Here is a 55,374-nt window from a genome sequence, read left to right as displayed (position 1 = left end):
ACCGTTCCGCTTGAGAGTATTTTGTGGTCCAGTACTTTCAGTTGGCTATCCAGGGCGATCACAAGGAAATTCTCGACTTCGCTTAATCCGATTTGCGCACGCACGAATTGCTCGAATAAGTCGGGAGAAGCAAGGAGGCCTTGTTCTGCTTCCTGCAATTCGTGGCTTAAACATCGTTTGGCCATTTCAAGGCAGGCGCGCAGCTGTGCATATTTGGCTTCGCCAAGGCCGCGAACTTGAATCCATTCAGCGAGTGAAACACGGTTTAAATTTTGCAGGCCGCCGAACTGGCTGATCATTTCACGGGCCAGGTCGACTGCACTTTTTCCAGGCAAGCCAGTGCGCAGAAAAATAGCAAGCAATTCAGCATCTGAAAGCGCTTGCGCGCCCTGTTTGATTAACCGTTCGCGAGGGCGATCGTGTTTGGGCCAGCTTTGAATACTCATGACGAATTGAACCTGAAAGCCACTTGGTGGCCTTCGGTTCAGTCAAGTTCCCAAACTACCGTGGCAGTGACCAAGTTACTGGCCGGAATTCCCCAGCTTGTGCAGCAGTGATGGCTGGACGATTTCGATCCAGTAGCCGTCCGGGTCTTTGATGAAGGCCACATCTTTCATCTTGCCTTGTTCCGGGCGTTTTATATAAGGAACCTGGTTTTCGTCAAACCAGCGAACCGCTGCAGTAAGATCAGGTACCGAGAAACAAATGTGTCCGAATCCTTGTGGTTGCTGGTTTCCGTCGTGATATTTGAATTCTGGGTCGTTTTCTGTGCCCCAGTTGTGCGTCAGTTCGAGAATACCGGCTTGGCTGAATGTCCAGGCGGTTCGGGGGCCTTCGTCTTCGGGTATTTCGTCGGTCTCATTGACCCTAGCGAGGAAGTACAGCGAAAACTTCATCTCTGCGAAGTCCAGTTTTCGAAGTACTCGCATGCCCAATACACGGGTGTAAAAATCGAGCGATATGGCTGGGTCTTTTACGCGCAGCATGCTGTGATTCAATACAAACCCTTGTGTTTCTTCGGGCACTGCCGTGCTGACTCCGGGGTGGTTCTCTGTGTTAAACGCCATGGTTTTCAAACTCCTGTGTTTGTTTCTGAATGCAGATATTTCGTGCTCACGCTCATTTTATTACCACAATGTGAGGCTGAACTCGAATCATTCGCACCCGCTTTGGGATGTCTGACTGCTTCCAAAGGCGTAGAATAGAGCCGTTTTTGAAATGAATTCAGGATGTTGAAATGACCGACGCAGTACAGCCCAAGCCAGTGGTAAATGAATCTTCATTCGTGACCCTGCATTACCGCATTCGCTTGGCCGAGAGCCAGCAGGTGATTGTGTCTACCTTTGAGGACAAGCCAGCAACATTGTCGATTGGCGCGGGCCAGTTGGCCGAAGGTTTGGAGCGTTGCCTGTTTGGTATGCAGGCGGGGCAGCGTGACATATTCACTTTGCCCGCGGGCAGCGGTTACGGCGACACCAATCCCGATTTATACCGCCCGGTGAGCAAGGCATTGCTGTCAAAATATGCCGAGGAGGGCACCACGTTTGAGCCCGGTGAGTTTGTGCATTTTCCTGCGCCCGATGGCGGTCAGTTTGCTGGCACGGTGGTGGAAGAGCGTGAGGACGATATTTTGTTTGACTTTAACCACCCCCTGGCAGGCAAGGCACTGACCTTTGAAGTGCAGTTGATCGGGGTGCTGTGAGGTGAGTATGGAAATTAGCCTGGCCCAACCGCGCGGTTTTTGTGCGGGTGTAGACCGCGCCATTGAAATTGTGGAACGTGCCTTGCAGCAATTTGGTTCGCCCATTTATGTGAAGCATGAAATTGTTCACAACAAAACGGTGGTCGAAGATTTGCGCGGTAAGGGTGCAATTTTTGTGGATGAACTGGAAGATGTGCCCACCGGCTCCACAGTTGTGTTTTCCGCCCATGGGGTGTCGCAAGATGTTCGCACCCAAGCGGAAAGCCTGGGCTTGAAAGTGTTTGATGCGACATGCCCACTGGTTACGAAAGTGCATGTGGAAGTCAGCAAGATGCGTGCACAGGGTTGCGAGATCATCATGATTGGTCACGAAGGCCACCCCGAAGTAGAGGGCACCATGGGACAGGTGAAGGACGGCATTTACTTGGTGGAAACTGAGGAGGATGTGGCCAAGCTGAATATTGCAGCGGGTACGCAATTGGCTTTTGTGACGCAAACCACTTTGAGCGTTGACGATGCTTCGAGGGTAATTGCAGCGCTGAAAGCAAAATTTCCTGATATTCGCGAGCCGAAGAAAGCAGACATTTGCTATGCGACGCAAAACCGTCAGGACGCGGTGAAGTTTATGGCGCGCCAGGTGGATTTGGTGTTGGTGGTGGGCAGCCCCAGCAGTTCCAATTCCAATCGCCTGCGCGAGGTGGCTGAAAAACTGGGCGTACCTGCCATACTGATTGAAAATGCAGACAGCCTTGAGCGTGCCTGGTTTGATGGTGTGAAACACATAGGCTTGACTGCGGGTGCCTCAGCGCCCGAGCACCTGGTGCAAGGCGTGGTGAAGCGCTTGAAAGAATGGGGTGCTTTGTCGGTGCGAAATATGGAAGGCGTGGAGGAAAATATTGCCTTTCCCATGCCGAAGGGATTGAACCCCAGAGTTTGAATTGCAGGGTTTGAATTAACCCGACTGCTTCGGGGTGGCCAGCACTTGGTCTACCCTGTTGCGGTCCACATCCACCACTTCAAATCGCCAGTTGTTCCAGTCAAATTTCTCGGTTTTTTTCGGAATTCGGCCCAACGAGGCCAACACGAATCCACCGACGGTGTGAAAGTTGCCCAAGTCTTCTTGAGGCAAACCACGAATTCCCAGCTTGATTTTCATTTCATCAATGGGCAGCAGGCCGTCCAGTAGCCATGAGCCGTCTTCACGTTTCACAGCCAAGGCCTCTTCGGGGGTGTCCATCATGGGCATCATGTCGCCCACCACGCTGGACAACACATCATCAATCGTCACGATGCCTTCGGTCATACCAAATTCGCTGACCACAAATGCAAAGGTTTTTTTCTGCTGACGGAAGGTTCGCAGCAGGTCGACAAGTGTGAGCGAGGCCGGGACGAATAAGGGGTTTTGCAGGGGAATTTCTGCGAAATCAATGTCCCCTTCCATGGCGGCCTGGAGAATATCGTGGCTTTCAGCCACGCCAATCACCTGCTGCAAACTGCCTTTGCAAATGGGCAACATCGAGTGGGGTGCTTCACGCAACAATCGCAGGTTGTCCTCGCGCGGGGCGTGCAAATCAAGGTAAGCAATGTCGCTGACAGGGGTCATGACCGAGGCCAGGCGGCGGTCTTCAAGGCGCAACACATTGCTCATCAGGTGGCGTTCTTCGGGGGCCAGCATGCCGGTTTTGGCGCCTTCATCGAGAAATGCCTGAATTTCTTCAATGGTGCTGACAGCAGGGGCGGCTTTGAACGGGATGAAGCTGAGCACCAGGTCGGAACCCTTGGAGAGCAGGGCAATAGCAGGGCTGAGCACTTTCAGGAATATCGACATGAAGGGGGCGCAGAACGCAGCCACTTTTTCCGGATTGGCAATGGCCAGACGTTTGGGTACGATTTCGCCAAAAATAATGGAGAACCCGGTTACCAAGGCGATTGTGACTGCAAATGAAATGACTCCGGCCCAATCGCTGAGTGTTGGGAAATATTGGTCAATGACATGCTGAAAGGTGGCTGTTAGCGCTGATTCGCCGTAAATACCCATGAGCAGAGCAGCCGCTGTGATGCCCGTTTGTGTGGCGGCCAGCAAGCGACTTGGATTGTCCATGATTTGAATGGCGATTCGCGCTTTGGGATTGCCTGCGTCGGCCATGGCCTGCAGCTTGGAGCGCCGACTGGAGGCCAGTGCCATTTCCGAGAGGGCGAAAAAGCCGGAAACCAAAATCAAAAGGACCAAGATCCAGAAGGCATTCATGATGTGTGTTCTTGTAATGGGTGTTGCGACTGGCTGTATTGCTTGTGCCTCAGTTTACCAAAGCCCATGCCGCTTTGGCTTTTTGCTTGATTGGGTAAAACCGGGGGCTCGGTTACAATAGCAGGCTAAGTTTAATCCACAGAAAGAATTGCCATGGCGATGACCGAAGACTCCATTCCACAATCTGATCAAATCGTGGTCGCTGCACTGTACAAGTTTGTCAGCCTGCCTGATTTCGAAGACATCAAGCCCCGGCTTGAGGCGGTCTGCGCTGAAAACGGTGTATTGGGCACCCTGTTGCTGGCCAAAGAGGGAATTAATGGCACGGTAAGCGCACCGCGCGCCGGTATTGTTGCCTTGATGAATTTTTTGTGGGCCGATACACGTTTTGGTGATTTGTCACCCAAGTATTCAATTGCGCCTGAACAGGCTTTCACGCGCATGAAGGTGAAGTTGAAGCGTGAAATTGTGACCATGGGCAAAGACGGTATTGACCCGAATCGCTTGGTGGGCCGTTATGTGAAGCCTTCCGACTGGAATGCCTTGATTCAAGACCCAGACACTTTAGTGATCGACACCCGCAACAACTACGAGTATGCAATTGGTACTTTTGAAGGTGCTGTAGACCCGGCTACCACGACGTTCCGCGAGTTTCCTGAATGGGTTGAAAAGAACTTGAAAAACTTGCCTGCAGACAAGCGACCAAAGAAGATTGCGATGTTTTGTACCGGTGGCATTCGCTGCGAAAAGTCCACAGCCTACATGTTGGAACAAGGTTTTGATGAGGTGTACCACCTTGAAGGTGGCATCTTGAAGTACCTGGAAGAAATTCCTGAAGAACAAAGTTTGTGGAAAGGCGAGTGTTTTGTATTTGATCAACGGGTATCGGTCACCCATGGTTTGCAAGTGGGGCATTACGACCTTTGCCATGCCTGCCGTATGCCGATTACCGAGGAAGAAAAGCAAAGCGAGAAATACATTCAGGGCGTGGGTTGCCCGCATTGCTACGATTCGCTGACTGACGACCAGAAGAAGCGTTTTGGTGAGCGCCAGAAGCAGATTCAACTGGCCAAAATGCGCAATGAAAAGCACATTGGCCGCAAGATGTTGCCCAAAGAAGTACCTCCCAAAGAAGCGCACGCGGAGTGATTGAGTTGGATCACCAGCTTGGTTTGCCTGTGCTTTACACCTTCCGCCGCTGCCCCTATGCCATGCGTGCAAGGCTGGCTATAGTTGCAGCCGGTTTGCAGGTGGAGGTGCGCGAACTGGTGTTGCGCGCCAAACCGGCACACATGCTTGAAATTTCACCCAAAGGCACAGTGCCAGTGTTGTGGTTACCCAATGGCACGGTGATTGACGAAAGTCTGGATGTGATGCGTTGGGCGGTGGACCAGAGTTTTCCAGCAGACTGGTTGGTGCTGAATGCTGGGCAGCAACAACAATGTGATGATTGGATCGCGCTGCTTGATGGCGAATTCAAGCGCAATCTGGACCGATACAAATACCCGCATAGATACCATACGGACACCTACACTTGCGACCCGCTTGAACACCGTGCGGTGTGTGAAAAAATTCTGACTCAGTGGAATGCCGTGCTTGAACAGCATGGGCAACAAGCGGACACCTTCCTGTTCGGTGGTCAACCCAGCTTTGCAGACTATGCAATTTTACCTTTTGTGCGCCAGTTCAGAATTGCTGATGAGGCGTGGTTTGATGCTGCGCCCGGCTACGATGCTCTGAAGCGTTGGTTAAGCGCTTTCCTCGCGTCGAATGTGCTTGAACGGGCCATGACAAAGTACAGCCCTTGGCAACCGGGTGATACACCTTTAACCTTTCCGGGTTAGAGACGACCCTCTACGATTTTCTGGTCAACTTTCTATACACTCGCAAGTTACGCAACAGTAACATTGTCTTGGTGGGCTATGCTAAGCCCTGAAAAAAGACATTCCCCCTATAAGAAGGACGAGACTCATGGCCGACAAAATTCTTGAATTTGTTCACACCTCGACAGGTAAACAAATTGCCGCCGCACTGGGCCTGCCCGTGCCCCCCATGTTGAAGCGCGCCAAAGCCGGATACGCTGAAAAATCATTGGCCAATTCAAATGCATTGGTGGGAGCCAGCGCGTTTGGCCCGGTGGCCACTGCCGTGGTGAAGGCATTGAATGCCATGGGTGCATCGATCAAGGTGTCTGCCGATTTGGCAGGTTTGGACGGCATCAAGCAAGCTGCGGCCAAGGCCAAAGTAGATTTGAGCATTTCTCAAGCCGACAACGGCGTGCCTGAAAATGTTTACGTACTGGATGTAACGTCAGCCGCCAATGTGGCTGACCTGCGTTTGTTGTATGACTTTTTCAATCCACGTTTGCGCAAAGTGCCATCAAACAGCCGCATCGTGGTGATTGGCCGCCCTCGTGGTGATTGCAAAGATGCATTGGCTGAAACAGCGCAGTCTTCTCTGCCTGGTTTTATTCGCAGCCTTGCGAAAGAAAGCGGCAAGAACGGCACCACAGCCAATTTGATTCAGGTGAAAACCGGTGCTGAAAACGGCATTGAAGGCGCGTTGCGCTTTTTCCTGAGCCCGCATTCAGCGTTTGTAACCGGCCAGGTGTTGCCAGTGGTTGGCGCGCCCAAGGGCGTGAAAGTTGCAGCGTTTTCTGAAAAGCCATTGACTGGCAAACTGGCTGTTGTAACCGGTGCTGCACGCGGCATTGGTGCGGCGATTGCAGAAGTGCTGGCCCGCGAGGGCGCAACCGTGATTGGCGTGGATCGCCCCGCGGATGAAAGCGTATTGGGTGCCACCATGAGCAGCATTGGCGGCATTGCCTGCCCGCTGGACATTACTGATGCCGACGCAGGCAAAAAGCTGGCTGCTGTAGCAGCTGAGAAGGGTGGCAAGATCGACATTATTGTGCACAACGCAGGCATTACCCGCGACAAGATGATGCGCAACATGGCTGCCCACCTGTGGGATATGGTGTTGGACGTGAACCTGGGTGCGATTGTTCGTTGTAACGATCAGTTGTTGGCAGGTGATGCATTTGGCACGAATGCGCGCATTGTGTGCATTTCGTCGATTGGCGGCATTGCCGGTAACGCGGGCCAAACCAACTACGCAGCGACAAAGAGTGCCGTGATTGGTTATGTGGATGCTATGGCCAAGCAACTGGAAGGCAAGGGTATTTCGATTAACGCGATTGCACCGGGCTTTATTGAAACCCAAATGACAGCGGCCATTCCCGTGGTTACCCGTGAAGTGGCGCGTCGTTTGTCCAGCCTGTCGCAGGGCGGCCTGCCTGTGGATATTGCAGAAGCAGTGACCTTCATGGCCAGCCCCTTGGCTGCTGGTGTAAATGGTGCCACCTTGCGTGTGTGCGGACAAAACCTGGTGGGCGCGTAAATACAAACACGCTGCCTGCAACTAAAAAATTATTTGGAGAAAATTCTATGAAACACGGTCGTCGCGTTGCCATTATTGGCGGTTCACGCATTCCATTTGCACGTTCAAACACAGCCTACATTGGCAAATCCAACCAGGACATGTTGACTGCGGCATTTCGCGGTGTGGTCGACAAGTTCCAGTTGCATGGTGAAGAACTGGGCGATGTAGTAGCTGGTGCAGTAGTGAAGCACAGCCGCGATTTTTCACTGTGCCGTGAATCTGTATTGGGTTCAGGTTTGAGCCCAATGACACCAGCTTTCGACATTCAGCAAGCCTGCGGTACTGGCCTGGAAGCGGCCATTGTGGTGGCCAACAAAATTGCCTTGGGTCAAATTGAAGTGGGCATGGCTGGCGGTGTAGACACCACCACCGACGCACCGATTGCTGTAAGCGAAGGCCTGCGCAAAATTTTGCTGGAAGCCAACCGCGCCCGCGACACCAAAGGCAAGCTGGCTGCCCTGTTGAAAATTCGCCCCAAGCACTTGGCACCACTGCCACCTGCCAATGCTGAACCACGCACGAAAATGAGCATGGGCGCGCACTGTGAAGTGATGGCGCAAACATGGAATATTTCTCGTGAAGAGCAAGACGAACTGGCCGTGAGCAGCCACTTGAAAGCAGCCAAGGCCTACGAAGAAGGTTTCTTTGACGACCTGGTTGTACCATTCAACGGTTTGACCCGTGACAACAATCTGCGTGCCGATTCTTCTGTAGAGCGCCTGCAAGGTTTGAAGCCTGCATTTGATCGCAAGAGCGGCAAGGGCACGATGACTGCCGGTAACTCCACACCACTGACTGACGGCGCTTCTGCTGTGCTGCTGGCCTCCGAAGACTGGGCCAAGGCACGTGGCATTCAGCCACTGGCCTACCTCACTTTCAGCGAAACAATCGGTGTTGATTTTGTATCGGGCAAAGAAGGCCTGTTGATGGCCCCGGCCTATGCAGTGCCACGCATGCTGAAGAAAGCCAACATGAAACTGCAAGACTTCGATTTCTATGAAATTCACGAAGCGTTTGCTGCACAGGTTCTGTGTACCTTGAAGTCTTGGGAAGACCCCAAGTTCTGCAAGGAAAAACTGGGTCTGGACTCAGCTTTGGGTTCAATTGACCGCAGCAAGCTGAACGTGAAAGGCGGTTCACTGGCTGTGGGCCACCCGTTCGCCGCCACTGGTGGCCGCATTATTGCCACCTTGGCCAAGCTGTTGAATGAAAAAGGCAGCGGCAAGGGCTTGATCTCTATTTGTGCAGCCGGTGGTATCGGCGTAACAGCAATTATCGAGAAGTGAAATCATGAGCGTGAATGACACCCTGAAAGCAGCGGCGAAATTTTTCGAGCTGACCGAGTTTCCAAACGGCAAGGCGCTGCTGCTGAAGGCTGCCACCACGTCCAATAAAAAACCAAAACCCGACACACAGGCTGCACGCCTGGGTGCCCGGGTGAAGAAAGTGTTTATTGACCGCGAGTGGGTACGCCAGTACAACGCTGTGTGTGGCTTCAAGGAAGATGAAATTTCCCTGACCGCGCCTCAGGTGGTGGCTTCGCCCCTGCACATGTATTTGCTGAGCCGCCCTGAGCACCCCATGCCGATGTTGGGCATGGTTCACTTGCACAACTCTATTGAATGCGCCAAGCCGCTGGAATACGGTGTGGCTTACGATGTGTTGGTGACAGTGGGCGATACCCGCAGCATTTCGCTGGGTCTGGAATTTGATGTACACACCCAGTTTTTGGTGGGCGAGGAAGTGCACTGGAGCAGTGTGATGACCATTTTGTGCCGCGTGAAGGGTATGCCCAAGCCTTTGACGAAACCAGCACCTGTTGAGCCTTTGAGTGCATTGGGTGCGCAATATGCGGCGGTGAAAGTGCCTGAAAACCAAGGCCGCAAGTACGCCAAGGTTTCAAACGATTACAACCCGATTCACTTGTACGCGCAAACCGCAAAAATGTTTGGTTTCAAACAGGCCATTGTGCATGGCATGTGGACTGCCGCAAAAACACTGAGCATTGTTGAAGCCGGTTTGGGTGCGCGTGCCAGCAAGTTCGATTTGTCGTTCAAGCAGCCGGTGTTTTTGCCTTCTGGTATTTCGGTGAAGCATGTGACAGCCGATGGTGCTTCGAAGTTTGAAGTGCTGGCGGAGCGTGATTCGAAAGTGCTGATGGTGGGAAGTATTGCGGCTTGATTTCTTGATTGAATGAGTGGCTTGGTTAGGTTTGCAGCGCGTCACTCATTGCGCCTTGATCCAAGTCGAATTCCCCTTTTTGATTCTGGCTCGGTTCATGCGAAACGCAAAAGCGTCTTCGCATCGACCTTGCAGGTGGCCCCTCGCTGTAAATCAAACCGGGCGACTTGATCTTGAATCGGCGCAATGATGCAACGCTGCTACAAACCTTAACCGGCTAACCAATCAATCTCCGCCAGTGGTTAAGGGCCGATTCATGACCTAGCGAGCGGCTGTTTTCAGCATTCGCAAAGTTCGCTTTGCCGTCCTTCCGCTTTCAGGCGGGGGAGGGCATGCGACTTTGCGGATGCAATAACAGGGCATGCGACTTTGCAAATGCCCACACACCGCTGCTATCTCTCCGACAGTCCCGGCATCAAACTGGTTTCGATCATTTTCTGCATGTCTCGAATCGGAATTTCCGGGTGCTGGATCCACCACCGTGCGCCGGCCTCAACAGCACCAACCATGATGTTGGCCAATGCCACTGATTGAATGCCTGCTTTGTCACCGTTTTTGGCCTTGGTGGGATCGTTCAATTCTTCAATGGTTTTGGCCGAGGCTTCAATAAAGCTGTTTCTGAAAAAAGCCACCTTCTCGCCCACTGGGCCTACGCTGGTGAGCGCTTCGTTGTACAGCACAGACCAACCATCCCGGTGACGTTCTACAAACGTTAGAAAGCTGAGCATGATCAATTTCAGGCGCTCTTTGGGGTTTGGGTTGGCCATCAGCATGGAAAGGCCCGACATCAAGTGATTGCCAACTTGGGTAATGGTGGCCAGGTACAGCGCATCTTTGGAACCAAAGTAGCGGTAAAGCAAAGGTTTGGTTACACCTGCGCCTTCTGCGATTTGCTCCATGCTGGTGGAGTGAAAACCATGACGCGAGAAGACAGAGCCCGCCACGTCCAGAATTTGACTCATTCGTTGTTCTTTGGGAACTTTGCGTGTGCCCAAGCGTTTTGTCTCGAGGGTAGGCGCCGCGTTTTTATTGTTGTCGTTCGCTTTTTTCACCAATTTACTAGCCGGTTACATTGACGTTTTGAAGTGTAGCAAGCTTCTTTCAGTTTTGTGAATAAAAAAAGCCCCACAAAAAGTGTGGGGCTTTTTTACGGATGGACTGTCGGTAAGTTACCAAATTTAATTACTTATAACCCACGCGATCCATGATTTGCTGAGACAAGGCGGTGTTGGCAGCCAGTGTTTTGGCGGGAGTTACGTCTTGCTTGAAGGGGCCCAGTGACTCCAAAGCAGGGTTGTCCACTTTCACGCCAGGCACTGTTGGCCATTCATTGTTGCCATTGGCAAAGTATTTTTGGGCAGAATCGCTGGCCAGGTATTCCAAAAACTTGATTGCCCCTTCGCGATTCGGTGCATTCTTGGCCACGGCACCGCCTGATACGTTCATGTGTACGCCATAGCTGCTTTGGTTGGGCCAAATGAAACCAACTTTGGACACCACTTCTTTGTCCTCTGGCTTGGAAGAATTCAGCAAGCGAACCCAGTAGTAGCTGTTGGTCAAGGCAACACCGCATTCTCCAGATGCGACTGCGCGAATTTGGTCAGTGTCACCACCCTTGGGGCTGCGGGCCATATTCGCGACCACACCTTGTGCCCAGGTTTCAGCGCCTTTCTCGCCCAAGTGGCTGATCATGCTGCTCATCAAGGACAACATGTAGGGGTGTGAGCCTGTGCGTGTACAAACTTTGCCCTTCAATGCGGGCTTGGCCAAGTCTTCATAGTTTTGGGCCAGCTTGGGATCCACGTTTGCCTTGTTGTACACAATGACGCGGCTGCGTGCTGAAAACGCATGCCAAAGACCATTTTCACCCGTAAATTGCGCCGGGATTTTTTCGCTGAGTACTTTGGACTTTACAGGTTGAAACAAGCCGTCTTGTTGGGCTGTGGCAAGGCGGGCCGCGTCCACCAGCAGCACCACGTCGGCAGGGCTGCGTGCGCCTTCACTGCGCATGCGTTCAAGCAGCGCTTCATCACCCAGCTCCAGGCGTTTGATTGCAATGCCTGTTTGCTTGGTGAAATCCTCGTACATTTTTTCATCGGTTGAGTAATGGCGAGCCGAGTACAAGTTGATGACTTTCTCGTTGGCTTGCGCGGCTGCGCTTACGCCGATCAAGCCTGCAATTGAAACTGAAATCAGTTTTTTGAAAGTGTTATTCATGGTGATAAGGACTTTCCTGAATGTGGTTGGTTGAAATTTGACTTCACTAGTCTAGCAAATAGTAATCATTTATGTAACAAGAAGTGTTCTCGTTTATCAATAATTTTTGCGGTAGTCAGAGTGTCGTAAGCGCGAGTTCCTACATTGGGTGCAACAAGAATGAGGAGACAGTGCTGTGGTTGAGCAATCGAAGTACCAGTCCAATGGGACCTATCAGAATTTGTACGATGAATCCATTCGCAACCCCAAGGGTTTTTGGGCTCGTCAGGCGGATTTGATTCATTGGCAAAAACCTTTCGAGAAGGTTCTGGATGACAGCAAACCCCCATTTGCAGCCTGGTATGTGGGTGGTGAAACCAACCTGTGTTACAACGCGGTGGATCGGCACCTCGACCAACTGGGTGACAAGCCAGCCTTGATTTATGTGTCCACGGAAGTGGACCAGGAAAAGGTGTACACCTTCCGTCAATTGCACCAAGAGGTGCAAATTGCAGCGGCCATGCTGCAAAAAATGGGTGTGAAGAAAGGCGACAGGGTATTGATCTATATGCCCATGATTCCCGAAGCAACTTTTGCCATGCTGGCCTGTGCGCGAATTGGTGCCATTCACTCGGTGGTATTTGGGGGGTTTGCATCGCACAGTCTGGCTTCTCGAATTGAAGATGCAAAGCCAAAGGTGATTGTTTCGGCCGACGCGGGTTCACGCGCAGGCAAGGCGGTGGCTTATAAACCGCTGCTGGACGAGGCGATAGAGCGTTCAAGTTACAAGCCTGGTCATGTGTTGATGGTGAATCGTGGTTTGGTGTCTTTTAACACTGTGGAAGGTCGGGATCACGATTACGCCGCATTGCGCAAGGAACTGGCCACGGCCAAAGTGCCTGTGACCTGGCTTGGTGTTACTGACACCAGTTACATTTTGTACACCAGCGGTACCACCGGAAAGCCCAAGGGTGTGCAGCGCGACGTGGGCGGCTATGCAGTGGCACTTGCAGCGTCCATGAAGTACATTTTCATGGGCGAAAAAGGAAAAACATTCTTCGCAACCAGTGACATTGGCTGGGTGGTAGGGCACAGCTACATTGTGTATGGCCCACTGATTGCGGGCATGGCCACGGTGATGTACGAGGGCGTGCCCATTCGACCAGACGCCGGTATTTGGTGGAAGATTGTGCAGGATCACAAGGTGTCTGTGTTGTTCTCGGCGCCCACGGCCGTGCGCGTGTTAAAGAAGCAAGACCCTGCCTACCTGAGCAAATACGATTTGAGTTCACTGAAAGCGCTGTTTTTGGCGGGCGAACCTTTGGATGAAACCACGTCGGACTGGATTTCGGGCGCGATTGGGAAACCGATTGTTGATAATTATTGGCAAACTGAAACGGGTTGGCCAATTTTGGCGGTACAGCGTGGTGTTGAAGAAATGCCAGGCAAGCTGGGCAGCCCCGGTGTGCCGGTGTTTGGTTTCAATGTGAATGTGTTGAATGAGGACACGGCGCAACCTTGCAAAGCGAATGAAAAAGGTGTGGTGGCCATTGAAGGACCGCTGCCTCCCGGTTGCATGCAAACGGTGTGGGGTGACGATGAGCGGTTTGTCAAAACTTACTGGTCAAGTTTCAAAACCCGGCAGGTGTATTCCACTTTTGATTGGGGCATTCGCGACGAGGACGGATACTTCTTTATCCTGGGGCGGACCGATGACGTGATCAACGTGGCTGGCCACCGTTTGGGCACACGCGAAATTGAGGAGAGTATTTCGTCTCATCCAGCCGTGGCCGAAGTGGCGGTGGTGGGTGTGGCCGATCAGGTGAAAGGGCAGGTGGCAGTTGCGTTTGCCATTTTGAAGTCGGCCGATTCACTTGATCAGGCTCAAGCCAAAGCACTGGAGGCCGAGATCATGAAGGTGGTGGATTCCCAGCTGGGCGCAGTGGCCAGGCCTGCGCGTGTTTACTTTGTGAATGTGCTGCCCAAGACCCGTTCTGGCAAGCTATTGCGCAGGTCAATTCAGGCGGTGTGTGAAGGCCGCGACCCCGGCGACATGACCACCATTGAAGACCCTACTGCGCTGGCTCAAATCAAAAGTGCCATGGCATGAACAAACTGCACAACTGAAGTAAAAAACAGGCCCGGAAAGTCGGGCTTGTTTCAATTTTGTGATGTGTTTTAAAACGTGCTTTAATGGTTTGTCACAGGCCGTTTCAGGGAGGGCTACTGAATGGCAAACCAATCGCTCGAAGTGCTCAAGCTCAGCGTGTTGTTCGACAACCATTTTTTCAATGGTGTGCCCACGCAGGTTCATTTCATTCAAAACAGTAGCTTGGTAGGCACCTGGATTGACGACCAAGGCGCTGCCAATTTAAGTATTGGACTTGATCGAATCCAGTTCATGAGTAGTGATCAGTTGGCTTTCTTGATTGCTCATGAGTATGGTCACCTGGTACTGAAGCATCCTGAAAAAACTCTGGAAATTCAGCAGCAGTATGGCATCGCCTCTAGCTTCGATGAATTCATGTTGTCGTTCGATGCGAAACGCGATTATTCGAAGTTGATGCGAGAGATGGAACTGCAGGCTGACTTGTTTGGGGCGCAGTTGGTGTTGGGTCTGGGACATGACCCAGTATCTGGAGCTTCATTTTTGCTGGCTGAAACCAAAAGCATTCAGCACCCCGAGGGTACCTTGCGGGTCGCAAAAATTAAAGCGGGTGAGCAAAGCCTGGTCGCCGAAGATTTCTCTGGCACTTTCAATCATTTGGCCCTGCAATTGAGTGATGCTGAAGTGTTGGCAGCCTTGGTACCCAGCTACGCCCAGCCAATGGGTTCCGTTGATTCTGCGGTGAAGGCTGCGGTAGAAAGCTGGCCGGTTTCGGGTGCCGATGGTGGCTATGCAGGTGACACGCTGTACGGATTTGAGGTGTCGGTTTTGTTAACGATTGCAGTGTTGGCCTGCGCCATACCAAAATGGTGGCGCAGGACCAGTGTGGGTTGAACTTAAATATTAAGCAACCTCATTAAGCTACACTCACCGGAATTTTCCCGATCTTGGCTTGCCACTCTTTCGGCCCTGTGTTGTGCACCGAAATACCGGTGCTGTCCACGGCCACTGTGACTGGCATGTCCTTGATCTCGAACTCGTAAATGGCTTCCATGCCCAGGTCTTCAAAACCAACCACTTTTGCGTTGGTAATGGCCTTGGATACCAAATACGCGGCGCCACCCACAGCCATCAGATAGGCTGATTTGTTGTCGCGAATGGCCTCTATGGCGACAGGGCCGCGTTCTGCCTTGCCGATCATCGCGATCAAACCGGTTTTTTCCAGCATCATGCGGGTAAATTTGTCCATGCGTGTGGCGGTTGTGGGGCCGGCTGGTCCTACAGCCTCGTCGCGCACTGGGTCGACCGGGCCCACGTAGTAAATCACGCGGTTGGTGAAGTCGACGGGCAGTTTCTCGCCTTTGGCCAGCATGTCGGCAATGCGTTTGTGCGCTGCATCTCGGCCGGTCAGCATTTTGCCGTTCAACAACAAGGTTTGACCGGGTTTCCAGCTGGCCACTTCTTCAGGAGTCAGAGTATCCAGGTTCACACGCTTGCTTTTCTCGGTGTCGGCAGTCCAGCTTACCTGTGGCCAGTCAGCCAGGTTTGGCACTTCAAGCTTGGCTGGGCCATCGCCGTGCAAATGGAAATGCACGTGGCGTGTGGCTGCGCAGTTGGGGATCATGGCGATTGGCAGTGATGCCGCGTGCGTGGGGTAGTCGAGAATTTTTACATCCAGCACGGTGGTCAGGCCACCCAGGCCTTGAGCGCCAATGCCCAGGGAATTCACTTTGTCGTACAGCTCAAGGCGCAATTCTTCAATTCGGTTGCTGGGGCCGCGGGCCAGCAGTTCATGAATGTCGCAAGGTGCCATCAGGCTTTCTTTGGCCAGCAGCATCGCTTTTTCGGGCGTGCCACCAATACCAATGCCCAAAATACCCGGGGGGCACCAGCCTGCACCCATGGTGGGTACAGTTTTCAATACCCAGTCCACGATGGAGTCCGATGGGTTCAGCATGACCATTTTGGATTTGTTCTCTGAGCCGCCACCTTTGGCTGCGCAAATGACTTCGACATCGTCGCCGGGCACAATTTCGTAGTGAATGACCGCAGGCGTGTTGTCTTTGCTGTTTTTGCGGGCACCTGCCGGGTCGAGAAGAACGGAGGCGCGCAATTTGTTGTCTGGGTGCAGGTAAGCGCGACGCACGCCTTCGTTGACCATGTCGGTCACGCTCATGGTGGATTCCCAGCGCACGTTCATACCTACTTTCAAAAACACCACAGAAATGCCAGTGTCTTGGCAAATTGGGCGCTTGCCTTCGGCGCACATGCGGCTGTTCGTCAGGATTTGCGCAATCGCATCTTTGGCAGCAGCACTTTCTTCGCGCTCGTAGGCCTTGCCCAGTGCCTGAATGTAATCAAGCGGGTGGTAGTAGGAAATGTACTGGAAGGCATCCGCGATCGAGCTGATGAAGTCTTCTTGCTTGATGGTGGTCATGAACTGCTCCTGATCAAATTGGGTGCTTGGCCCGACATTTTAATGTTTTTTCGGATGCGCTGATTCATTCAGCAGCTTATCGCAGTATGCAATTGCCACAGCAGACACCAGGAAAATCATGTGGATTGACGCTTGCGCAATGATTGTTTTTTCATCGTACTGCTCAGCATTGATGAAAGTTTTCAGAAGGTGAATGGATGAAATGCCGATAATCGCCATGGCCAGTTTCACCTTCAAAACAGACGCGTTGACGTGATCAAGCCACTCGGGTTGATCGGGATGGTTTTCCAGATGCATCCGGCTTACAAAGGTTTCATAGCCGCCCACGATCACCATGATTAACAGGTTGGAAATCATGACCACGTCGATCAAACCCAACACCACCAGCATGATGCCAGCTTCGTCCAGTGTGTGATTGGTGGCCCCGGTCACCAAATGCCACAGTTCGATCAGAAAGTGGTACACATACACACCCTGCGCCACAATCAGGCCAAGGTACAGTGGCAATTGAAGCCAGCGACTCATGAAGATGAGACGGGCCAATGGGGGCGGTGGTAATTTTTTCTGTTGTTCCATTTTGTGACAAGTGTGCAGTGCAGCAATGGTTGATGGGGTAATGGCGCAAACTATAGCAGAACCAAGCTACACCGGTGCTACTTGCGCCCGGCTGGAACGCGAATTGCTGTGGTGCGCCATGGTGTAAGGTGAGAGTAAGAGCTTTTGCCTATTGTTTATGCAAACTAAATTAATAGAAAACTCAGTAACCCTTGGAGGACAGGATGTCATCGATCGAATCAGTGTCACACGAAACGCGTGTGTTTCAGCCCAGTGCCGACTGGCAGCGCAGCGCCGCAATAGGCGGTATGGACGCTTACTTGGCCTTGTGCAAAGAAGCTGAAACCGATTTCGAAGGTTTCTGGGGCCGCTTGGCCAAGGAAAACCTGCAATTTGCCAAAGCCTTCAATCAGGTTTTGGATGAGTCTAATCCCCCGTTCTACAAGTGGTTCACTGGCGGTGAATTGAACGTGTCTGCCAACTGCCTGGACAAGAACGTGGAGGCGGGCTTGGGCGACAAGGTTGCCTTGATTTTCGAAGCCGATGGCGGCGAAGTAAGCAAGGTGACTTACAAGGAGTTGCTGGCCAAGGTAAGCCGTATTGCCAATGGCCTGAAAAGCCTGGGTGTGAAGAAAGGCGACCGCGTTGTCATTTACATGCCCATGAGTGTGGAAGGTGTTGCCGCCATGCAGGCCTGCGCGCGCATTGGTGCCACGCATTCTGTGGTGTTTGGTGGTTTTTCAGCAAAAGCCTTGCAAGACCGCATCGTGGACACTGGTGCTGTGGCTGTGTTCACTGCCGACCAACAGGTGCGTGGTGGCAAGCAGTTGCCCTTGAAGGCCATTGTGGATGAGGCGCTGAGCTTGGGCGGCTGCGAAGCCGTGAAGAATGTGATTGTGTACAAACGCACTGGTGCAGACGTGGGCATGCAGGCTGGCCATGACGTGTATTTGCATGATCTGGCTGACAAGCAAAGTGATGTGTGCGCACCTGAAATGGTTGATTCAGAACACCCACTGTTTATTCTCTACACATCAGGTTCCACCGGCAAACCCAAGGGTGTGCAGCACAGTTCGGCTGGTTACTTGCTGTGGGCCATGCTCACCATGAAGTGGACTTTCGACATCAAGCCCAACGATGTGTTTTGGTGTACGGCTGACATTGGCTGGATCACCGGCCACACCTACATTACTTATGGCCCATTGGCTGTAGGCGCCACGCAAATTGTGTTTGAGGGCGTGCCCACTTATCCGAATGCTGGCCGTTTCTGGGAAATGATTCAACGCCACAGTGCCACCATTTTTTACACGGCACCCACTGCGATTCGTTCATTGATCAAAGCGTCCGAGGCGGATGCCAAAGTTCACCCCAAGAGTTACGACCTGTCGAGCCTTCGATTGATGGGTTCAGTGGGTGAGCCAATCAACCCCGAAGCCTGGATGTGGTACTACAAGAATGTGGGTGGCGAAAAGTGCCCGATCGTGGATACCTTCTGGCAAACGGAAACTGGTGGCCACATGATCACGCCACTGCCCGGTGCCACGCCTTTGGTGCCCGGTTCTTGCACATTGCCTTTGCCTGGCATTATGGCGGCGGTGGTGGATGAAGTGGGTGGCGATTTGCCCAACGGCCAGGGTGGCATTTTGGTGGTGAAGCGCCCATGGCCTTCCATGATCCGTACCATTTGGGGCGACCCTGAACGCTTCAAGAAAAGCTACTTCCCGGAAGAACTGGGCGGTAAATTGTATTTGGCGGGCGACGGTGCCGTGCGCGACAAGGAAAGCGGCAACTTCACCATCATGGGTCGAATCGACGACGTGTTGAACGTGTCGGGACACCGCATGGGCACCATGGAAATTGAAAGCTCCCTGGTGGCCAACGAACTGGTGGCCGAGGCCGCAGTGGTGGGTCGCCCTGATGACTTGACCGGTGAAGCGATTGTGGCCTTTGTGGTGCTGAAAGGCGACCGCCCCACAGGCGAGGCCGGCCAGAAGCTGGCAATGGATTTGCGCAACTGGGTGGGCAAAGACATTGGGCCGATTGCCAAGCCCAAGGAAATTCGTTTTGGTGACAATTTGCCTAAAACGCGTTCAGGCAAAATTATGCGCCGCCTGTTGCGCAGCCTGGCCAAGGGCGAGCAAATTACCCAAGACACTTCAACGTTGGAGAACCCGGCCATTCTGGATCAATTGGGCAAGCCGCTTTAATTGATCAGGTGCTCTCCTTGAACAGGGGTGCAGCTGCCTTGAGAAAAACCAGTTCCATTTCGGTGGGCTGGTTTTTTTCGTTTGAAAGAATCCATGCACCGGGAGTAAATACATGAGTTTTACGCTCAGCCTGACCCGGTTCTTTTCGGTTCTTACCTTCGGTTTTTTGGTGTGTATTGCCGGCGCCGCCATTATGGAGGACTACGGTATTGGCCGGCAGTGGATTGGTTACTTCTTCATTTTCGTCACGCTGGGCGCTTATGCGGTGATCGGCTTGCTCAGCCGTACCTCGGACATGCAGGAATACTTCGTGGCCTCGCGCACCGTTCCTGCGGTGTACAACGGCATGGCCACCGCGGCCGACTGGATGAGCGCCGCTTCCTTTCTGGGTGTAGCAGGGACCTTGTTTTACAGCGGTTTTGAAGCCTTGGCCTTGTTGGTGGGGTGGACCGGTGGTTTCGTGCTGATTGCCCTGCTGATTGCCCCCTACCTGCGCAAATTCGCTTTTTTCTCGGTGGGTGATTTTTTGGCCACCCGATATGCCGGCCCCGACAAGGGCAGGGCGGTGCGCCTGATTTGCGTGTTGGTCACCGTGAGTATTTCGTTCGTGTATGTGATTGCGCAAATTTACGCGGTGGGTTTGATTACATCGCGCTTTGCCGGTGTGGAGTTCGGTATTGGTGTTTTCTTTGGGCTTGCCGGTATTTTGGTGTGCTCCTTTTTGGGTGGAATGCGGGCTGTTACCTGGACTGCGGTCGCGCAATACATTGTGATGATTGTGGCCATGATGGTCAGTGTGGTCGCCTTGATCGGATTCACCGGAAAAGGCGACACCGAGCGTTTTGTGGAGGGTGGGCCCACCAGCTTTCCCGAGTATGTGCGTGCACAGGAACGCAAGTTTTTCTCAGACCCCGCCGAAGCCGAGGTGCGTAGCGTTTACCTGCGTGAAGCCGATCGTTATCAGTTGTTGATTGACACCTTGCCTTCATCCTGGGCGGAAGGCTATGAAGCACGCCGCAAAAACCTGGAGCTGGCCCGCTACGATGGGTCTACGTTTCAGGAAATCAAGGCCGCCGAGCGTGTGTTGAGCAGTTATCCCAAAGACCCACAGGATGCCAAGCGCAAATGGAGTCAGGAGAAACAGCGTTACCTGGACAAGGTCAAAGCCAGTGTGCCGCATTTTGGCTCCATCAAAGACGATTCCGGACTGTCGAACTCGCGCGCCTTGATCAGTTTTCTGGCGGTGGCTTTTACCCTGATGTGCGGCACTGTTGCATTGCCCCACATCATCATGCGGTTTTACACCACGCCGAATGCATCGCAAACCCGTTGGTCGGTGGTGTTTGCCTTGGGTTGCATTTTGGTAATTTACTTGGCTTCGCCCTGGCTGAGTGTGATCGCCAAAGTGGTGGTGTATGAAAACCTGGTGGGTTTGAGTTACAACGAAATTCCCAACTGGATTGCCGCGTGGTCGCGGGTAACCCCCGGGCTGGCGACTTTACAGGATGTGAACCAGGATGGTGTGGTGCAGTTTGCCGAAATTGGCTTGAGCCCCGACATTCTGGTGTTGATTACGCCTGAAATTGCGGGCATGCCATTTTTTCTATCCGGCTTGATTGCTGCGGGTGGTTTGGCCGCTGCGTTGTCGACCGCAGACGGCCTGTTGTTGGCGATTGCGGGCAGTTTGTCCCACGACTTGTATTACCGCGTGTTAGACCCTGAGGCGACGGCACAACGGCGTGTGACCATGTCGAAAATTGCCTTGCTGAGTGCAGCACTGATGGCCGCCTGGATTACCAGCTTGCAGCCCGGCAACATTGTGGTGTTGGTGGGTTCTGCTTTTGCTTTGGCGGCTTCAAGCCTGTTTGTACCGCTGGTGGCAGGTATTTTCTGGAGTGGTGCCACACGCCGTGGCGCCTTGTGGGCCATGGGCACCGGGTTTGTCAGTTCGAGCCTTTGTCTGGCACTGACCAATTCGTCGTTCATGGCTTTGTTTAACCTGGATGCTGTGCAAATTGGTGGTTTGAGTGGCGTGGCCAGTGGCGTGTTTACCATTCCGTTGAGCGCCCTGGCCATGGTGGTGGCCTCCCTGTTGGGTGGCCGCAAAGACGAAGCGCCTGCCGTAATGCGAGTGTTGCGCTTGCCCGAATCGGAAGGAAAAGTGTGATGCGGTACGAATGCACTGGATACCCAAGGGGATTCTTTGCTATACTCTCGCGCTTACCGCGGAGAGATGGATGAGTGGTTTAAGTCGCACGCCTGGAAAGCGTGTATAGGTTAATAGCCTATCGGGGGTTCGAATCCCCCTCTCTCCGCCACAAATTACTAAAAGCCCTGAAGTTGCTTCAGGGCTTTTTTCATTTCGAGCCGTTATGGAAGCAAAGTCCCTGCGGACTTTGCGTGGGGGATTCGAAGCTTTTCGCCAGTGACGCGAACAGCGGCACGCAGGTGTGGTATGAGTCAATTGGTCTTATAAACACCAGATCGATGCCCAACCTTGATCACCGAAACAATCAATTCAGAATTTTTAATCTCATAAACAATTCGGTAGTCTCCGCAGCGCACTCTATACAGTTCTAGTCCTGTGAGTTTCTTGCAGCCTTCGCCCCTTGGGTTCATGGCGAGTTGGTCAATCGTCGAGAGGATCCTCCGTACATCTGGGTTTGAAATGCTTCGTAGATCTTTGGCGACTGATTTTTTGAAGACAATTTTATAGTTTGCCATGCTTCTTCAGGTCGTTAAGCAAGGCTTCATAACTGATCTCGGGCTCAGACAAACGGTTTGAGTACGCTTGAAGATCTTCCTGATCTTCTTTCATGAAAAGGCGCACGGCCTCGTCCACAAGTTCCGACAACGATTGTTGAGAACTGGCTGCCTTAATTCGAAGGGCTTGGTGTATGGTTGGGTCGAAATAAACTGTCGACCTTTTTGACAGGTTGCTCACAGTGGCACTCCTTTTAAAACGTTAAAGCATTATAACGTTGTAATGTTAAAGCGCCATCACTACTTCAAGGTAATATTGACCGAGAAACAGGCATTGCTTGCAAGCCAATGAGCGGTGTTCAAGCCGCCAAAGTGGCAAACTAACGCCAACAAATAGCAGCAATCAAAGCAGGAGTTCCCCATGTCAACTACCCCCATCAAAATTCAGGTCTGGACCGATTTCGTGTGTCCGTTCTGCTTGCTTGGTGAAGCCATTATCGAAAAAGCCATCGAAGGGTCGAATGTAGAAATAGAGTGGATGCCATTCGAGTTGCGGCCTTATCCAACACCCACCTTGAAGCCCGAAGATGAATACCTGCCAAGGGTGTGGAAGGCTGCGGTGTACCCAATGGCCGAGCGCCTTGGTGTGCCCATTCAATTGCCCACGGTGTCGCCGCAGCCGTACACACGCAAAGCATTCTTGGGTTTGCAATATGCGAAACAAGAGGGCAAGGGCAATGCTTATGCCACTGCCGTGATGAAGGGTTTTTTTCAACAAAACCTGAACATTGGTGAAGACGATGTTTTGAAAAATATTCTTCACAGCCTGGGCTTAAACCCAGCCATGCTCGATGAATTTGTGAACTCGCCCCAAGCCAATGCGCAACACGATACCGACCTGCAATATGCAAAACAGGTGGGAATTCAAGCAGTGCCATCGTTGGCGGTAGGCTCACAGTTTTTCTCGGGTGTGCCCAGTGTGCAGGCCTTGCGTGATGCGATTCAACACGTAGCTTAAGTGCCCGGCCTAGGGATACTGCGGGTTTTGCTGGGCCTGTAAGCAAGTTATTCTGCTTGCCAACCAGCAGACTAAACACAAGGCAAACATGAACTTATTTTCCAAACTTCAGCAGCGCGCAGCGATTGGCAAACCCTTGCGCGTTGGCATGATCGGCGCTGGCAAGTTTGGCTCCATGTATCTTTCCCAAGTACCACGCACGCCCGGCATTCACATGGTGGGCATTGCCGATTTGTCCCCGGCGCGGGCGAAAGCGGCGCTTAAGAATGTTGGATGGAAAGAAGAAAGCTACGCAGCCACAACGCTTGAACAAGCAGCCAGGCAGGGCAATACCGCGATTATTGACGACGGCATGAAGCTGATTGAGTCGCCTTTCGTGGACATTATCATTGACTCCACCGGCAACCCCGCCGTGGGCATTGCCCATGTGCTGGCGTGCTGTGAATTCAAGAAACACATTGTGATGGTGAATGTGGAAGCCGACGCACTGGCTGGCCCTTTGCTAAAACGCAAGGCCGATGAGGCGGGCATTGTGTACTCGCTGGCCTATGGCGACCAGCCCGCGTTGATTTTCGAAATGGTGGACTGGGCGCGAGCCGCTGGCTTTTCCGTGGTGGCTGCGGGCAAGGGCACCAAGTACCTGCCCACTTACCATGAAAGTACGCCCGATACGGTGTGGAACCACTACGGCCTGACCGCTGAAGACGCAGCCAAGGGTGGCATGAACGCGCAAATGTTCAACAGTTTTCTGGATGGTACAAAAAGCGCCATTGAAATGGCGGCCGTCGCCAATGCAACCGGTTTGGTAGCACCCAGTGGTTTGAAGTTTCCGGCGGTGGGTGTAGACGATCTGGCGCGTATTTTGAAGCCGCGCGAACACGGCGGCATTCTGGACCAGCGTGGACAGGTTGAGGTTATTTCCAGTGTTGAGCGTGATACCCGCCCTGTGTTTCGCGACCTGCGTTGGGGCGTGTATGTCACCTTTGCTGCCGACAGCGAATATGTGGCCCGTTGCTTCAAGGAATACGGTTTGATCACTGACCCAAGCGGGCAGTATTCCAGCATGTACAAACCGTTTCATTTGATTGGGTTGGAGCTGGGCATATCGGTGGCCTCCATCGGTATTCGAAGCGAGGCCACGGGTGCGCCAATTTGCTGGCACGGCGATGTGGTGGCCACAGCCAAACGCGACTTACAAGCCGGTGAAATGCTGGATGGTGAAGGCGGTTACACGGTGTATGGCAAGTTGATGCCAGCAAAGGAATCGCTGGCCTTGGGCGGACTGCCTTTGGGTTTGGCACATGGTGTGAAGTTGCTGAAACCGGTGAAGGCCGGGCAGGCCGTGAGCTGGAATGATGTGGCCTTTGACGCCAATTCCACAGCGGTGAAGTTCCGCCGTGAAATGGAACGCACGTTTACCTGATACTTACTTTGCAGAACTCATTTTGCAAAAATTTGGTCCATGTTGGCAAATGCCTTGAACTCAAGCGCATTGCCGCATGGGTCCATGAAAAACATGGTGGCTTGCTCGCCAACCTGGCCTTTGAACCGAATGTAGGGCTCGATCACAAACTTGGTTCCCGCAGCTTTCAATCGGTCAGCCAATTCATTCCATTGCTCCATGGTCAAAATTACACCGAAGTGTTTGGCAGGAACGGCGTGGCCATCCACGCTGCTGTTGGCTTTGCAACCCACTTCTTCTGGTGCCAAGTGCGCCACCAGTTGGTGGCCGTAAAAGTTGAAGTCCACCCAGTGTGGGGCACTTCGGCCTTCTTCACAGCCAATTACCTCGCCGTAAAATTTACGCGCGACTGCAATGTCAGTCACCGGAAAAGCAAGATGGAAAGGCTGAAGGGTTGAATGTGTTGCGGCCATGTGAATTACCAATAAATGTGCGGTTGATCATTCACACACTATAGGGTTGTTCGGGTTTCCCGGCCAATCGTGGAAACCCGAATATTACCGACAAGCCTTCCCCCAATTAGGGCGTCACGATGTTGAAATTGCCGGTCGCTTTGTCCAGCATGCCGAAAAACTGGCCCAGCTTGATGGTGCTGCCGTCAATTTGCGTTTGATCTGAAAACAGCAAATCAGTGGCGCCTGCTTCACCGGTCATCATGTTCAAAAAGAAGGGTTTGCTCAAGGTCAGTGTGGCTGCAGAATTTTCTTCTGCTTGGCCTGCACGGTGGTGCAGCACGCTGTTGTGGATTCTAAGCACATAACTTTCCTGCGTGTCGGAAAACACAAGGTTGATTTGAATGTCTTCACCCTCAGCCTTGTCGCTGTTCAGTGCGGCGGCCATGGCTTCCAGAAAACGTTCAGTGGGTGTGTGCTTCAGCATGTCGAGGAACATGCTGCGCTTGAAGCCTTCGTTGTAGCCACCTTGGCGCAACTCCAAGGCGCCGGTCAGGTAAAAGTTACGCCAGGGAGCCGATTCTGCCATGTAGCCCATCTGGTCAAAACTTGTTGCCATCAAGGCCTTGGCGCGAGTGTTCTCAGGGTCGGCATACACCGCATGTTTCAGCAGTTCAGCAGCCCAGCGGTATTCTCCCTTGTTCACAGCGTCTTCAGCTTTATTCAGCAAGGCCTCCATACCTCCAGCCACCTCCACATACTTTTTGGCGGCTTCGACCGGGGGCAGGGGGTTCAGGTTGGCGGGGTTCGCATCGAACCAACCCATGTAAAACTGGTACACCGCTTTCACGTTGTGTGACACGGTCCCGTAGTAACCGCGCCCACTCAGAAAGTTGTTCAAGGCCGGTGGCATGGTTACTTTTTCTGCAATTTCAGTGGAGGTGTAACCGGCATTCATGTGACGAACGGTTTGGTCATGAATGAAGCGGTACACATCGCGCTGTTTTTCCATAAAGCTGCGCACGTTCTCAGCGCCCCAAACCGGCCAGTTGTGCTGGTGAAACATCACTTCAGCATCGCCTGCGTAGGCAATGGCTTCGTCCATGTAACTGGCCCATTTCAGGGCATCGCGCACTTTGGCACCCCGTGGGGTGTACAGGTTGTGCAGCGTGTGGCCAAACAGTTCAGCACTGCCAAAGGCTTTCAATGCAGGTAGGTAAAACACAAACTCGGAAGGTGCTTCGCTGCCGGGCACGTTGTGGAACATGAATTCCAGCCCGTCAAGCATGTGGGTTTCTTTGGCTTCTTTCACCACCAGCGTGGGTGGCAAAATGCCCACCTTGCCGTAGGCCACAGCCTTGCCCAAGCCGTTGTCGATCAGACCTTCCGGGCTGCGCGGCAGGCGTTTGCCGTACATGTAGGTGGACCTGCGTGCCATGGCCATGCCCACCAGCAGGTTTTCGCTGGTGGCTTCTTCCATGAAGCCCACCGGGGCCACCACCGGCACCTTACGCGATGCAACTTCCTCGGCACTGAGCACACCGAGTGCACCACCAAAGTGGTCTACATGGCTGTGGGTAAACACAATTGCGCTCACTGGCTTATCGCCCAAGTGTTGTCGTGCAAAGGCCATGGCGGCGCGTGCGGTCTCCTCGCTGGTTAGCACATCCACCACAATCCAGCCTGTGTCGCCTTCAATCAGCGTCATGTTCGACAAATCGAATCCGCGCAATTGGTAAATGCGGTCAGCCACTTTGTATAAACCAATTTGATTGTTCAAACTGGCTTGTCGCCACAGGCTGGGGTTCACCGTGGCTGGCGATTTGCCGTCAATGAAATTGAATTCGTCGTAATCCCAAATGACTTCGCCTTGCTCATTTTTCACCTGCCCGGTGGGCCTGGCAATCAACCCTTTGCGGGCATCGGCATTGTTGGCTGAATCGACCAGATCAGTGTTCTTGGCCACTTCAGCGTGAAAGGCCTGTGTGAACTCACTGGCTGTGCTGTTGGGGTCGCTTGGGGCAGGGCTTTTTGAACACGCAGCCAGCAAGGCAGGGACGACAATGGCGAGAGTTGCCAAGGGCAGGTTGGTTTTCATACTGTCTCCGGAATATTTTTAATTTTCCTTATTACAGCATAAAAGTGGCATTGTGCATGCCAGTAAATTGACTTGATTTCAGCTCATGAACTTGTTGATCACCGTGATTACAAACACGGTAGCCAGAATGACAGGAATCCAGAATGCAATGGCGAAATGGGTGTAGCGTTCAAGCCATCCACTGCTGCTGTTGTTGCTCAGCATTTCTGCTGCCATGTTGTGGCGTTTCCATTGCCACACCACCAGCAGACAAATCAGCAAGCCATTGAATGGCAAAATGGTGTCGTAAAACACATCGACCAACACATCAAAAAGCGACTTGTTGGCACCGGAATAAAAAGCGAATTCGCTAAGCCATTTCACTTGTCCAAACGACAATGCACTGAAAATGGCGCCTATCGACACAGCTGCAATCACAAAGCCAAGCGCTGCGTTGCGGGTTTTTTTGCTTTCGGCTTTCAGGGCGGCCACGGGCACTTCAATAATCGACACCAGCGAGGTAATGGCGGCCACAAACGCCAACAGGAAGAAGGTGGCTGCGATCAGGCTGGATACGGCATATCCGAACTTGGGCACCATCGCCATAAAGATATTGGGGAAGAACGAGAAAATCAAACCCACGGAAGAATCACTGAGCTCGCTTGGGTTGGTGTTGGGGTAAATGGCGAAAATTGCGGGCAGGGTCATGAGGCCTGCCACCAGCGCCACGCCGGTGTCGGTGCAGGCCAGCATTTTGGCTGACTGCACTAGGTTGTCTTGTTTGCGCAAATACGAGCCATAGGTGATCAGAATACCCATGCCCAGCGACAGCGAGAAGAATGCTTGGGACAGGGCGCCGTTGACCACGCTCCAGGTGATTCGATCCACTTGTGGCGTGAAATAAAACTTCAAACCGGCCGTGGCATTGGGGAGTGTCAGTACAAATACAGCCAGGCCTATCAGCATGATGAACAGCATGGGCATGAGCAAGCGGGACGCTTTTTCAATGCCATCGCGCACCCCCCCTTTCAATACAAATATCACCATGGCGATCACTGCCGCCAGGTAGGCAAATATCCAGGGGCTGGTAATAAACCCGCCAAAATAAACAGGTGTGGCCAATTGGTCCAGCTTGCCGCCCAGCACCAGGACCAAATACCCCAGCAGCCACACGGTGAGTACGCTGTAGAACACGGCAATCATGAACGGTGTAACCAAGGACAAGGCACCGGCCAATACCCAGCCCTTGTGTCCTTTTGAAATTTCACGAAAAGCACCCAGTGGGCTTTTCCCGGTGGCACGGCCCAAACTAAGCTCGGCGAGAATCAGCGGAAGGCAAATGGCCACCACGAAAAAAATGTACAGTAACAAAAACGCACCGCCGCCATTTTTAGCAGCAGCCACCGGAAAACCCACCAAATTGCCAATGCCCACGGCTGAACCTGCTGCGGCTAGCACAAAGCCGATTTTGGATGAAAACTGGTCTGGGTTGTTTTGCATGGCGGCGCGGTTTCCTCAACACAATAAGGACAAAAAATTGGGAATGTTTGCTGAATTATACGACCGCCACGTACTGCCCACCTTGCTTGATTTCGCATGTGGCATGAAAGCCATCAACAGGCAACGCCAGAAAGTGGTGCCCAAAGCCACGGGGCTGGTGCTTGAAATTGGAATTGGCACCGGCTTGAACATGCGCCATTACGACGCTTCCAAAGTTGAAAAAATTATCGGTCTTGACCCCGCCATGCAAATGCACCGCCTGGCGAAAAAACGAATTGATCAAACCGGTTTGAGTGTTGAGCTGATGGGGCTTCCCGCCGAGAAAATTCCATTACCCGATGCAAGCATTGACACGATTGTGATGACCTACACCCTGTGCACCATTCCTGAACCCCTGCAAGCTTTGAAGGAAATGCGCCGGGTCTTGAAACCGGGCGGAAAATTGCTGTTTTGTGAACATGGTGTTGCACCCGATGAACAGGTGCGCAACACGCAGAATCGTTTGCAACCCGTGTGGGGAAAGCTGGCCGGTGGTTGCCACTTGAACCGCGACATTCCCGCTTTGCTGAAAGCCGGTGGGTTTCAGGTCAGTGAAATCGAAACCATGTATGTGCCCGGCCCCAAGGCGTTTACATACAATTACTGGGGCCAGGCGTACTCGGAAAGCTAAGTCGAATATCAACCTGGTATTTCAACCATTGAGCACGGCTGGGTAGCCCGCATCGCTGATTGTTTTGGCGAGGCTGGTTGCAGGTAAACTGCTTTCAACCTGAACCAGTTTTTTGCCCAAATCAATTTGCACTTTGGCTGCGGGGTCTTGGGCCTTTACTGCACGCTCTACATTGGCTGAACAGCCGCCGCATTTCATTTTCTCTACGGTAAATTCAATCATTGTTGCACTCCGGTGGGTTGATCACGATTGTAGTCTGAAGCTTCCAATCATGGTAAGGTCAAGTGCTTGACATTGACATCATTGGAAGGTTCATGCTGTGGATATTGTTCAACGGAGAATGCCATGAGTTCGAATCACATATTGAATATTGCCGTCGGCGGGATGAGTTGTGCGTCCTGTTCCAGCGCAGTCGAGAAAGCGCTGTTGAAAGTGCCGGGTGTGCAATATGCCACAGTGAACCTGGCCACAGAAAAAGCGCAGATTGAATTTTCCAATCCCGCCACATCTGAGCAAATTGCCAAGGCAGTAGTCGATGCTGGTTATGAAGCCGAAGTTTTGAATCAGGCTGGCGAAAAAGCAGCCACTCAAGGCGCACCGGCCAAGGAAGGATTCGGCGAAGGCGCATTGGTTGCGATCGCAGCGCTTTTAACCTTGCCCTTGGTACTGCCCATGATCGCCATGCCGTTTGGAAAGCACTGGATGCTGCCGGGTTTCATGCAATTGTTTCTGGCCATTCCGGTTCAGTTCTGGTTGGGCGGGCGCTTTTACCGCGCTGGTTTGAAGGCCATTCAGAACCGCACCGGCAATATGGATTTGTTGGTGGCCATTGGCACCACAGCGGCATTTGGCCTGTCTGTTTACATGATGGAGCAGGGCAGCAGCCACCTGTACTTTGAAGCCTCGAGCGCGGTGATTACTTTGGTGATGCTGGGCAAGTGGCTTGAAGGCCGTGCGAAACGTCAAACCACGGCTGCAATTGCCGCTTTGCAGGCTTTGCGGCCCGACACAGCTCGCGTACGTCGTGACGGTGTGGAGCAAACTGTGCCAATGGCGCAGGTGCAATTGGGTGACCAAGTCTTGGTTCGCCCCGGCGAAAGGGTTCCTGTGGATGGTGTGGTGCTTGAAGGCAGCAGTCATGTGGACGAGGCCTTGATCACCGGTGAAAGCGAACCTGTGGTGAAAGCAGTGGGCAGCAAAATGACCGGTGGCGCGGTGAACATTGATGGTTTGCTGTTGATCCAGACCAGCGCCGTGGGCACAGAAACGACATTGGCCCGTATTATTCGTTTGGTAGAAGATGCGCAGGCCGCCAAGCCAGACATTCAAAAACTGGTCGACAAGGTCAGTGCCGTGTTTGTCCCCGTGGTGTTGGTGATCGCGCTGTTCACCTTGCTTGCGTGGGGATTCACAAGTAACTGGGAAGTGGCCATTTTGAATGCAGTGGCTGTGTTGGTGATCGCTTGCCCTTGCGCATTGGGTTTGGCCACACCCACGGCGATTATGGCAGGCACTGGGGTGGCAGCGCGCAACGGAATTTTGATCAAAGACGCACAGGCACTCGAGCTGGCACACAGCATTAACACGGTGGTGTTCGACAAAACCGGTACGCTGACTGTGGGCAAGCCCACCTTGATGCAGTGTGAAGCTGTGCAGGGCGAAGCAGGCGCCATGCTGGCCAAGGCCGCGGCGGTGGAAGCAGGCAGCATGCATCCGCTGGCCAGTGCGGTGAAAGACCGAGCCCAACAAGAACGGCTTGTTGTGCCCAAGGCCAGCGATTTGCAAGATGTTGCAGGCAAGGGATTGTCGGCCATGGTGGGTGAAGGCCGCGTGTATGTCGGCACCATTCGCTGGATGGAAGAACTGGGTGTTTCAAACAACACCATGCAACAACTATTGGGCAAGTTGAGCCCCAATGCAGCAACCCGGTCATGGGTGGCTGAAGAAACCGGCACGGGTTTTCGTTTGCTGGGTGCACTGGCCTTCGGCGATGAACTGAAACCCAGCGCACACGGTGCTGTCAATTCATTGCACAGGCTTCATGTGAACACGGTTTTATTGACAGGCGACACACAAGCCAGCGCTGAGCGAGTGGCCACTGAGTTGGGAATTCAACAGGTGTTGGCCGAACAACTGCCCGGCGACAAATCCAGGGCAGTGGCTGCGCTTCGCGACGCCAATGACCATGGCAAACAGGTGGTGGCCATGGTGGGCGACGGCATTAATGATGCGCCTGCGCTGGCGGTGGCCGATGTCAGCTTTGCCATGTCCACTGGGACCGACGTGGCCATGCACACAGCCGACATCACGCTGATGCGTTCTGATCCCAGCTTGGTGGCGCAAACCATCGACATTTCACGCCGCACCTACAACAAGATCAAACAGAATCTGTTCTGGGCCTTCATCTACAACGCGGTGGGTATACCGCTGGCCGCCCTTGGTTACCTGAACCCCGTGCTGGCGGGCACAGCCATGGCCCTGAGCTCGGTCAGTGTAGTCACCAACGCCTTGATGTTGCGTAACTGGAAGCCTGCCAATTCTGGCAAATGAGAAGGAGCCCGATATGGACATGACAATAAACACGCCTTACTACACCATCGGCGAGGCCGCGATGGAGTCGGGTATCTCCGCGAAAATGATTCGCCACTATGAGCAAGTGGGTTTGTTGAAGGAGGCCGCACGAACCGATGCAGGGTACAGGCTATACAACAGTCGCGATTTGCATGTGTTGCGCTTTATTCGCCATTCACGCGACCTGGGTTTTTCAATCAAACAGATCGAGGAATTGCTGGGGCTGTGGCAAGACAAAACACGTCCAAGCCGTGAAGTGAAGAAACTGGCGCAGTCGCATCTGAGTGCGCTGGAATCCAAAATCCGTGAACTGAATGCGATGAAGTCCGAACTTGAACGACTGGTACATTGCTGCAAGGGCGATTCCCGGCCAGACTGCCCAATCCTCGAAGGATTGGCTGCTGAGTGATCAGTGATTGCCCGGAACCACTGCGGTGTGACCCGACTCGGTTTTGCTGACTGTGACAGGAAGCCCGTACAGCACGCTCAAAGTGTTGGAGGTTATCACCTGGTGGGCGGGGCCTTGCGCGAGCACTGCACGCCCTTTGAGCAAGCAGGCGGTGGCATTGACGCCCAGCGCATCTTGTGGATTGTGCGTGCTCAGCACCACACTTTTTCCAGCGGCTGCCAGTGATGCCAATGTGTTCATGACCTTGGCTGCATTCGCAAAGTCGAGATTGGCAGTGGGCTCATCGAGAACAAGAGTTTGCGCACCCTGGCACAAGGCACGCGCAATCAGCACCAACTGTTGTTGACCGCCGGAAAGCAGATGGAAATCTCGTTGTTTCAAATCATGAATACCCAATTGTTCCAGAGCGTCGTGAACAAATTGGTGGTCGGCGTGTGTGGGGCCACCGAACAAACCCCAATGTGTGGTTCGACCCATTAACACGGTATCCCACACGGAAAACCCGAGGTTGTTGGCATGGCTTTGCGGTACATAAGCCAAGTGCAACGCAAGTTCTCGCGCTGCCAGCTGTTGCACTGGGGTGCTGTTGATCAACACCCGCCCCGCGCAGGGTGGTATTAGGTTCAAAAGCGTTTTGATCAGCGTACTTTTGCCGCTTCCATTGGGGCCGAGCAGGCAAAGTATTTCGCCTTGCTTCAGTTCCAGATCAATGTGCTCAAGCACGGCACAGCCGCCGTGGCCCACAGACAGGTTTTCTGTTTTCAGGCTCAATGGTTGGCCCCCGCACGCCGCAACAGCAATCCCAGAAAGAATGGTGCACCCACCAGTGCAGTCAGAATACCCAGCGGTATTTCAAGATCGCCCAGGCTTCTCGATGCCGTGTCGACAAGAAGCAGGAACAGCGAACCCATCAGGATTGACATGGGGAGAAGGCGGGCCAGGCTGGGTCCGACAAGCAGGCGTGCTGCATGGGGAATCAGCAAGCCGATCCAGCCGATTACACCAGCCACGGCCACCACAGCGCTCGTCATGATCGTGGCCAGCGCAATCACTGCGATTCGAAGGGGTTTAACCTGGACCCCCAAAGCATTCGCTTCAGCTTCGGGCAGGCTAAGTACATTCAAACGCCAGCGCAGCAAATACAGCGCCGAGCAGGCCACCAATACCACGGGTGCCACTACCCACACCTCGGCCATTTGTATCCCGCTTAAACTGCCGAGTAACCAGAAGGTGATGGCCGGTAACTGATCGTATGGGTCTGCAAGAATTTTCAGCAGGGAAGTGATTGCACCAGCCAGGGCACCCAAAACCACACCGGTCAACACCAGCACCAAAGTTCGGTCTGCATGTTGAATCGCTTTGCCCAGCGCGATCACCAGCGCTACAGCAGCAAGTCCGCCTGCAAAAGCCAGGCTTTGTACACCAAGTACCGGCAAGCCCAAAAACAAGCCGAGCACTGCACCCAAGCCTGCTCCGGAGGACACACCCAGAATATCGGGGGACACCAGCGGGTTTCTGAACAGCAATTGATAGGCAGCACCTGCTGCTGCCAGCGCAGCGCCGACCAAAATGGCGCCGAGCGTGCGGGGCAAGCGAATGTCTTGAACCACTTGAACAGCGATTGGTTCGCCAGTACCCAACAGGGCATGCAGGCTTTCCAGAAGCCCCAGTGGATACGCGCCCAAGGTGAGCGAAAGCGCGGCAAAGCCGATCAATGTGATCAGCAGCAAGGGCAGGCTGTAAGGAAGGACAGCTCTAGGCATGAGGGGCGCGGCAGTGAATTAGAGCCCGAGTATACCGCAGGCCTGCCGCGCCAATATCAGCTTTGAAGCATCTGTTGAATCACGCTTTTCAACACGCGGGCAATGTCGTCGGCTTTCATGTTCGGGTCGCGTATGGCGCGAATTTGAAGTCCATCGAACAAGGCCATCAGAATGGTGGATTTCGCAGCAAGGTTGAGCTCGCAGGGAGTTGAGTTTTTCAGGGGCTGAATGCCTTTGATCAGTTGGGTGACCTTTTCCCGAATGACTGTATCCGTGCCTTGAACGGTTGCTGCGACTTTTGGATTCCGGGCGGCTTCCGCCAAAATCTCGGTGTCAAGTTCACTGCGGTCGATGCGCCTTTGCACACCCTCATCGACAGTGCCGAGCATGGCTTTCAGAATGTCTTTTTCCCCCTGAATTTTTGCGATCCGCTCCAGTGCCTGGTCAAGGTCGCGTTTGACCATCGCTTCAATGATTGCTTCTTTGCTCTCGAAGTAATTGTAGATGTGGCCAGCACTCATGCCGAAAGATTTCGCAATCTCCGACATGCTGGCACCGTGAAAACCACTTTTCCTGAAACACTCCGCTGCTGCATCCAGAATTTGTTGTCGGCGAAGTTCTGCTTTGCTGCCAGGTGCTTTCAAGTCCTGATTCATTTTATTCTCCTTGTGCTGCGGTATTTTGCTTTGCACGTTTGTTGCCAAACAAACGGGTTACCACTACGAAGAAAATGGGTACGAAGAAAATGCCCAACACGGTTGCAGAAATGGTGCCGCCCAATACGCCGGTACCGATCGCATTTTGACTGCCCGAGCCCGCACCTGTCGAAATAGCCAAGGGCACTACGCCGAGGCCAAAGGCCAGCGAGGTCATGATAATGGGGCGCAAACGCATGCGCACTGCATCCAGTGTGGCTTCCAGCAAGTCACGGCCTTGGTCGAATTGTTCCTTGGCAAATTCAACAATCAGAATTGCGTTTTTCGCCGACAAACCCACAGTGGTCAGCAAGGCCACCTGGAAGTACACGTCATTGGCAAGGCCGCGGCCACTGGCTGCCAGCAAGGCCCCCACCACACCCAAAGGCACAATCAGCATGACCGCAAATGGAATGGACCAGCTTTCATACAGTGCCGCCAAACACAAAAATACGATCAGCAGCGAAAGCGCATAAAGCAGTGGCGCTTGCGAACCAGACTGTCGTTCTTCGTATGACAAGCCTGTCCACTCAATGCCCATGCCTTCTGGCAGGTTTGCAGCGATGGCTTCCATTGCATCCATGGCGTCGCCCGAGCTCATGCCGGGTGCAGCTTGCCCTTGAATTTCCACCGCAGGCAAACCGTTGTAGCGCTCAAGGCGTGGAGAGGCCATGGACCATTGCGCCGATGAGAAGTTGGAGAAGGGCACCATTTCGCCGTCGTTGTTGCGCACGTAAAACCGGTTCAGGTCTTCCGGCAACATGCGGAACGGTGCGTCGGCCTGCATGTACACGCGTTTTACACGGCCGCGGTCCAGAAAGTCATTGATAAAACTGCCACCCCAGGCTGAGGTGAGTGTGTCGCTGATCTCTGAAACGCTCACACCCAGGGCACCGGCTTTGGCATTGTCAATGTCAAGTTGGTACTGCGGCGTGTCGGCTGTTGCATTGGGGCGAACACCCATCAAAACCGGGTTTTTGGCTGCTTCGCCAATCATGGTGTTTCGAGCTTGAATCAGCGCATCGCGCCCCAAACCAGTTCGGTCCTGAATAAACAGGTTAAAGCCTGAAGCATTGCCCAACTCCCGAATGGCAGGTGGTGCAAATGCAAAGGCCTGGGCTTCAGGCCAGCTTGCAAATTCAGCCGAGGCGCGTTGCACGATGCCGGCAGCTGAATTTTCTTTGCCGGGGCGTTCGCTCCAGTCGCGCAGGCGTACAAAACCAATACCCGAGTTTTGGCCGGTACCTGAGAAGCTGAAACCGGCTACGGTGAACAAAGATTTCACATTGTCACCTTCCTCATTCAGGAAGTAATCTTCCATCTTGGCCAGTACTTGCAGGGTTTGTTCTTGCGTAGCACCCGCTGGCAACTGCACCTGTGTGAAGAATACGCCTTGGTCCTCATCCGGCAAGAATGAGGTGGGTAAGCGCGTGAACATGAACGCGGTAATCGCCAGTAAGCCGCCGTAAATGATCAGCGAGCGCCCCGACTTGTGCAGCATGCGGCCAACAGCGCCCTGATAACGTGCGTTGCTTGAATCAAACTTGCGGTTGAACCAGCCGAAGAACCCTTTTTTCTCGTGGGTGTGCCCCTTTTCAACGGGTTTTAGCATGGTGGCACACAAAGCAGGTGTCAGCACCAGTGCCACAATCACCGACAAGGCCATGGCCGACACAATGGTGATTGAAAATTGCTTGTAAATGACGCCAGCAGAACCCGGGAAGAATGCCATGGGTACAAACACGGCCGACAGCACCAAACCAATACCCACCAAGGCACCGGTAATTTGGTCCATCGATTTTCTCGTGGCCTCCAAAGGAGATAAACCTTCTTCGGCCATGACACGTTCAACGTTTTCAACCACCACAATGGCGTCGTCCACCAGAAGGCCGATAGCCAACACCATGGCAAACATGGTCAACGTGTTGATTGAAAATCCGAATGCGGACAGCACTGCAAATGTACCCAGCAACACCACGGGTACCGCAATCGTTGGAATCAACGTGGCCCGGAAGTTTTGCAGGAACAGGTACATCACGAGGAACACAAGAATAATGGCCTCGATCAGGGTTTTGACCACACCTTCAATGGAAATTTTCACGAACGGTGTGGTGTCGTAGGCCACGTCCCATTCCATGCCTTCGGGGATGAGGGGTGTAATGCGCTCCATCTCGGCGATTACGCCTTCAGCGGTGTCCAGCGCGTTGGCACCCGAGGCCAGGCGGATACCAATACCGGATGCATTGCGTCCGTTCCAGCGCGGCAAAATATTGTAGTTTTCACTGCCATAATCAATACGCGCCACGTCTTTCAGACGCACAGTGGCTCCGTCTTCCGTAGTGCGCAAAATAATTTGTTCGAAGTCTTTGGGTGTTTCCAGCAAGGTTTGCGCGGTGATGGTTGCCGTGAGCGTTTGACCTTTCACAGCCGGTGCCCCGCCCAATTCACCCGCCGACACCTGCGCGTTCTGGGCCAGCACGGCACTTCGAATGTCGCCCGGTGTCACTTTGAACTGGTTCATTTTGTCTGGGTTTAGCCAAATGCGCATGGCATATGGACTACCAAACACTTGCACCTCGCCCACACCGGTCACGCGGCTAACAGTGTCTTGCACATTGGTGGTAATAAAGTCGGCGAGCTCGGTGGAGGTATATGCACCATCCACTGCCGTAAATGCAATTACAAGCAAATAGCCTGTTGCACTTTTGGTCACTTGAATGCCCTGACGTTGAACGGCGTCGGGCAGCAGAGGCACAGCCAAACTCAATTTGTTTTGAACTTGCACCTGGGCGATATCGGGATTGGTGCCGGGCTCAAAGGTAAGTTCGATCCGCAGGCGGCCAGTGGAGTCGCTGGTGGACTTCATGTAACGGAAACCATCCAGGCCTGTCATGCGTTGCTCAATCACCTGAGTGACCGAATCTTGCAGGGTTTCTGCCGAAGCACCCGGGTAAGTGGCTTGAATGGTGACAGCGGGTGGTGCAATGGCCGGGTATTGCGCCACAGGCAAATTGAAAATGGCCAACGCGCCGGCCAACATGATAACAATCGCGATCACCCACGCAAAAATGGGGCGATCAATAAAAAATCGGGACATGGTACTGCTCCTGCCAGGCGTTGTTTACTTGTTCTCAGAGTCGGAAAGGATTTCAACTTCCTGACCGGGGCGAACTTTCTGGATACCTTCGACAATCAGGCGATCACCCGCTTGAAGGCCCTCGGCAATCAGCCACTGGTCGCCAATGGCTCTGGCTGTTTCTACGCTGCGTTTTTCAACTTTGTTGTCCTGACCCACCACGAAAGCAGATGGCGCACCGGTTGCATCACGCATGATGCCTTTTTGCGGCACCAGAATACCGGCTTCGCGCACGCCTTCTTCAAGTGAGGCTCGAACATACATGCCGGGTAACAACTGCAGTTTGGGGTTGGGGAACACCGCGCGCAAGGTAACTGTGCCTGTGTTCTGGTCCACGGTCACATCGCTGAATTGCAGTTTGCCTTCTTGTGCGTAGCTGGAACCATCTTCAAGCTTCAAGGTAACTTTGGCGGCGTCTTTGCCCGCGCTTTTCAGCACACCACTTTCCAGGTCACGCTTGAGTTGAAGCAGTTCGCTGGTGGATTGTGTCAGGTCAACATAGATGGGATCCAGTTGCTGAATGGTGGTCAGTGGGTTGGCTTGTCCTTGCTGTACCAAAGCACCTGGCGTAATGCTGGAACGGCCAATTCGACCACTGATGGGTGCAGTTACCTTGGTGTAGTTCAGGTTGATTTGCGCCGATTGAACGGCGGCTTTGCCCGAGGCCACATCGGCCTCAGCCTGTTTCAGCGCTGCGTAGGCGTCATCACGTTCTTGTTGGCTTACCGCGTTGAGTTTGGCCAGTTCCTGGAAACGATCGTTTCGAATTTTCGCGCTGGTCAGGTTGGCTTGCGCTTTCTCAAGCATGGCTTTGGCGCTCGCATATTCGGCTTGATAGGTGGAAGCGTCAATTTGATACAGGGATGTGCCTGCTTTTACATCACCACCTTCCTGAAACTGACGCGCCTTGATGATCCCATTCACTTGGGGGCGCACCTCGGCGATCAGGTAGGGGCTGGTTCGGCCTGGCAATTCGGTGTAGAGCGACACGGGCTTGGCAGCCACATCAAACACCCGAACTTTGGGCAGAGCGGGGGCTGCTGCAGCATTTGCACCGCCTTCTTGACTGCCGCAGCCGGCCAGGGTCAACGTGCCAACAGTCAACAAGGCGCTGGTGCCCAGAGCCATTTTTCTTATATTAATCATGGTACTACCTCGAAATTAGCAATGCGGGAACAGTGAATAGACAAGAATACTGAATGAACGTTCATTTTTTCATTGAAAAAATTGACTGTCAAATAGGGACAAGTACGCATAGCGGACTAATACAGGTGTAGCACCCCCTAATTTTAGGGGGTGTGTGTGGTTCCGTTACGCATTATTTTTCATAAGTACGATCGTTAAAATTTCTTGCGGAGCTTGTCATGAAATCAAAATTAATAGTTGCCGCAGCATTGGGCTTCATTCCAGGTTTGGCCTGGTCAATTGACCGCATTCAGGGTGCTGACAGTGGTTTGAACTGTGATGCAATCGCTACTCAGCAAGCCGAAATGAACGGCTACATCGAGGCGGGTAACACAGAGCGTGGCTTGGGGACTGCGGCGGCGGGTGGTGCGGCCAACGTAGGTGGGCAGGTGGCTACTTCGCAGGTTGCAGGTGGTTTGTTCGGCGCTTTTGGTGGTATTGCAGCCAAAGTGGCGGGCACCTTGGCGCAAGACCAGGCTGAGGCTGCGATTGGCCCCGATCCAGCGGCGGTTGAAAAAGCCAAACTGGCTGCCAACCGAAAAGACTTTCTGACCCAATTGGCATTGGCGAAAAATTGCGCCACACCGGGTGGAGAAAAAATACTAAGCCTTGAGGAGTTTCAGAAGGTTGCGACTGCGGCACCGATTGGTTCAGTGAAGGCGCAGGCGATGACATCGGAATTGGTGTTGTCCACTTTGAAGGAGCCCGTGTCGATTTTGCCCACCAGCGGGGTGGCGGACGGGAACTTGAAGATCAAAGGTAAAAAAGTATTCTTGACTGAGTACCGGGTGCTGTTTGATGTCAGTGGCGAGGTCAAGGCGAATACCCGGGGAGGCTATTTGCTGGGCAGCGATTACGGTTCAACCCGTGTCACGGTGAAGTATAAAATTCCCAATGTCGATGTGGCTGCTTTTCAGGCCATTACCGACAAGGCATTCGAAGACTTTAAATCCCGGATGGCCACCACTGGGCTCGACTTGACCTATGGCAATCCACCTGAGGGTGGCGTGTATGACGCCACGCAGCAGGGCAGTACACCCGAGGCCCCTGTTTACATTACCAAAGACGTCGGACATTCCAAACGCGTATTTCTGGTCATGGCCCCCACGGGCATGAAGTTGATTTCGCGAGGGTTCACCGGTATTGGTGCTGGCAACATTGGCAATCGCATTGCCTGGGGCGGAAAAAACTATGAGGGCATGAACGTAACCCAAACCATCAATATCGCTGATCACGAATCCTCAGGGTCGGGTTCATCCATTTTCAGAAAACGTTCTGAGGCGGATGCCAAATCGGGCATGAGTGTGGCAGCAGGTACTGGTGAGTTTCTGGTTCAAACCCATGTCAGCGGCAATTTGCTGCGGGCAGACAACCCTGTCTTGATTGCGGGGCAGTTCGCCAATTTTAAGGATGTTGGGGGATTTGATAGCGACAAAAATACCGCTTTGCGCGTGGTTGGCACATTGCAAAACCTGGCAGGCATGGGCGCTGACAAATTCAAAACCGTTGAAAAAGAGGTGGAACTAGATGGTGCGGCAACTGCCCGAATGGCTTTGCAAGGCTTGGCCACCATGAACCAGGCGGTGGCTGAATCAATTCGTTAACCCAGTCTGAAACGAGCAAAGATGACTCTCGGAATGAATATTGCATCGATTCGCGCTTAATCTATCAAGAATCATGTTTTGTTATTTTCCGGGAGCGATACTTTGGACCTTTCATCAATCGTGATCGTGGGCGGCGGAGCAGGTGGCCTGGAGTTGGCCTGCAAACTGGGGCGCAAGCTGGGCCCTGACCGCGTTACGCTGGTCGACGCCAAGATGTACCATATTTGGAAGCCATCGTTACATGAAGTGGCGGCGGGTACGCTGGACATTCACCAAGAGGGTTTGTCTTACCCCATGTTGGCCCACAACAATGGTTTTAATTTTGTACTGGGTGCAATGGAGGGTTTGAACACGGAGGGCAAGCAGGTTGAAATTGCAGCCGTTCGCGATGATGTGGGCGATGAAGTGTTGCCCAAACGTGTGTTGCACTTTGGAACGCTTGTGATCTCCGTGGGCAGTCAATCCAATTATTTCGGTGTGAAAGGTGCACAAGACTTCACCATTTCGCTGGACGGTCCGCAACAGGCCGAGAGTTTTCGCCTGAAGATGCTCAAACAATTGGCCACGCTTGATTTGCGTAAAAAACTGGATCCATCGGCAAGCCTTGATATCGTCATCATTGGCGCTGGCGCTACCGGTGTAGAGTTGGCCGCCGAGCTGCGGGAAGCAAGCCATGTGCACAGTCGCTACGGCTTTAGCCGAATTGATGCAGCCAGCGATGTAACCATTACCATTCTGGAAGGTGCACCCAGTATTTTGCCGGTGCTGCCTGAAAGTGTGTCCAGCGCGGCTTTGCGTTTGCTCGAGCAACGTCACATTACTGTGGTCAACAATTGCAGGGTGGTCGAAATTTCATCCAAGCAAGTATTGGATGCCAGTGGAAATCGTTACCAAGCCGATTTGTGTGTGTGGGCGGCGGGCATCAAGGCACCGGCGTGGCTGGCCAATTTGGGCTTGCCGGTGAACCGCAACAATCAACTGGAAGTCGAGGGTGACTTGCGGGTAAAGGGCCAGCAGCATATTTTTTCATTGGGTGATTGCGCGGCTTGTGTGCAACCCGATGGAAGCATGGTGCCTCCGCGCGCGCAATCGGCGCACCAGCAGGCAGACTACATTTACAAAACCATATTGAATGCCGAACGTGGCAAGGCAGCCTTGGGTAAACCTTACCTGTACAAAGACCACGGTTCTCTGGTGTCGCTGGGTTCTCGCAGCTCGGTGGGTAGTTTAATGGGCGGCCTGTTCAAGGCCAGCAGCATGTTTGTAGAAGGTTTTTTTGCGCGCAGCATGTACGCAAGTTTGCACCTGATGCACCACTATGCAGTGCTGGGCGGCATGAAAACTTTTTTGCTGGCCATGGCGCGTTTTCTGCTCAAACGCGCCACGCCTTTGGTGAAATTGCACTAAGCCATATCGGCAGGTTTTTGGATCAACAGGTGCGCAGGTCTGCCACGGCCTTCTTGCCGAAATCCGGACCGAGAAGGTAGTGCACCAGCCTCTCGCCGGCCATGTTCGGACTGCTCAGGGCATTGCTGTTTTTTAGCTCAATAAACCGCTGTTTGTTGGGAAACAGTGATTCATCGGTTTCCCGAATTTGTGTTTGCATGGCGGTGTCGATCACGCCGGGTGCCAGGCTGCAAATGGCGACATTCGGCAGTTGGTCTTGTTGCACAGCCCGAGCATGCATGTCGAGCGCGGCCTTGGTGGCGCAATACACGCTCCAGCCCGGGTAAGCACTTTGAGCAGCGCCACTGGACACATGCAGTATCCGAAGTTGCTGCGTGCCCTGAATTTTCCGGGCCAGCAAGGCGCTCAGGGCCAAAGGCACTGCAACATTGAGCTGAACACTTCTGGAAATATCGACAGTGGCTTGCGCACTCAATGGCCCTATTGGAGACACCAGGCCCGCGTTGTTAATTAAAAGCAATTGTGTTGCGTTTGCAATGAATTTCAGCAGTTGGGGGCTGCTTTCAAGCTGCTCAAGTGCGCCGGGTTGTGCCAAATCAAGGCTTATTTGCTGAAGATCTTCGTTGTATTGTTGTTGAAGTTCAGTGTTTTGTGATCGGGCAATGCCCAATACAGCATGCCCTTGTTGCAGAAGTGCGCGGGCAATACCCAAGCCCAGCCCTTTGCTATGCCCCGTCAAAATTGCCTTGATCATGGTTTTTGATTCAGTTTCAAATACAGAATAGAGCTGGCGAGCAACAATGTGACTGCATTGGCCACCACAACAGGCCATTGCTGCACCAACAAACCGTAAACAAGCCACAGAAGCACGCCCAAACAAAAACACGCGTACATGCCCAAAGAAATGCTTCGGGTGTCGCGTGTTTTCCAGCAATACACCACCTGCGGAATAAACGAAAAGGTGGTGAGTGCTGCGGCCACAAAGCCCAAGGTTTGGGCCCAATCCAGCTGCATCAGTCGGCCTGTATTTTCTGGGCTGTTTCCTTGTAGGCAGCAATGCGCCCACCGCCTATGGCAATCGCTTTGTTGATGGCTGCACGGGCTTCATTCTTGCGGTCCAGCTTGATCAGAGTTTCCGCCAGGTTGTTCCAGGCATCAGCCATGTCGGGGTACACACCCACTGCCTTGCGGTAGTGCTGTTCGGCTTCCACATAACTTTTGGCCCCATAGGCCAGGTTACCCAAACCAAAATGAAACCAGGGCTCAGTGGGCCAGGTTTTCGCACCCTGTTGGTAAGCCTGACCGGCTTTCTCAGTGTTGGAGCGCTCAAGCGCAACCGCTGAATTCAGATAGCCTTGTGCATTCACGTAGCTGGGTGGTTCGGCGGTGGTTTTAATCACGGTAAAGCCCCAGTTCTGTGAGCGTTCCCAAAGTTTCAAAAAGGTGGCCACGGGAATCAACTCACGTTCCTTCGGGCCAGAGCGCAAAATCATGCTGTTGCTGCCAGGCTCGTAACCCACCACCACGGCGTAGTGCCATTGCGGTGCAATCGGCAGTGAAAGATTGAGAAGAACCACCACGGGTGCACCAGCATTCAGGGCGTCAAACAGGGCGGGAAGTTTGGGTTCAATTTGGTAACTCAGGTAGCCTAAACGGCGAGGGGCTGCCAGCATTTCAAGTTGCAAGCTGCCTTGGCGGCCGGGCAGGTATACCAGTTCAGCCAGTTTGTTCGGGTCGGTGTTTTCACCGGCGTGGTTAAGCACCATGGCCAATGTTGACGGACCGCAGTAAAACTCTTCCTGTGCGAAAAACGGCACGTTTTTGAGTTCAACAGGTGCTTGGGTTTGAACGGTGTTTTGAAGGTCTTGCGGGACTGTTGGCAAAATTGAACAAGAAGCCAACAGCCCTACAAGTACAGCTGAGCCCGCCAAGCGGGCCCAGGCGGTACTGGAAAAACGTAATTTCATCGAACGGAACGGGTAAACGGAAATACCTTGGTCAGGCCAAGAATGTCGGTTACCAACAAAATAATGAAGACAGTAAATAGTACACCAACAATGCCGGCACCTGCGGGTGCGTTCTCAATGTGGGCGGCCAGCTTCTGGGCTTCTTCTTCTGTCATGGAATCCACACGGGCCTTGGCAACTTCAGGGCTTACACCATGAGCTTGCAGTGCTTTGGCAATGTCTTCACGATCGAAGAATTGCTTGAGTTCGGAGCGGTCTTGCTGATGCATGGCAACCGCTTCTTCGGTGCTCACGATTGCTGCGTGGGCTGGTGCCACAATAAAGCTGCTTGAAAAGCTCAACAAAACTGCCATTGCTGTTGCGCGCATAGTTTTAGTCATTTTATTACTCCATCATTCTTGTGTGTGGGAAAGACCATCATAGGGTTAAACAAGCTTTACTGCTTATTTATTCCGAGTCAACCAAACGAAGGCCGTTGCGTTTTAGTTGACATCACGGCAAGGAGGATTTGTGATGAAAACTCGATTGTTCAGAATTTTTTCGGCCAGTTTTGCTGTTTTGACTGGTCTTGCCTTGGCGCCCATGCAGGCCCAGGCCGTCAATATTTCGATTGGCGTGGGCGGGGAAGTGCTCCCCGGCGTGTATGGTTCAGTCAATATCGACAATGGGCGCTACCCGGCGCTGGTGTATGCCGAACCCCTGATCGTGACTCGCCCTTCGCGAATCCTGTCTCCGGTGTACTTGCACGTGCCCCCAGGGCATCTGAAAAAATGGGGTCGATATTGTGGTCGCTATGACGCTTGTTCACGGCCGGTGTACTTTGTGAAGTCTCGTGATTACTACGACTTCAGCCCCCGCTACATTGAACAGCGTTACATCTATCGCGATCGTGTCACCTACGTAAATCGCGGTGGCTACGACCGTCGCGATTATTATGATCGCCGGGACTATGACCGTCGTGATTACGATCGCCGTGACTACCGCGAGCATCGCCGGGATCATGATCACCGTGGGCATGGTAAACACTGGAAACACGATGATCGTGGCCATGGTCATGGCAAACATGGTCGGGGTAGAGACGACTAAACTGTTAATAATTGGTTTTAATTTCAATTCACAAAGCCGGCTGGTTCAGCCGGCTTTGTTTTTTTAACTCAAGGGGTTAATCATTTGTAAGTAAAAAGCTGACATAATGTAGGAATCTGTGTTCTTGAACAATTGTTTGATTGATTTTCAGTTTGATATCGCGATAAGCTTTATCTGATTGAAATATAAGTGAAATATTTTTCTTTTACACAAATAAGGGGGTAAAATTCACCCTATTCATTCCTATTATTTTCAGTGTTGGATGGCAAAGTGATTAGGTAATGTTTTAATTAACACTTTTTGACTAACCCATTCGACAAAGACAATCCCATCATGAAAACTCAGTCCAAATTACGTCAGCGAGGCGCGCTCATGGTGGAGCTTGTGCTGACACTGCCCATTTTGTTGGCTGTGATTTTCGCGATTGTCGAGTATTCGGTGCTGTTGGGAGCCATGTTGATCATGAACAACACCACCAGTGAAGCAGCGCGACAAGCCACGGTGTACCGCAGCGGGTTTGCAATTGGTGATTATGAAAGCCTTGCGCAAGACGCTCTGGAAGACCTGTTACCCACTTACGTGGGTTCTTTTAGGGAAAGCGTGGTGCCTTCGGTAAACTCCTTTGCCTGCGGCGATTCAACCTGCCTGCGGGTACGTCTTGATTATCCCAACTACAGCAGTAACCCCCTGGTCGGAAATTCCTTTTTCATTCCTTTGCCTGAGAATTTGTCAGCAGAGTCCACTACACGTGTGGAGCCCAACGATGGTTAAGCAGCCAAATTCGCGGCAATCACAGCGCGGTGCCTATTCAATTTTGACCGTGTTTGTGCTCATCATGAGCTTGGGGGCCCTGGGTGTTTTGGCGGTGGGGCACATGGCTTGGGAAAAAACCCGTTTGCAGGGTGTTGCTGATCTGGTTGCCTTGACTGCTGCCCGTCAAATGTCCAATGGCCCCGAGTTTGCCGAGGCGCAGGCCATTGCCCTGGCCAACGGTGTGAGCGAAGACGACGATTTGACCATTGAGTGCATTATTGACGATGCACCCACCAATGATTGCGACAACTCAATTACCAGCAGGGTCACTATTGTTCGACCGGTCAATGGTTTGCTGGTTTTTTTGCCAAATCGTGAAGTCACAGTGCTGGCTGAGGCCACAGTGGCGCCAACTGTGGTGGGTTCGGTGTCCAGCGGCCTTGTCAGTGTAGACACCAATCAGTCCGCCTTGTTGAATGGTTTGCTGACTGCATTGGGTGGTGGCGCCATCAATTTGAATGTGGCCCAGTGGGGCAGTTTGCTGGGCAGTGACATTCGCGTGGATTTGTTGGCTTTGGCGACAGAACTGGGTGTGGCCAATGTGAATGATTTGTTGTCTTTGAACCTGTCGGCACTGGGTTTGTTGCAAGATGCCTTGTTGGTGGGCAATGCCGATGAAGCCGATAAAATGGAAGTCGAGGGTATTCTGAGTGCCTTGAGCGGACCCTTGAACAACGTCAATGTCACTGTGGGCGATCTGTTGGCCCTCGATTTGTCGGGCCGAACCAATACCACTCTGGATGTCAATCTGGGGCAGTTGGCGCAGGTTACTGTGCTGAATGCGGTCGAAGGCGTGGGTTACGTGTTGCCTATTTCATCGGGCTTGTTGAATCTGGATGTGGGCGTGAATATTCTGGAAGCGCCGCAAGTATTTGTTGGCCGGAAAATGCCTTACAAAAACCCGATTGCCACGGGCCGAACGGCGCAGGTGGCGTTGGATGTGCGGGTTCGTCAACCTTTGAACCTTAACCTGGCACTTGTTAATTTGAGCGCGCTGGATTTGGGGCTTCAACTGCGTGTAGCAGGTGGGCTGGCCGAAGTGAATGAACTAACGTGCCGGTATCCCCGTTCAACCAATAACATGGTGATGACCGTAGTACCGGCGGTGGCTGAGGTTTGTATTTCAGATAGCGCTGGTAATTTGAACACCACCGTGGGTTCGCTGGAATGTGGCGCGCCAGCTGAAATTTTGAATGTGAACTTTTTAGGTTTGGTGGACGCTGGTGTCACCTTGGCTGCTGAGACCAGTTTGCGCTCAGACCCTGTTCAACACAGTTTTGATGGTATGGCGCCTTTCAGCGAAACCATTGAACTGAGCGTAGGAGAAACGCTGGGTAATTTGTTGCAGAACACTGAATTGGATATCGGTTTGAATTTGCCACTGGTTGGCCCGCTGATCAACGGCATTGTGAATGGCTTGGTCAATTTGTTGCTCAACGCACTTGAACCTGCTTTAAGCCCCATTTTGGGCCTGGTGGGCAATATTCTCGATGGTTTGTTACAGGTGTTGGGTGTGGATTTAAATACAGTGACTGTGAATGTGGATTCCATGGATTGTCAAAGCGTGGTCTTGACGCGCTGACGGAACGTTCAATCCACTTGCACAGCATCGGTTTTTTGCAGGCCGTACACTGCCGCCAGCGCAGTGCCGGCCAACACCACAAGCCCGCCAATCAAAGTGTGCCAACCCACCGTTTCGCCCAGAAACAGATTGCCCCACAGCACGCCGAACACCGGGGTTAGAAAGGTCACGGTAAGTGCTGAGGTAGGCCCTATGTCCATCACCAGCCTGAAGTAAAGAAGGTACGCCACGCCGCTGCACAACACGCCCACTCCCAGAATGGCCAACCAACTGCTCATGGCGGGCATTTGCTCTGGCAGATTGAACGGCACAAAGGGCAGCAGTATAAAAGAGCCCATCAGCAAGCAACCAAAGGCATTGGTCAGCGGGTCAATGTCACTGCCCAGGTATTTGGCCATATTGGTTGCAATGCCATAACAGGCTGCGGCTGCAAGGGCAGCCGCCACTCCCAACCCGGTACCTTCCGTGTTCAGGGTTGCTGCGTCAAAGCCCACAATAATGGCCACACCCAACAGGCCGAGAACAAGGCCAAGCAAAGCCATGGGTGAGGGCACTGCACGGGTCCACACCAAGGCAACGAGCGCAGCCCAAATCGGGGCGGTGGCGTTAATGATGACCAGCACCGACGCGGTGACCGTGAACGAAGCATAGGCCACCAAGGTGAAAGGCAAGGCGGAGGCAAATACGGCAATCACAGCAATTAACTTCCAGCGCTTTGCAACCTGGGTTTGCTTGCGAGTTAGCGCAAAAAGCCCACCCAGAAAAAGTGCGCCAAACGCCACCCGAAGAGCAGCCATGAAGGCGGGGGCCATGTCGGCTGCTGCAATTTTGTAAAACACGAAGGATGAGCCCCAGATCATGGACAGCAACAACAATCGCAGCGCACTGGCTTGACTCATGGTTTTCAGCAGGTGGTGAGTGAATGCGCAAGTATGCTTAAAATAGCGCGACGCGTGATGGTGCTGGGTTGAATTCCCCCAACAATTCATAGTTTGATGTCAGATCAGTGCGCTTCGTCTTCCATGCGTTTGCGAAACTCGATGGTGTCTCCATCGGCCAGTAGCTGTGTAATTTTGAGTGGCGCACCGGCGGTGTCGAGTGTCAGTAAACCGACTCCGCTGCCATTGACCAGCCGCTCACCACGGCTGCCATGGTCGGGCTTGCGCGGCACGATGCGCATTTTTCGGCGCTTGGTGAACCAGTTCAAAGGCGACCAGGGGGCGTACAGCCAGCGATTCATGCGGTCGAGAATATCGAGCAGTTTGCGTGGAAACTCATTTCGAAAACCACTGCTGGTGATTTGCCAGATATTGGGGCTGTTTTTCTTGCTGCGAAGTTCCACTTCATAAGCGAATGAGTAGTGAACATCGCCAGAAAGAATGACAAAATTTTGGGGAGTTTTGCCGTGACGAAACAGGTTCAGCAAGGTGTTGGCAGCACCGCGGTGGGCCATCCAGTTTTCGGCATCTACCATCAAGGGTTTGCCAAACCAGGTGAACACTTTTTGTATGGTTTCAATCAACTTGACGCCAAATATGGGAGCCGGGGACACCAGCAACACTGCATCGTGTCCCAACAATCTTTGTTGTAGCTCAGAGAGTGATTCCCAATCCATCAAACCAGAGGGGTGCGCCGGGTTGAACTCCGCACGCCATCGATTGGTGCGGGTGTCGACCACCATCAGTGCGGGTTGAGTGTTCCATTTGTATTGCCAGCCGCGAAAGGCAATCAGCTCGGAAATCAGTTCTTCATGTGCTTCTTCGCCTGGCAACTGGAGGGCCTCGTCGCAGCGGGCCATCATGTCATCAGAAAAATTTTCCGGTGCATTGCCCCAGGCCTGGCACACCAGATAAGCCACCAGCGCGTTGCCGATGATGCGGCGGGAAAATGGTTCTCCGTAAGCGGTTTCTTCCCACTCTGCACTCAGGTTCCAGTCGTCGGTGATGTCGTGGTCGTCGAACATCATGGCCACCGGAATGTGTGCCATCAAGCGGTGCACACAGTCCAGTTCGGCGACGAATTCCTCCATGGCTTCCAGTTGTGCCTCATAGCGTTCCGCGAACTCGGTAGGCACATCAACAGGAATGGTCATCTCGGTGTAGCGCCACGGAATGGGCGACCAAACCAAGAGGTACATGGCCATGACTTCGGACAGGGATATCAGGTGATTTCGAGCGCTGTCGGTGGTGAATACCGGTTTTTTTACACCCGTAAACAGCACGGTGCGAATGTCTTTGTTGGCCTTGGTTTTTGGCAACAGTTGGTCGCGGGTGTAATAGTGTGGCTGCTCGCGATGCAGGGTATCGCTATTGTCCAGTTTGGTGCCGGGCAAAGGCTCTGCGGGCGAATTTAATTCGTTCAGCAAGCGGTGTATGGCCACCAGCATAGGGCCCGCCACATCGTCGGTGTAAATTTGATCGCCACCCATCATCAGCAGTGCTGGCCATTCGGTCGGTGTGGCGGCCAGTTCCAGCAGGTGCTGGTCAGCCCGAACCAGGCCATCGCCGGCCGAGCTGCCTTCTTTGCGGGCGTAGTGCGGCTTTCTGCACGAACCATGCAACACGCTGCGAATCTGGCTTTGAATGACAAATCCCAGCGTGCTTCTGCCGGGGTAAAGCAGGTGCGGTACTTCCTGGGTCAGGTTGATCCATTCGCCATCCGCACCGTGTTTGTAGCTGAGTTCATAGCCCACCCAGGTGTCAGTGGGTAGCGGCATGTTCAAGGGCAGATCGATTAGGTAAATGTAATAGCGCTCTGCCACTTTCAATTCACGGCAATGTCCGCGAATTTCATGCACTTGGGAATCGTGTTTGCCCGGGAACAGGGCAAGCCGCCACTGCACCGGCCGGGACGTTGCCAGCCACAAAGTGATTCGTTCGCTTTGCATGCGACGCAACACTGGGCCAGCCAAAAGGGTGTTGATGCTCATACTGCGATTCGGGTGAGGTGTGGGAAAAATGCACAAACCCTATCAACGTTTTACTAGTAATTCGGTGGACAGCTTTCTTGAGCCTTGGCTTTTGAGCCGGCTTTTTGAATGCAGTCCTTTAACACATCCAGTTTGGGCAGGGTTTTGCAGTGGGGTACATCGGCCAATGGCTGAGTGCCATTAAAGCCACAAGCGTAATACGAAGTTACGGGATTCACAGGTTTGTTGACAACTTTGTTGCAGGCAGGTTTCAAGGTGTTGCTGACCCAGTTGTCATAGGTACTGGACTCTTTCTCGAATTCGGCTTTGTCGGCATTCAACTGGTCTGCTTGCAGATTGAAGGTGTTCACCGCTTCATTGAAATTACTGACAGCGTTTTTGTCGGGTTTACCTGCATCAAGTTTTGCTTTTTGGTTTTGCAGGGCAACGCGCCGTTCGTTCAAAAGCCTTTCGCTGCCACGCAAGTCGCTGGCCCGCTGTTCCAGCGAGTTGAATCGTTTCAAGCCCTGTTGTTCAAACTGCAAACAGGTGCGCAGTTCGCCTTCTTCAACCTGCACAGGGCTTGGGGTTTGGGCTTGCAGGGAAGGGCTGGCCAAAAGCATCAGGAATACGCCGGTTTTGACTTTGGACATGGACATGTTTATTGCAACGGTGAACTACAAGTGCTTGATCGTAGCAGATCGATAGCCAAATTAAATCGAATGAGCAATTGATTAAATAAGTAAGAATAATTATCATTACTGTTCATTAAAAAGCGTGAGTGTTTTGCGTATGAATAAGGTCGGCAGTACGAACTACTGGGTAATCAATCGGATTTTGTCAGCGCTAGTGGGTGGCTATGTATTTACCTGGGGTTTTGCATCTTTGGGCATTGCAGGTTTGGCTTTCCTCGGCGTTGATTTTCATGAAGCTGAAACCGGTGTCTTGATGCTGGCTTTTCTGGTTTTTCTATGTGTGTTCCTGTGGGCTTTTGCCAGCACCAGTGTGGCCCGTGTGTGGGCTGTGCTGGCGGGTGGCGGCGGGTTGATGACGCTGTCGGCCTGGTTGGTTCAACAAAACATGTTGTCTTGAAGGGGAACGTTGGTGTTCAGTAATTTTCGATTGTCCATGACCTGGGTTCATACCTGGTTTGGTTTGGTGTTGGGCTTTGTATTGATGGTCTGTTTTTTCTTTGGATCTCTGTCGGTGTTTGATCGGGAAATTGACCGATGGGCGATTCCCGAAACGCGGTTCGACGCGCAGCCCATGCCTTCGTTTGACAAGGTACTGTTGCCTGCTTTGCAGCAACTGGAACCCGATGAGGTGGACTATGCCACCAACATGCCCAGGCTGCACGACCCGGCCAAGGGCGAGATGACCCCGCGCACTGAATTGCCGGTGGATGAATATTGGGCTTATGTGACCCACCGCGACCCCGTGTTGGCGGCTGGTGTGGGCTATGGCGTGCCCTTGGCGAAAAACCCGGAAGACCACAACCACATTCACAAGAACGTGACCCTGGACCCCAGAACCGGTGCGGTGTTGCCTGATGACAAACTGAAAATTGGCAGTCACTGGTTTTACCCCATGCACTACAGCTTGCAGTTGAAGTGGAAAAATCTGGGGATCTGGATTGTAGGCCTTGCGGCGTTGATGATGCTTGCTGCTTTGGTCACCGGTGTCATCATGCACCGCAAGGTATTCCGCGAGTTTTTCACGTTCCGGCCCTGGAAGCGAACACAACGTGCCAGCCTGGATTTGCACAATCTGACGGGTGTTGTGGCCCTGCCATTCCATTTCTTTTTTGCATTCACCGGCTTAGTAATTTTTGCAAGTTTTTACTTTCTGCCGGTGACCAGCACCTTGCTTGATCCCCTGCACAAGCAGCATGAAATTCACGAGGCGGCCGCAACCGGTTTGCCGCATGATGCAGCAGGTGTGCCCGGACCCATGAGCAGTGTGGATGCCATGGTGGAGGAGGCCAAACGCCGTTGGGCAGCGCGCGACATGGCAGGTGAAGTCGGCTTTTTGGTGATGCACCATGTCGGCGATGCCAACAGTTATGTGAGTATTTACCGCGCTGGCAGTGACCGGGTGGCACTGGTGGGCGAGGGCATTCACTTCAAAACCAGCACAGGCGAAGTGCTCAGTGAAGACCCTCCGCGTACCCCTGTTTCAGAGGTGAATGAATTTTTGACTGGCTTGCATTTGCAGCATTTTGAACACTGGTTCTTGCGTTGGCTGTATGTGTTGGGCGGCTTGCTCGGTGCGGTGTGTATTGCAACCGGTTTTATTTTCTTCGTTGAAAAACGAAAATCCCAACATGCGAAAAGTGGGAGCAACGGAAGCCGTGTGGTCGATTCATTGGCCGTGACCACAGTGACTGGCATGGTGATGGCCGCAGTTGGCATGCTGGTGATGAATCGGATTCTACCGCCCGACATGTTGGGCAAGGCCGATTGGGAAAAAGCTGCATTCTGGACTGTGTGGGGCCTTAGCTTTGTTCATGCTTACGTTCGCAGTGCGCCCGTTGCGCTTGGTTTATTCAACCCGGCCTGGCGTGAGCAGTGCTGGGGTGTTGTGGTGCTGAGTATTTCCGCAGTGCTCTTGAATTGGGCCACCACGGGCGACCATTTGATCAAAACAATCTTCACAGATACCTATTGGCCCGTGGCTGGTGTTGACCTAAGTCTGATGGCGTGTGCCTTGGTGAGCGGTTGGGCTGCATTGAAACTTGCGCGGCGCGAGCGTGGTGTGCAGTCTCATTCCGGATTTGGCGAGGTGGCCCATGCCTGAAGCACTTTATTTAATAGCGGCAGCTTTGTTCAGCTTGGTGGGCATGGCGTGGCTGGCTTTGTCCATGGATGTGCATTGGGCCCAGCTGAAGCAGATCCCCCTGGCGGATAGCCAACCACCCAAAGCAATACTCAAGGCCTTGGGTTACAGTGCTTTGTTGGTATCACTGGTGGTGTGCCTGGTGGCTGACCGGCCCTCCATTGCGGCACTGGTCTGGATCATGTTGATGGTTGGTTCGGCTGTGGCGGTGGCCTTTGCGTTGGCCAACAGGCCGGGCTTGTTGAAGGTCATTTGGCCGATTGAATTCAAGGCATAAAAAAACCCGCTGGATGAAACCAGCGGGTTTTTTCTTGAGGCGGGTTGATTTACTGACGAATCAAATGATCAAAGGCCGCCAGTGAAGCATTCGCGCCTTCGCCCATGGCGATGATGATCTGCTTGTAAGGCGCAGTGGTGCAGTCGCCTGCAGCAAACACGCCTTCCATGCTGGTGTGGCCTTTGTGGTCCACCACAATTTCACCATGCTTGCTCAATTCCAGCGTGCCTTTCAACCAGTCGGTGTTGGGCAGCAAGCCGATTTGAACAAAAATGCCTTCCAGTTCAACCTGCTTCACTTCATCCGTGGCGCGGTCTTTGTAGCTTAAGCCGTACACCTTGGTGCCGTCGCCGTTCACCTCGGTGGTCAGCGCGTTCAGGATCACTTTCACATTGGGCAGGCTGTGCAGTTTTTTCTGCAACACAGCGTCTGCTTTCAGCTTGGTGTCGAACTCAAACAGGGTCACTTCTTTCACAATGCCAGCCAAGTCAATGGCGGCCTCTACACCGCTGTTGCCACCACCAATCACCGCCACGCGCTTGCCTTTGTACAAGGGGCCATCGCAGTGCGGGCAGTAGGCCACGCCCTTGTTTCGGTACTCGGCTTCGCCGGGTACGTTCATTTCGCGCCAGCGTGCACCGGTGCTCAAAATAATGGTTTTGCTGGTCAGCTTGGCACCGTTTTCCAGCTCCACTTCAACTTTGCCGTCGGCGAGTTTTTGCAGGCCTTTTGCGCGTTGCAGGTTCATCACGTCGATCTCGTATTCCTTGACGTGTTGCTCCAGTGCAGCCACCAGTTTGGGGCCTTCTGTTTCTTTCACTGAAATGAAGTTTTCAATGCCGAGCGTGTCCAATACCTGACCACCGAATTTCTCGGTGACCACGCCAGTTTTCACGCCTTTGCGTGCGGCATAAATTGCGGCGGCTGCACCGGCAGGGCCACCACCTACAATCAGCACATCGAATTCACCTTTGGCGTTCAGTTTGGCGGCGTCTTTTTCTGCTGCGCCGGTGTCAAGCTTGGCAACAATCTCTTCCAGCGTCATGCGGCCAGAGCCAAAGCTTTCATTGCTGTTGCCCTGCTGGCCCTGAAACACGGTGGGCACAGCCATTACCTTGCGTTGTTCCACGAGTGGCTGGAACATGCCGCCATCAATCATGGTGTGGCTAAACGCCGGGTTCAATGCGGCAATGGTGTTGAATGCCTGTACTACGTCTGGGCAGTTGTGGCAGCTCAGCGAAATCACGGTTTCAAAATGACCGCCATTGGCCGGTGCTTGCAGGCCTTTGATCTGTTCGATCACATCTGCTTCCACCTTGGGTGGATGGCCGCCTACATGCAGCAGGCCCAGCAGAAGCGAGGTAAATTCATGTCCCATGGGCAAACCGGCAAAACGCACACGGCCTTCTTCGCCTTGCTTGGCAATCGAGAATGAAGGGCGCAGGTTGTACTCGCCGTCCAGGCGCACAGACACGCGGTCTGAACACTCAGCGATTTCTTGCACCAGCTGTTCCATATCGCGTGCTTTTTCGCTGTTGTCCAGCGAGGCCACCAATTCAATGGGGTGTCGCAGCATCTGCAGATAGGTCTTCAGTTGTTGTTTGATGTTTGCGTCGAGCATGGGGTACTCCGAGGAATGTTCTTCAGGTGTTTTTGAACATGGGGCCGCTCCCTTGTGGGGAGCGGTTTACTGCTAACAATTCAAAGGTAATTTGAATTTAGATTTTGCCAACCAGGTCCAGTGAAGGAGTCAAGGCTGCGTCGCCTTCTTTCCACTTGGCTGGGCAAGCCTGGCCGGGGTTCTTGGCGATGTATTGGGCGGCTTGAATCTTGCGCTTCAGTTCAGATGCATCACGGCCGATACCCAGGTCATGCACTTCCATCACCTTGATTACGCCCTGTGGGTCGAGAACGAAGGTACCGCGCAGTGCCAAACCTTCTTCTTCAATCATCACGCCGAAGTTGCGTGTGATTTGGCCGGTGGGGTCACCGATCATTGGGAAGCGGATTTTACCGATTGTTTCTGTGGCGTCGGCCCAAGCTTTGTGGGTGAAGTGGGTGTCGGTAGACACTGAGAATACTTCCACGCCCATGGCTTTCAATTCTTCGTACTGGTCAGCCAGGTCGCCCAACTCAGTGGGGCACACGAATGTGAAGTCGGCTGGGTAGAAAAAGAATACAGACCACTTGCCCATCACGTCGGCTTCGGTCAGGTTGATTTCTTTGCCGTTCCAGTAGGC

Annotated in this window: 51 protein-coding genes and 1 tRNA gene; 25 read left to right on the top strand and 27 right to left on the bottom strand. The window is 53.0% G+C overall.

Annotated elements, in window-relative coordinates:
* Positions 1 to 446, bottom strand: a 446-nt coding sequence (locus LMED105_RS13590; RefSeq protein ID WP_008252297.1) for a UPF0758 domain-containing protein, incomplete at its 3' end; no start/stop codon positions are given.
* 75 nt (positions 447 to 521) lie between these two features.
* Positions 522 to 1,067 carry a lactoylglutathione lyase gene (gene gloA, locus LMED105_RS13585; RefSeq protein WP_008252295.1) on the bottom strand — a complete coding sequence of 182 codons (546 nt, stop codon included), beginning with the start codon at positions 1,065 to 1,067 and terminating at the stop codon, positions 522 to 524.
* A 170-nt stretch (positions 1,068 to 1,237) separates the two neighbouring features.
* Between gloA and LMED105_RS13580 the strand changes: the two genes are divergently transcribed.
* Together LMED105_RS13580 and ispH are read left to right on the top strand one after the other, a co-directional pair.
* Entirely contained in the window at positions 1,238 to 1,702 is a 465-nt protein-coding gene (locus LMED105_RS13580; protein WP_008252293.1) for a peptidylprolyl isomerase, read from the top strand.
* A 7-nt stretch (positions 1,703 to 1,709) separates the two neighbouring features.
* On the top strand, positions 1,710 to 2,639 hold the full coding sequence (gene ispH / locus LMED105_RS13575) for a 4-hydroxy-3-methylbut-2-enyl diphosphate reductase (protein ID WP_008252292.1): 930 nt from the start codon (positions 1,710 to 1,712) through the stop codon (positions 2,637 to 2,639).
* A 15-nt stretch (positions 2,640 to 2,654) separates the two neighbouring features.
* Here ispH and LMED105_RS13570 read toward each other — a convergent pair whose 3' ends face one another.
* The gene (locus LMED105_RS13570) at positions 2,655 to 3,950 is read right to left on the bottom strand and encodes a hemolysin family protein (RefSeq protein ID WP_008252291.1); all 1,296 of its coding nucleotides are present in this window, start codon (positions 3,948 to 3,950) and stop codon (positions 2,655 to 2,657) included.
* Positions 3,951 to 4,103: 153 nt separating this feature from the next.
* Here LMED105_RS13570 and LMED105_RS13565 point away from each other — a divergent pair, with 153 nt between their 5' ends.
* The 5 genes from LMED105_RS13565 (at position 4,104) to LMED105_RS13545 (ending at position 9,572) form a co-directional block, all read left to right on the top strand.
* Positions 4,104 to 5,099, top strand: coding sequence for a rhodanese-related sulfurtransferase (locus LMED105_RS13565; protein WP_008252290.1), 996 nt, complete (start codon positions 4,104 to 4,106; stop codon positions 5,097 to 5,099).
* Entirely contained in the window at positions 5,096 to 5,794 is a 699-nt protein-coding gene (locus LMED105_RS13560) for a glutathione S-transferase (RefSeq protein WP_008252289.1), read from the top strand. Before LMED105_RS13565 ends, LMED105_RS13560 begins: the two co-directional genes overlap by 4 nt.
* A 127-nt stretch (positions 5,795 to 5,921) precedes the next feature.
* Positions 5,922 to 7,349 carry a 3-oxoacyl-ACP reductase gene (locus LMED105_RS13555; RefSeq protein ID WP_008252288.1) on the top strand — a complete coding sequence of 476 codons (1,428 nt, stop codon included), beginning with the start codon at positions 5,922 to 5,924 and terminating at the stop codon, positions 7,347 to 7,349.
* Positions 7,350 to 7,396: 47 nt separating this feature from the next.
* Positions 7,397 to 8,677, top strand: a complete 1,281-nt coding sequence (locus tag LMED105_RS13550; protein WP_008252287.1) for an acetyl-CoA C-acetyltransferase — start codon at positions 7,397 to 7,399, stop codon at positions 8,675 to 8,677.
* Between the two features lie 4 nt (positions 8,678 to 8,681).
* The gene (locus LMED105_RS13545) at positions 8,682 to 9,572 is read left to right on the top strand and encodes a MaoC/PaaZ C-terminal domain-containing protein (protein ID WP_008252286.1); all 891 of its coding nucleotides are present in this window, start codon (positions 8,682 to 8,684) and stop codon (positions 9,570 to 9,572) included.
* Positions 9,573 to 9,964: 392 nt separating this feature from the next.
* Here LMED105_RS13545 and LMED105_RS13540 read toward each other — a convergent pair whose 3' ends face one another.
* Both LMED105_RS13540 and LMED105_RS13535 read right to left on the bottom strand, forming a co-directional pair.
* Positions 9,965 to 10,534 carry a TetR/AcrR family transcriptional regulator gene (locus LMED105_RS13540; protein ID WP_156799702.1) on the bottom strand — a complete coding sequence of 190 codons (570 nt, stop codon included), beginning with the start codon at positions 10,532 to 10,534 and terminating at the stop codon, positions 9,965 to 9,967.
* A 220-nt stretch (positions 10,535 to 10,754) separates the two neighbouring features.
* Positions 10,755 to 11,789 (bottom strand): Fe(3+) ABC transporter substrate-binding protein, encoded by a 1,035-nt coding sequence (locus tag LMED105_RS13535; RefSeq protein ID WP_008252283.1) that lies wholly within the window; start codon positions 11,787 to 11,789, stop codon positions 10,755 to 10,757.
* Positions 11,790 to 11,964: 175 nt separating this feature from the next.
* Here LMED105_RS13535 and LMED105_RS13530 point away from each other — a divergent pair, with 175 nt between their 5' ends.
* A complete protein-coding gene (locus LMED105_RS13530) occupies positions 11,965 to 13,878 on the top strand; it encodes a propionate--CoA ligase (RefSeq protein ID WP_008252282.1) in 1,914 nt (637 codons plus the stop codon).
* A gap of 120 nt (positions 13,879 to 13,998) precedes the next feature.
* Entirely contained in the window at positions 13,999 to 14,769 is a 771-nt protein-coding gene (locus LMED105_RS13525; protein ID WP_008252281.1) for a M48 family metalloprotease, read from the top strand.
* A 22-nt stretch (positions 14,770 to 14,791) separates the two neighbouring features.
* Here LMED105_RS13525 and LMED105_RS13520 read toward each other — a convergent pair whose 3' ends face one another.
* Both LMED105_RS13520 and LMED105_RS13515 read right to left on the bottom strand, forming a co-directional pair.
* Complete coding sequence (locus LMED105_RS13520; protein ID WP_008252280.1) at positions 14,792 to 16,312, bottom strand: fumarate hydratase; 1,521 nt, start codon at positions 16,310 to 16,312, stop codon at positions 14,792 to 14,794.
* Positions 16,313 to 16,351: 39 nt separating this feature from the next.
* The gene (locus LMED105_RS13515; RefSeq protein ID WP_008252279.1) at positions 16,352 to 16,888 is read right to left on the bottom strand and encodes a TIGR00645 family protein; all 537 of its coding nucleotides are present in this window, start codon (positions 16,886 to 16,888) and stop codon (positions 16,352 to 16,354) included.
* Between the two features lie 203 nt (positions 16,889 to 17,091).
* Here LMED105_RS13515 and acs point away from each other — a divergent pair, with 203 nt between their 5' ends.
* From acs to LMED105_RS13500, 3 genes are all read left to right on the top strand, one after another.
* Positions 17,092 to 19,074 carry an acetate--CoA ligase gene (acs, locus tag LMED105_RS13510; RefSeq protein WP_008252278.1) on the top strand — a complete coding sequence of 661 codons (1,983 nt, stop codon included), beginning with the start codon at positions 17,092 to 17,094 and terminating at the stop codon, positions 19,072 to 19,074.
* Positions 19,075 to 19,186: 112 nt separating this feature from the next.
* Positions 19,187 to 21,241 carry a VC_2705 family sodium/solute symporter gene (locus LMED105_RS13505; protein ID WP_008252277.1) on the top strand — a complete coding sequence of 685 codons (2,055 nt, stop codon included), beginning with the start codon at positions 19,187 to 19,189 and terminating at the stop codon, positions 21,239 to 21,241.
* Positions 21,242 to 21,301: 60 nt separating this feature from the next.
* Positions 21,302 to 21,392 (top strand) — tRNA-Ser (locus LMED105_RS13500).
* A 142-nt stretch (positions 21,393 to 21,534) separates the two neighbouring features.
* Here the strand turns inward: LMED105_RS13500 and LMED105_RS17155 are convergent.
* Positions 21,535 to 21,798 (bottom strand): type II toxin-antitoxin system RelE/ParE family toxin, encoded by a 264-nt coding sequence (locus tag LMED105_RS17155; protein WP_008252275.1) that lies wholly within the window; start codon positions 21,796 to 21,798, stop codon positions 21,535 to 21,537.
* The gene (locus LMED105_RS13490) at positions 21,785 to 22,018 is read right to left on the bottom strand and encodes a hypothetical protein (protein ID WP_008252273.1); all 234 of its coding nucleotides are present in this window, start codon (positions 22,016 to 22,018) and stop codon (positions 21,785 to 21,787) included. The genes LMED105_RS17155 and LMED105_RS13490 overlap by 14 nt, the downstream gene beginning before the upstream one ends.
* 180 nt (positions 22,019 to 22,198) lie before the next feature.
* Here LMED105_RS13490 and LMED105_RS13485 point away from each other — a divergent pair, with 180 nt between their 5' ends.
* On the top strand, positions 22,199 to 22,795 hold the full coding sequence (locus tag LMED105_RS13485) for a DsbA family protein (RefSeq protein ID WP_008252271.1): 597 nt from the start codon (positions 22,199 to 22,201) through the stop codon (positions 22,793 to 22,795).
* An 88-nt stretch (positions 22,796 to 22,883) separates the two neighbouring features.
* Positions 22,884 to 24,218: an NAD(P)H-dependent oxidoreductase gene (locus LMED105_RS13480; protein WP_008252269.1), complete on the top strand. Its 1,335-nt coding sequence runs from the start codon at positions 22,884 to 22,886 to the stop codon at positions 24,216 to 24,218.
* A gap of 17 nt (positions 24,219 to 24,235) precedes the next feature.
* Here the strand turns inward: LMED105_RS13480 and LMED105_RS13475 are convergent, their stop codons facing one another.
* From LMED105_RS13475 to LMED105_RS13465, 3 genes are all read right to left on the bottom strand, one after another.
* A complete protein-coding gene (locus tag LMED105_RS13475; protein WP_008252267.1) occupies positions 24,236 to 24,670 on the bottom strand; it encodes a VOC family protein in 435 nt (144 codons plus the stop codon).
* 106 nt (positions 24,671 to 24,776) lie between these two features.
* Positions 24,777 to 26,747, bottom strand: a complete 1,971-nt coding sequence (locus LMED105_RS13470) for an alkyl/aryl-sulfatase (protein ID WP_008252265.1) — start codon at positions 26,745 to 26,747, stop codon at positions 24,777 to 24,779.
* 78 nt (positions 26,748 to 26,825) lie between these two features.
* Positions 26,826 to 28,226, bottom strand: coding sequence for a sodium-dependent transporter (locus LMED105_RS13465; RefSeq protein WP_008252264.1), 1,401 nt, complete (start codon positions 28,224 to 28,226; stop codon positions 26,826 to 26,828).
* 43 nt (positions 28,227 to 28,269) lie between these two features.
* On the opposite strand from LMED105_RS13465, the gene LMED105_RS13460 reads away from it, so the two are divergent.
* Positions 28,270 to 28,896 (top strand): class I SAM-dependent methyltransferase, encoded by a 627-nt coding sequence (locus tag LMED105_RS13460; protein ID WP_040513528.1) that lies wholly within the window; start codon positions 28,270 to 28,272, stop codon positions 28,894 to 28,896.
* A gap of 21 nt (positions 28,897 to 28,917) precedes the next feature.
* Here LMED105_RS13460 and LMED105_RS13455 read toward each other — a convergent pair whose 3' ends face one another.
* Positions 28,918 to 29,118, bottom strand: a complete 201-nt coding sequence (locus tag LMED105_RS13455; RefSeq protein ID WP_008252260.1) for a heavy-metal-associated domain-containing protein — start codon at positions 29,116 to 29,118, stop codon at positions 28,918 to 28,920.
* A 123-nt stretch (positions 29,119 to 29,241) separates the two neighbouring features.
* On the opposite strand from LMED105_RS13455, the gene LMED105_RS13450 reads away from it, so the two are divergent.
* Both LMED105_RS13450 and cueR read left to right on the top strand, forming a co-directional pair.
* Positions 29,242 to 31,446 (top strand): cation-translocating P-type ATPase, encoded by a 2,205-nt coding sequence (locus LMED105_RS13450; RefSeq protein WP_040513520.1) that lies wholly within the window; start codon positions 29,242 to 29,244, stop codon positions 31,444 to 31,446.
* Between the two features lie 13 nt (positions 31,447 to 31,459).
* On the top strand, positions 31,460 to 31,876 hold the full coding sequence (gene cueR, locus LMED105_RS13445; protein ID WP_008252257.1) for a Cu(I)-responsive transcriptional regulator: 417 nt from the start codon (positions 31,460 to 31,462) through the stop codon (positions 31,874 to 31,876).
* Here the strand turns inward: cueR and LMED105_RS13440 are convergent, their stop codons facing one another.
* From LMED105_RS13440 to LMED105_RS13420, 5 genes are read right to left on the bottom strand one after another with little or no spacing between them, the layout of a single operon-like run.
* Positions 31,877 to 32,647 (bottom strand): ABC transporter ATP-binding protein, encoded by a 771-nt coding sequence (locus tag LMED105_RS13440; protein ID WP_008252255.1) that lies wholly within the window; start codon positions 32,645 to 32,647, stop codon positions 31,877 to 31,879. It lies immediately after the preceding gene.
* Positions 32,644 to 33,639, bottom strand: coding sequence for an iron ABC transporter permease (locus LMED105_RS13435; RefSeq protein WP_008252254.1), 996 nt, complete (start codon positions 33,637 to 33,639; stop codon positions 32,644 to 32,646). The genes LMED105_RS13440 and LMED105_RS13435 overlap by 4 nt, the downstream gene beginning before the upstream one ends.
* 56 nt (positions 33,640 to 33,695) lie before the next feature.
* A complete protein-coding gene (locus LMED105_RS13430; protein ID WP_008252253.1) occupies positions 33,696 to 34,295 on the bottom strand; it encodes a TetR/AcrR family transcriptional regulator in 600 nt (199 codons plus the stop codon).
* Position 34,296: 1 nt separating this feature from the next.
* Positions 34,297 to 37,431, bottom strand: coding sequence for an efflux RND transporter permease subunit (locus LMED105_RS13425; protein ID WP_008252252.1), 3,135 nt, complete (start codon positions 37,429 to 37,431; stop codon positions 34,297 to 34,299).
* Between the two features lie 24 nt (positions 37,432 to 37,455).
* Positions 37,456 to 38,616, bottom strand: coding sequence for an efflux RND transporter periplasmic adaptor subunit (locus LMED105_RS13420; protein WP_040513518.1), 1,161 nt, complete (start codon positions 38,614 to 38,616; stop codon positions 37,456 to 37,458).
* A gap of 218 nt (positions 38,617 to 38,834) precedes the next feature.
* On the opposite strand from LMED105_RS13420, the gene LMED105_RS13415 reads away from it, so the two are divergent.
* Both LMED105_RS13415 and LMED105_RS13410 read left to right on the top strand, forming a co-directional pair.
* Positions 38,835 to 40,259 carry a hypothetical protein gene (locus LMED105_RS13415; RefSeq protein WP_008252250.1) on the top strand — a complete coding sequence of 475 codons (1,425 nt, stop codon included), beginning with the start codon at positions 38,835 to 38,837 and terminating at the stop codon, positions 40,257 to 40,259.
* A gap of 102 nt (positions 40,260 to 40,361) precedes the next feature.
* On the top strand, positions 40,362 to 41,666 hold the full coding sequence (locus LMED105_RS13410) for an NAD(P)/FAD-dependent oxidoreductase (protein ID WP_008252249.1): 1,305 nt from the start codon (positions 40,362 to 40,364) through the stop codon (positions 41,664 to 41,666).
* A gap of 22 nt (positions 41,667 to 41,688) precedes the next feature.
* On the opposite strand, the gene LMED105_RS13405 is transcribed toward LMED105_RS13410, so the two are convergent.
* From LMED105_RS13405 to LMED105_RS13390, 4 genes are read right to left on the bottom strand one after another with little or no spacing between them, the layout of a single operon-like run.
* A complete protein-coding gene (locus tag LMED105_RS13405) occupies positions 41,689 to 42,420 on the bottom strand; it encodes an SDR family oxidoreductase (protein ID WP_008252248.1) in 732 nt (243 codons plus the stop codon).
* The gene (locus tag LMED105_RS13400) at positions 42,417 to 42,680 is read right to left on the bottom strand and encodes a SemiSWEET transporter (RefSeq protein ID WP_008252246.1); all 264 of its coding nucleotides are present in this window, start codon (positions 42,678 to 42,680) and stop codon (positions 42,417 to 42,419) included. The genes LMED105_RS13405 and LMED105_RS13400 overlap by 4 nt, the downstream gene beginning before the upstream one ends.
* Complete coding sequence (locus tag LMED105_RS13395; protein WP_008252244.1) at positions 42,680 to 43,633, bottom strand: PA2778 family cysteine peptidase; 954 nt, start codon at positions 43,631 to 43,633, stop codon at positions 42,680 to 42,682. The genes LMED105_RS13400 and LMED105_RS13395 overlap by 1 nt, the downstream gene beginning before the upstream one ends.
* Positions 43,630 to 44,013: a PA2779 family protein gene (locus LMED105_RS13390; protein ID WP_040513516.1), complete on the bottom strand. Its 384-nt coding sequence runs from the start codon at positions 44,011 to 44,013 to the stop codon at positions 43,630 to 43,632. Before LMED105_RS13390 ends, LMED105_RS13395 begins: the two co-directional genes overlap by 4 nt.
* A gap of 133 nt (positions 44,014 to 44,146) precedes the next feature.
* Between LMED105_RS13390 and LMED105_RS13385 the strand changes: the two genes are divergently transcribed.
* The 3 genes from LMED105_RS13385 to LMED105_RS13375 all read left to right on the top strand — a co-directional run bounded on the left by LMED105_RS13385 (position 44,147) and on the right by LMED105_RS13375 (position 47,114).
* A complete protein-coding gene (locus tag LMED105_RS13385; protein WP_008252240.1) occupies positions 44,147 to 44,719 on the top strand; it encodes a hypothetical protein in 573 nt (190 codons plus the stop codon).
* A 333-nt stretch (positions 44,720 to 45,052) separates the two neighbouring features.
* Positions 45,053 to 45,490: a TadE/TadG family type IV pilus assembly protein gene (locus tag LMED105_RS16515; protein ID WP_008252238.1), complete on the top strand. Its 438-nt coding sequence runs from the start codon at positions 45,053 to 45,055 to the stop codon at positions 45,488 to 45,490.
* Positions 45,483 to 47,114 (top strand): pilus assembly protein TadG-related protein, encoded by a 1,632-nt coding sequence (locus tag LMED105_RS13375; RefSeq protein ID WP_008252236.1) that lies wholly within the window; start codon positions 45,483 to 45,485, stop codon positions 47,112 to 47,114. The genes LMED105_RS16515 and LMED105_RS13375 overlap by 8 nt, the downstream gene beginning before the upstream one ends.
* A gap of 8 nt (positions 47,115 to 47,122) precedes the next feature.
* Here LMED105_RS13375 and LMED105_RS13370 read toward each other — a convergent pair whose 3' ends face one another.
* The 3 genes from LMED105_RS13370 to LMED105_RS13360 form a co-directional block, all read right to left on the bottom strand.
* On the bottom strand, positions 47,123 to 48,013 hold the full coding sequence (locus tag LMED105_RS13370) for a DMT family transporter (RefSeq protein ID WP_008252234.1): 891 nt from the start codon (positions 48,011 to 48,013) through the stop codon (positions 47,123 to 47,125).
* Positions 48,014 to 48,117: 104 nt separating this feature from the next.
* Positions 48,118 to 50,043 (bottom strand): alkaline phosphatase D family protein, encoded by a 1,926-nt coding sequence (locus LMED105_RS13365; protein ID WP_008252232.1) that lies wholly within the window; start codon positions 50,041 to 50,043, stop codon positions 48,118 to 48,120.
* 53 nt (positions 50,044 to 50,096) lie between these two features.
* Positions 50,097 to 50,681 carry a hypothetical protein gene (locus LMED105_RS13360; RefSeq protein ID WP_008252230.1) on the bottom strand — a complete coding sequence of 195 codons (585 nt, stop codon included), beginning with the start codon at positions 50,679 to 50,681 and terminating at the stop codon, positions 50,097 to 50,099.
* 133 nt (positions 50,682 to 50,814) lie between these two features.
* On the opposite strand from LMED105_RS13360, the gene LMED105_RS13355 reads away from it, so the two are divergent.
* The 3 genes from LMED105_RS13355 to LMED105_RS13345 are packed head-to-tail and all read left to right on the top strand — an operon-like array spanning position 50,815 to position 53,134.
* On the top strand, positions 50,815 to 51,114 hold the full coding sequence (locus LMED105_RS13355) for a hypothetical protein (RefSeq protein ID WP_008252228.1): 300 nt from the start codon (positions 50,815 to 50,817) through the stop codon (positions 51,112 to 51,114).
* Between the two features lie 12 nt (positions 51,115 to 51,126).
* A complete protein-coding gene (locus tag LMED105_RS13350; RefSeq protein WP_040513522.1) occupies positions 51,127 to 52,818 on the top strand; it encodes a PepSY domain-containing protein in 1,692 nt (563 codons plus the stop codon).
* Positions 52,811 to 53,134 (top strand): DUF3325 domain-containing protein, encoded by a 324-nt coding sequence (locus LMED105_RS13345; protein ID WP_008252225.1) that lies wholly within the window; start codon positions 52,811 to 52,813, stop codon positions 53,132 to 53,134. Before LMED105_RS13350 ends, LMED105_RS13345 begins: the two co-directional genes overlap by 8 nt.
* Before the next feature lie 49 nt (positions 53,135 to 53,183).
* Here LMED105_RS13345 and ahpF read toward each other — a convergent pair whose 3' ends face one another.
* Positions 53,184 to 54,755 carry an alkyl hydroperoxide reductase subunit F gene (gene ahpF, locus LMED105_RS13340; RefSeq protein WP_008252223.1) on the bottom strand — a complete coding sequence of 524 codons (1,572 nt, stop codon included), beginning with the start codon at positions 54,753 to 54,755 and terminating at the stop codon, positions 53,184 to 53,186.
* 97 nt (positions 54,756 to 54,852) lie between these two features.
* On the bottom strand, positions 54,853 to 55,374 hold a 522-nt coding region (gene ahpC / locus LMED105_RS13335), incomplete at its 5' end, for an alkyl hydroperoxide reductase subunit C (protein ID WP_008252221.1).

Origin of the sequence: Limnobacter sp. MED105 (genome assembly GCF_000170915.1) — a bacterium.
In the GTDB taxonomy this organism is placed as follows: domain Bacteria; phylum Pseudomonadota; class Gammaproteobacteria; order Burkholderiales; family Burkholderiaceae_B; genus Limnobacter.
Note: the sequence above shows the minus strand (reverse complement) of the source record. Positions and strands in the feature narration are given on the sequence as shown.

Excerpts from the sequence above, each read along its gene's own strand:
- gloA (WP_008252295.1), bottom strand. The coding sequence starts at position 1,067 with ATGGCGTTTAACACAGAGAACCACCCCGGAGTCAGCACGGCAGTGCCC.
- LMED105_RS13580 (WP_008252293.1), top strand. The coding sequence starts at position 1,238 with ATGACCGACGCAGTACAGCCCAAGCCAGTGGTAAATGAATCTTCATTC.
- ispH (WP_008252292.1), top strand. The coding sequence starts at position 1,710 with ATGGAAATTAGCCTGGCCCAACCGCGCGGTTTTTGTGCGGGTGTAGAC.
- LMED105_RS13570 (WP_008252291.1), bottom strand. The coding sequence starts at position 3,950 with ATGAATGCCTTCTGGATCTTGGTCCTTTTGATTTTGGTTTCCGGCTTT.
- LMED105_RS13565 (WP_008252290.1), top strand. The coding sequence starts at position 4,104 with ATGGCGATGACCGAAGACTCCATTCCACAATCTGATCAAATCGTGGTC.
- LMED105_RS13555 (WP_008252288.1), top strand. The coding sequence starts at position 5,922 with ATGGCCGACAAAATTCTTGAATTTGTTCACACCTCGACAGGTAAACAA.
- LMED105_RS13550 (WP_008252287.1), top strand. The coding sequence starts at position 7,397 with ATGAAACACGGTCGTCGCGTTGCCATTATTGGCGGTTCACGCATTCCA.
- LMED105_RS13545 (WP_008252286.1), top strand. The coding sequence starts at position 8,682 with ATGAGCGTGAATGACACCCTGAAAGCAGCGGCGAAATTTTTCGAGCTG.
- LMED105_RS13540 (WP_156799702.1), bottom strand. The coding sequence starts at position 10,534 with ATGAGTCAAATTCTGGACGTGGCGGGCTCTGTCTTCTCGCGTCATGGT.
- LMED105_RS13535 (WP_008252283.1), bottom strand. The coding sequence starts at position 11,789 with ATGAATAACACTTTCAAAAAACTGATTTCAGTTTCAATTGCAGGCTTG.
- LMED105_RS13525 (WP_008252281.1), top strand. The coding sequence starts at position 13,999 with ATGGCAAACCAATCGCTCGAAGTGCTCAAGCTCAGCGTGTTGTTCGAC.
- LMED105_RS13520 (WP_008252280.1), bottom strand. The coding sequence starts at position 16,312 with ATGACCACCATCAAGCAAGAAGACTTCATCAGCTCGATCGCGGATGCC.
- LMED105_RS13515 (WP_008252279.1), bottom strand. The coding sequence starts at position 16,888 with ATGGAACAACAGAAAAAATTACCACCGCCCCCATTGGCCCGTCTCATC.
- acs (WP_008252278.1), top strand. The coding sequence starts at position 17,092 with ATGTCATCGATCGAATCAGTGTCACACGAAACGCGTGTGTTTCAGCCC.
- LMED105_RS13505 (WP_008252277.1), top strand. The coding sequence starts at position 19,187 with ATGAGTTTTACGCTCAGCCTGACCCGGTTCTTTTCGGTTCTTACCTTC.
- LMED105_RS17155 (WP_008252275.1), bottom strand. The coding sequence starts at position 21,798 with ATGGCAAACTATAAAATTGTCTTCAAAAAATCAGTCGCCAAAGATCTA.
- LMED105_RS13485 (WP_008252271.1), top strand. The coding sequence starts at position 22,199 with ATGTCAACTACCCCCATCAAAATTCAGGTCTGGACCGATTTCGTGTGT.
- LMED105_RS13480 (WP_008252269.1), top strand. The coding sequence starts at position 22,884 with ATGAACTTATTTTCCAAACTTCAGCAGCGCGCAGCGATTGGCAAACCC.
- LMED105_RS13475 (WP_008252267.1), bottom strand. The coding sequence starts at position 24,670 with ATGGCCGCAACACATTCAACCCTTCAGCCTTTCCATCTTGCTTTTCCG.
- LMED105_RS13470 (WP_008252265.1), bottom strand. The coding sequence starts at position 26,747 with ATGAAAACCAACCTGCCCTTGGCAACTCTCGCCATTGTCGTCCCTGCC.
- LMED105_RS13465 (WP_008252264.1), bottom strand. The coding sequence starts at position 28,226 with ATGCAAAACAACCCAGACCAGTTTTCATCCAAAATCGGCTTTGTGCTA.
- LMED105_RS13460 (WP_040513528.1), top strand. The coding sequence starts at position 28,270 with ATGTTTGCTGAATTATACGACCGCCACGTACTGCCCACCTTGCTTGAT.
- LMED105_RS13455 (WP_008252260.1), bottom strand. The coding sequence starts at position 29,118 with ATGATTGAATTTACCGTAGAGAAAATGAAATGCGGCGGCTGTTCAGCC.
- LMED105_RS13450 (WP_040513520.1), top strand. The coding sequence starts at position 29,242 with ATGAGTTCGAATCACATATTGAATATTGCCGTCGGCGGGATGAGTTGT.
- cueR (WP_008252257.1), top strand. The coding sequence starts at position 31,460 with ATGGACATGACAATAAACACGCCTTACTACACCATCGGCGAGGCCGCG.
- LMED105_RS13435 (WP_008252254.1), bottom strand. The coding sequence starts at position 33,639 with ATGCCTAGAGCTGTCCTTCCTTACAGCCTGCCCTTGCTGCTGATCACA.
- LMED105_RS13430 (WP_008252253.1), bottom strand. The coding sequence starts at position 34,295 with ATGAATCAGGACTTGAAAGCACCTGGCAGCAAAGCAGAACTTCGCCGA.
- LMED105_RS13425 (WP_008252252.1), bottom strand. The coding sequence starts at position 37,431 with ATGTCCCGATTTTTTATTGATCGCCCCATTTTTGCGTGGGTGATCGCG.
- LMED105_RS13420 (WP_040513518.1), bottom strand. The coding sequence starts at position 38,616 with ATGATTAATATAAGAAAAATGGCTCTGGGCACCAGCGCCTTGTTGACT.
- LMED105_RS13415 (WP_008252250.1), top strand. The coding sequence starts at position 38,835 with ATGAAATCAAAATTAATAGTTGCCGCAGCATTGGGCTTCATTCCAGGT.
- LMED105_RS13405 (WP_008252248.1), bottom strand. The coding sequence starts at position 42,420 with ATGATCAAGGCAATTTTGACGGGGCATAGCAAAGGGCTGGGCTTGGGT.
- LMED105_RS13400 (WP_008252246.1), bottom strand. The coding sequence starts at position 42,680 with ATGCAGCTGGATTGGGCCCAAACCTTGGGCTTTGTGGCCGCAGCACTC.
- LMED105_RS13395 (WP_008252244.1), bottom strand. The coding sequence starts at position 43,633 with ATGAAATTACGTTTTTCCAGTACCGCCTGGGCCCGCTTGGCGGGCTCA.
- LMED105_RS13390 (WP_040513516.1), bottom strand. The coding sequence starts at position 44,013 with ATGACTAAAACTATGCGCGCAACAGCAATGGCAGTTTTGTTGAGCTTT.
- LMED105_RS13385 (WP_008252240.1), top strand. The coding sequence starts at position 44,147 with ATGAAAACTCGATTGTTCAGAATTTTTTCGGCCAGTTTTGCTGTTTTG.
- LMED105_RS16515 (WP_008252238.1), top strand. The coding sequence starts at position 45,053 with ATGAAAACTCAGTCCAAATTACGTCAGCGAGGCGCGCTCATGGTGGAG.
- LMED105_RS13375 (WP_008252236.1), top strand. The coding sequence starts at position 45,483 with ATGGTTAAGCAGCCAAATTCGCGGCAATCACAGCGCGGTGCCTATTCA.
- LMED105_RS13370 (WP_008252234.1), bottom strand. The coding sequence starts at position 48,013 with ATGAGTCAAGCCAGTGCGCTGCGATTGTTGTTGCTGTCCATGATCTGG.
- LMED105_RS13365 (WP_008252232.1), bottom strand. The coding sequence starts at position 50,043 with ATGAGCATCAACACCCTTTTGGCTGGCCCAGTGTTGCGTCGCATGCAA.
- LMED105_RS13360 (WP_008252230.1), bottom strand. The coding sequence starts at position 50,681 with ATGTCCATGTCCAAAGTCAAAACCGGCGTATTCCTGATGCTTTTGGCC.
- LMED105_RS13355 (WP_008252228.1), top strand. The coding sequence starts at position 50,815 with ATGAATAAGGTCGGCAGTACGAACTACTGGGTAATCAATCGGATTTTG.
- LMED105_RS13345 (WP_008252225.1), top strand. The coding sequence starts at position 52,811 with ATGCCTGAAGCACTTTATTTAATAGCGGCAGCTTTGTTCAGCTTGGTG.
- ahpF (WP_008252223.1), bottom strand. The coding sequence starts at position 54,755 with ATGCTCGACGCAAACATCAAACAACAACTGAAGACCTATCTGCAGATG.